Raw genomic sequence first — 49534 nt, 5'->3', positions numbered from 1 at the left:
TTTGGCTAATTTGATGGGAAATTGTAAGTATAGTTTCCGCCAAAACAGATCTAGTTTTTTTAACCACAGATAAAAAAGATGAACACAGATCTTGTGTCTATTTTTGAAAGTCTTGGATCTTGTGTCTTGAATCTTATGTCTTATTTTGTTGTCGGGTAATCAAGTCTTGAATCTTGTGTCTATTTTTTAGTCTTGCATCTTGTGTCTAGCATCTTTTTTTAGTTGTCAGCGTGAAAAAACCCCGAAGGGGTAACATATTTATAGAATAAAATGAAGTGTGAAATTGAATATGGTTTTGGCTAATTTGATGGGAAATTGTAAGTATAGTTTCCGCCAAAACAGATCTAGTTTTTTTAACCACAGATAAAAAAGATGAACACAGATCTTGTTTCTATTTTTGAAAGTCTTGGTACTTGGTACTTTATACTTTGTACCCAATTCTTCTCGGCTCTCGCTACTTGGCTCTCGTTTCTCGTTTCTCGGCTCTCGCGTCTATTTCCCCGCTTCGTACTTGGTACTTTGTACATGATACCTTGTACAAAATTCCCCAAATCCCCTACTTTTCCCACCTACCAACTGTGACTGAGAACTGATCACTGAAAACTGCGACTGATAACTGCCAAATTCCCCCTCCCCCTTACCGAATTCTCCCCCATCTCCGCCGATTTCTAATTTTTATAGAAATGTTTATAAAGTGTCTTTAATTCTAAAGGATATTATCTAATTTTAAAACACTTGATACTAGGGTATTAGCCAAACAGATGCTTGTATTCAAGTCTTTTAATCCATCCTGAAAAGGATAAAAATCTAGGTAGTTTTTTGTGATTAGCCAAACAGAACCGATCCCTGCCCATATCAAACCACACCAATTAACCATTTTTCATTTTATGAGATCATTATTAGCCAATCCTGATGCCTTATTCAGGTTCCAAAAAATCCTCCTAACTTCATTTACGCTTTTATTCCTGGGGGCAGTGTACATCCTCTTCGGGGAAGTCGCAGACAAATTGGAATGGAATGAAACTGTGTATGTACTTGTCCTTATCATGGCCGCTTCTTTTGGAGTATCCATAGCTTGGGCAAGGATAGAGTATTCCAAAGTCCGTTTGCTGATGGACAAACTCCAATCAGAAGAAAAAAACAAAGAATCCTCCCTCCAACACAGACTCAACCAACTCTCTTTCAAAGAAAAAGAAGTACTCAATCATATCCTTGCAGGAAAAAGCAACAAAGAAATCTGTGCCACCCTCTTTATCGAGCACAGTACCCTCAAGTCCCATATCAACCATATATACAAAAAATTGGAAATCAATTCCCGAAAGGAGATCGTATTGGCCTTGAAATAGGTGTTTTTTACGGGAATAAGGATAAATCAACCTTTTTTCAACCTTGTATATCGTAATTAGTTGCTTTTTCTAACCTAATATTCACACTTGAATAAACGATCAAGAAAGTTAAAGTCCCCTGAGAATTTCAGGAAAGTTAAATTAAATGAAATCTTATTGTAAAAAATCAAAATGAAAAAAGTCATCTTAAATTCAGCACTAATAATTCTTTTAAGCACAACAATCCTAAGTGCCCAAAATGGATTTAAAATCCTAAATCAATCCACGAATATTATCGAGGAAAACCAAACATCCCAAGTTATTCGTGGAAAAAATGTTTATAAAACAATAGAGATAATTAATTGGAATTATTACGATAAAATTAAAAAATCGAAAGAAAGTGAACTGAATTATTTAAAAAACGAGCTTTACTCTAATTCTGATGGATCAGATGGTAATCCTCCTTTCCACCCGGACACCGTTAAAATTAAATCAGAAAAGACAAAAATTCTTGAAAAAGAAATTAAAACATTAGATTTCAAACAAGATAGTTTATATCATCTTTATACAAAAGATTATTTGAAATTCAAGCGTATCAATATCCTGAATTTTGGTCCCGTTCGTTCAGGGGCATTTTTTGATATAATATATGTTGATGAACAAAAAAGATTTAAAACTTTTACTAATGCAGGAATAAACTTTAGCTCAAATACAGCTTCTATTTTTACTGAAATAGTAAGTGGAAATTTAGGTTTGTTTAGAGTAGGTTTTGGTTCAATGGTATCAGGAAATAATAATGACAACAGAGAGGAAGGAAAAATAGAGGAAGCTTATCAGCGTTTGGTAACCTATGGTGGTAATACTGTATTAAATCTTGAATACCCATTAATTTATTTTCATTCTAGAAATCAACAATATAATCTAATTTCAAGATTAATAGGAAGAGGAACAGCCGATTTACCCGCATTTGGTACAACTACTGATAAATGGGCAGGTAGTGGATCCTTTGGAATTGACATTTATGGAGATGCCTCCGTAAGTAATAATGAACTTCGTTTTTATTTCAATTATAATGTTAATAAAATTTACGGAACAGATGTTTTTCGAGATAATCTTGGGATTGCAAATGCAAATTTTTCATTTGGACAACTTGCATTAGGAATTGTTCTTTTGGAAAATATCAAAATCTCATTCATAGTGGCTACGTTTAGTTCAGAAGACAGTTTAAGAAATAAAAATGTAGTTGCAGGAGGACAAGTTGTCAGATAATTCTTAAACTTTATTTTATATTTTGAAATTACTTTTTAAATTCCAATTATTAAAATTATGAAATCAGGCCCTACTAGCTATATAAAAATGAGTTACTTTCTTTCAAGTAGGGCATTGGAAGAATTGGATATTCTTTCTTCAACTCTGGAAACTAAGGAGTTACTAATTGTAAGCAGCCCAACATTTAGGTTTTATAGAATCTCACTTCAATATGTTTTTGTAATTGAAATTCTGAAATTATTGGACAATCCTCCAAAAAAAAAAATACCCTCAACAGAATGAGGGAAGTTTGGAAAAATTTCTTATTGAAATTCAAGATCTTACTGATGAAAGAAAAAATGTATTCATTAAAGAGATTAATGAGTTTAGAAATGGAGCAGAATATTCATTTCTAATTAAATGGCGGGATAAAAAACTGGCCCACTTTGATGGCGATTTCGAAATCTCACCTAATTCTATTCCTCTGTTCAAAGATTTAGAAATAAAGGAGTTCAGCCTATTTCTAGAAAAAATCAAAGATTTGACCATCCGAATATTTGCCATCGCTGGAGAGGATTTCCCAGATCTTTTTCCAAGAAGTAATACAAAAGGATTCTTAAAAAATTATGCTAAATAAAAAATGACCCATCTTGGCTGAATCTTTTTAATACCGTCCCACTCTATTTTTCAATCTTCAATTTTCTAATCTCTCCCTACCTCTCCCCCACCACTTCCCTCCCATTCCAAGCCTTTAAAAAGTAAATCCCGAAAGGGAATCCGGATAGGTCGATGAAGGTTTCTTGGGTTTCGACTTGTTGTTGGAAGATAGGTTTGCCCATGGAATCGAAAATATGGATCTCAATGCCAGCTTGGGAAAGGTTGATTTGGAAGATGCCGTTGGAGGGATTGGGGGCGACGGTCAAGCTGAATTTGGATTCTTGTTGGCACAGGGATTACTTTTATAGGCAAAAGTAATATTACTCTTCAGAGCTATCTCTGTAATTTTTCAATCCTATATGAATAGGTGAACTGGGCATTTTTCCTTCTTTTATTCCCTCAACCAGCTTTTCCCGAGAAATCCCAAACTTATCACTTATGTAATGATAATGAGGTGTTCCGCTATTCCAGCTTTCTTTCCCGGCTAGGGCTTTATAGGTTAAATAGAAACAATGCCACTCATTTCCTCTATCCAAGAAGTTGGCAACAATCTTTTTCCTATGATTTATCACATTTTTGAGTTCTCCTTCTGTTAATGAGGTTTCACCGATAAAAGTGACTGTTTCTTGATCTTCATTCAGCTCAATAATTATTGGTAACTGCGATTGCTTTAAATTACCTGGAAGTTTTTCTGAAGTATATCTGCTAAAAGTATATCTAAATTCACTAAATGATTGAAAAATAAGCTTAAGTAGAGAGTTCCTATTAAAAAATTTCCCTTTTAACAATCTCAGTTGATCATTTTTCTTTTTGGAGGACAATAATTCTAAAAAATCTTTATCCAGCTCCTCCTCCGTAATTTTAACAAAATGTGCCTCCCAATCTTCTATCAATTTTTTATAAAAAACTTCATTCTTGATTTTCTCTGGATAATCTTTGAGCTTATCAGCCAATAAATCCTGCATTCTATAAAATGAGGATATAAAGGAAATTTCTTTAAAATAATTTATCGGGTTAACATATTCAACTTTGTCGTCTATGAACATTCTGTACCAACTGCCATCATCTTCGTAGACTTTAAGCATTTTCATATTTACCTTTTGTTTTTATGAGATATTTCCTTTTCCAAAAACATTTAAAATCAAATTTCTCTAAATTAAAACTTTTTGAAATTTATTCTATCCTTACAGTTATCAATTTTGCACATTCTCACGAAACATCTTTAATGTTCATTAAGGGATGGAAGATATTCATTCTATAAAAATCAAATATCGAATTCCGGTGAGATCTAGGTTCCCTAAAACAAAAGGCACAAATCAAATCACAAAAATCTATTGACCTGATTAGGGTAAAGGCTTTTCTTAATTTCAAAATTTATCAATTTTTCAATCTCTCTCCCTACCTCTCCACCACCACCTTCTTCCCTACCACTTCCCGCCCATTCCAAGCCTGTAAAAAATAAATCCCGGACGGAAAGTCTGATATATCTATGAAGGTTTCTTGGGTTTGGACTTGTTGGTGGAAGACGGGTTTACCTGTGGAATCGAATATGCTAATTTCAGCGCCTGCTTGGGAAAGGTTGATTTTGAAGATGCCGTTGGAGGGATTTGGGTACACGGTCAGGCTGAATTTGGATTCTTCTTGGCAAGTCACCCGGATTATTTTGGAATAGGCAAATGTCCCATCGAAATCGGTTTGTTTCAAGCGGAAATATGTGGTTCCGGGGATTGACTCCAAACCTTTGAATTCATATTCCAATTGGACTTCACTGTTTCCGGCACCGTCTATTTTCACAACTTCCACCCAGTTTTTGGCATCCAAGCTTCTTTCGATGGTGAAGAAGTCATTCTCTTTTTCTTGGGCTGTAACCCATTTCAGTACCGTCTTTCCATCCTCACAGCTTCCTTCCCATGTTATCAGGTCAACAGGCAATGGGGTAAAAGCTGCATCTGTTGTCCCGAAAGTAAATCTCCGGGTATCTGCCAAAGCAGTCACTCCGGTAAATTGATAAATATCCCCACCCAAATCTATCGCTCCCGAAATGGCTGTTTCATCCTGAAATGCCCCATCATTATCAGTATCGACTAGCAATACCAAGTCATCCACATCGATAGCACCCAATCCATTCAAGTCTACCCGCAGATCTATTGCGCCTACATCTACTGCAGCTCCCGCAGTACTTCTTTCACTGACACGCCACACCCTATTAAACCTCGCTTCCACAATCCCAGGAACATCGATAAACTCTGTTGCTTGTGCGATGCCGTTGTCATGACCCCACATCAGAAACTCATTGTCGCCAAGATTGGATGCATTCAGGATTCTGACCAATCCTGTTCCTTGGGCATCCAAATGCATATTTGAGACGTCAAATCTACCAATCCCGGCCACCTCATGGTCATAATTGCCATTTGCCGGATCGTCCATGACATATACGTCATTGATACCCAATACAATATTGTATTTGGCGGAAAGGTAGTTGTTGACAATGATTCTCTCTGCAACATTAACGGCGGTTCTATATTGGATAATCTCAGCCATATTTCCTCCAAAAGGGCGGTTATTCCCGATGTGGGTCGCGCCGATTACCAAAGGGGAATTGTTAGTAGGTATAGAGGTTGCGTTTTCTGTCCAAGTGATAACGAGGTTTTCGCCATTATACACCCTCGACCTCTGCCCAATAGGTGAAGTTCCGTCATATCTTACAGATAAAAGCCAATTTGCACCATTTGAAAAACCCGTTGGTCCTGTTGTAAACCTGTTGTCAAGGTTGACAATATCCACATTTAAAAAGTTGCTATTAAAGAAAAAGACCATGTAAGAGGCATTATCATCTACATTTACTCTTTTCGAAATAATGACACGTGCATCTCCCAGAGCGTTCCTCCTGGTGACGGTAAAAATGGTAAGTCCTGGAGTACCGTCAAGATTGAAAGGGTTAAGGTTTCTTAGGAAATCGTTTTGGCCTGCCGTGAAGTTATTGTCAAATTCTATTACGGGATAACCATTCATCAATCCTGAATAAAAAATAGGTTGCTGAGCTGCATTTGGCTGCTCGACATGATTGCCATTCCCAGATTGGTCAAGCCAAATGCTGACTTGATCACCGTCCGCGTAATTGCTGCCATCAGCCCTCAGCCAAAGAACATTGTTGGTAGCATTCCCAACTCCACCCGGACCTGTTTGGGCAGGGGACCCAATTGGCATGCAAAAGCCCAAACAAAAGATCCCTAACCACAAGGTCCAAAAATTTATATGATGGGGGTCAATCGTGCGGTTAAAATTGGCCACTAGTTAACTCGGTTATTTGGGTTTAATTCAGGACCAAATGAAGAAAATCCGGAGGATTGGATGATTTCCTTTTCTTTGCAAAGATCAAGAAAGATTGACGTAAGAAGTATTCAGATTTTAAATTAGGCTATTTTTCTAAAAAAGGCTTAAAAAAAAATACATTTCTGAAAATCCTTTTTCCAATTATCCATTTTTAATTCAATAAACACTGCTTTTCTAGCGAGAAGGCAAATATCAAAATCATAACGACCTTGATGGTATTAAGTTTTTTTTGGCCTTTTGGGAACCTTACCATCACCAACCCTTAAAAACCAAAAAACCATTGACCCTTTTCGGCCAATGGCTTTTCTTCATTTATAAATTTTTCGGAGTCTCTAATTTTTAAATTTTTCAATTTTCCAATCCCTTCAACCTTCCAACTTTTCAAACCTTGTAACCTTTTAACCTTTTCCCCTCAATTCACAATCTTAATACTCCCGCTACTCACTTTTCCGGTGACGGTGCTGGAGGCGCCATTGTTGAGGTTGAGTTTGTCGTCAGAATCCTGTTCCCCTACCCTGACGCTGCCGCTGTTGGCTTTGAGGTCAAAGTTAAAGGCCTTAAGGTCAGAAGATGTCTGAATGCTGATGCTGCCGGAGTTGGCCTGAAGCGAGGTCCTGCTGCCCAATCCTGAGTTTTCGGCATTGATATTCCCCGAACTGGCGGTCAGGTCTCCCAATTCGGTGACGTTAATGAACTTCATGCTGCCGGAGTTGACTTTGCCATCCACGACACCTTTGACGTCTTCCAATTTCAGACTTCCTGAGGAAGCGACCGCATCGATATCTCCGACGACTTCCTTGAGTTCAATACTGCCGGAGTTGACCTTGGTGTTGACCTTTCCGGTCAGCGCTTCTCCTTTGATACTTCCTGAGGAAGCATTGAGGTTGATAACACCGACTTCAAGCGCCGTGGCTTTGATACTGCCGGAGTTGACTTTCAGGTCGATGACGTCGTGAACGACATTGAGGACTTCGATCGAACCCGAACCGTTGACCAGGTTGAGTTTGATGTCTTCAGGACCGGTAAGGCTGATGTAACCCTCTGTCTGATTACCAAAGTTCCATCCAATGTTTTGGTCACCAATCACTTCGATGGTGAGTTTGGAACCTGATTGGCGGTAGGTGATTTCTATACCCGAACTCTCTGCGGCTTCAAGAAAACCGTTGAGGTAAACGTCCGTTTCTCCTGATTTTCCCTCATACGTCACTTCGAGATACTGTCCTTCGAGTTCTATTTCTTTGACACCTTGGAAGGTTTCTTCATAGTCGCGGGTGACGGTTTTCTCCGGTGCACCGCAGGATGCAAGGAGAAAACCGGTTCCCAATATCAAGCCTATTGATTTGATTCCCTTATACATTGTCGCCTGTTTTGGTATTGACATTTGGGAAATAGTTGGTATTGTTAGACATCATGGACAGCGTCTCATGTGCCACCTTGATGTTGTATTCGTAAGCAAGACTTTTGTAATTGACCAAGTCTACAATGGTACCGATAAAGCACAATCCCAGGGTCAGGATGTAGAGGATACCCAATCCGATCTGTCCGAGGATAAAGCGGTGGAGTCCGGCAAATCCGAAGAAACCGAGCAAACAAAGGATCAATACCATTTGGTTGTCTTTTCTTCTGGCGCGATACACTTGGGCAAAAAGATTTGCCTGATCGTCATCCATATTTTTCAGGATTCCCTGAATGTAACCCAATTCCATACCTTCAAGCTCCGGAAGGTGTCTCAATACATTAGCCATAGTGATTAGTAGTTTTAAAGTGTCTGATTAATTCGAAAATTCGGTAACCGATCGCACCAAAGGCAAACATGGCTAGCGGATGCATGGACCATGATGCTGCAATGTCCCCTTTGGTCAGTAGACTCATGGCCCGTCCCAATCCACATCCCGGACACCAATGGAAGCCTAGGTTCTCCAAAGGGCAAAGGGTGAAATGCTGGGCGCCATAAGGGTCAATGAACAGGATGCCGATAAGGGCTCCGATCCAAAAGACCAATTCCAAAGGGAATGTGCGGATGAGGGTATCGATTCTTTTCATTTGAATCTGAAAGTACGAAAAGAATGCCATAAGGTAAAAAGCGCGATTTTAACCTAAATTAACGTATTCCTAAAATGTCCTGACACGCACACGGACAAAAAAGTGTTCGATTATGAACGCTTGGGGACCGGGAGGTTTAACCTGAGTTCCTTGCCGAATTGACTTTTACTCTGTTCCAAAAACTGGGTCCTGGTTTTGAGATACGAGGGATTTCCTCCGCTTTGTTTCAAAAAGTTAAAATCCAACACCAAAGCATAGACACTTTTGGGGAGTTTTGCTTTTTCTTTGATCCCCAAAACACCCGCCACTTCCTTTCCTACAAAATAGGCGACCAAGGTTTCGGAGAGTGAAGACAAGGCGGAATCGGGAATGGACTTTTCATAAAAACCGAGCAAAGACCTGATCAAGGTATTTCCGGCTTCCGAAGGTCGGACGTGGCGTTTGCGGATGAGTTTCTCCAATTCAAAGGATTCCTTGGCAGTTTCCGGCCAATAGGCAATCTCAATTCCCAAATAATGGCCGATGATTTTCCAATAATGCAAAACTGCCTCGTGGGTTTCCAAACCCGGGAATCGGTTGAGCTTCTCCATTCCCCGCATCACCAACAAGCTAAAGGCTAGGTTGGTACCGATCATATCTTCCTGATTGATGGGCAATCCCCAATCCGGATTCCAGTCTTTGGCATACTTGGAAACAAAATACCGGCTGAAGGCATGGATCAACCGCACCTTCGCAATGGTCAACAACGACTTATTCTCTTCGATAAATGTTCCGGGAACAAAACAATCCAACAGGAACAAGGCAGTCTCCGAAAGCCGCATTCCCACTTCTTCGGTGATTCTTTTGGAGCGGACCAGGACTTGGGCACCGTCAGCGAAAGCATAGCAATAAGGCAAAGAATAAAAACCCAAAAGTGACAGGTAGAGATTTCCTTCTTTGTCAAAAAAATTCTGAGAAGTTCTGATTTTTTCAGGGGAAATAAAATCAGGTTGAGTATGAAAAAATTGAATAAAGGATTTCAATTCCTCCGGAAAATTAACCGACTCTTCGACGGTGGGAAGAACCTTCCAAGAATTGATTTTTTCGCACCAATCAGGTTGGTTGACCAAAAAACCAACTGCCTGATCTGCCAAGCTATCGCCGCTTGACCTCAGCGCATCCAGATTTTTATTGGTATATAAACTTAATTTTCCCACCTTAGTCTAACCCCGATTTTGTAATTTAGTTTCCGAAAACTTATGCTTATGCATCTCAAATTACGATTATCCTTTATCTCGCTCTGTATTTTACTGTCAATCAATGCTTTTGCCCAAGGCAGTTTTGACCTCATTGCCATAGATGTCAAAAAATCGGGTGGAAAATTGGCTATTGATTACAATACTATAACCTTGATTACCAACAGACCGCTGTATGACAATCAGCCTGCTTTCATCAATGAGGTTCAGATGGCGTTTTCGGCGGTGGATGAAAAGGGAAACAACGATATCATCATCTACAACTTTGAGAAAGATAAGTTTACCAACCTCACCAAGACTTCGGACAGGAATGAATTTTCACCTTCCCTGACGGATTGTGGTCTGTATGTATCAGCAGTGACCGTCGAACCGGACGGCAAGCAGCGCCTGTGGCTTTACCCCACCAATTTTGGGGAACCGGAGTTGTTGTACGACGACATCGAACCGGTGGGCTATTACGATTGGTATGACAACAAAGCGGCTATGTTTGTCCTCGGCCAACCCAATAAACTCGTCTATCCTTACAGCAAATCCGAGCTGTTCACTATCAGCGAAAACGTCGGTCGATCGGTGAAAAAAAGACCGAAGACCAGCATAATCACCTTTATCGACAAAAACGTCAGCAAAGAAGTGGATGGAGTGAAATCCTACGCCATCAAAGGATTTGATATTGAAAAAAGAACCCACACCGATTATGGCTTCACTTTCCCCGGTTCGGAGGACTTCATTTGGCTTGACAACCAGCTTCTCCTGATGGGCAAAGGAAATGACCTCTATGTCAGAAAAGCGGAACAAACCGAATGGGAAAAAGCGGGTTCCATTTTCCTGGAAGATTATCAAAACATTACCCGAATGGCCTATTCGGCTGATTTGAAGAAGTTGGTGGTGGTGATGGAGAGGAAGTGAGGTGGGAATTTGGGAAGTGGGAAGTAGGAGGATTTAACGGATGACCGATGACGGATGACCGATGATGGGAGTTGTGGAATAATTAAAGAATTGGCATAGAAATTAAAATTTCTAGGACTAAAGATCTATGAAATTGCCTCTCCTAATCAATAATGTCCAAAACAAAGTATACCTATCATTGTCATTTCGAGCAGAGGGAGAAATCTTAAAGAAGTTGGAGATTGGGAAGTGGGAAGTTGGGAAGTAGGAGGAATCATTTTTGAACAAAGAATTGAGTAACAAGTATCAAAACAAATTCCAACAGCCTTTTAAAACATCCAAAATCTTTCTGATTCATTGGCAGGCTTTGCGAGAAGGATAATGATGAATACAGCCGAAAGGATCAAAGTCCCGAATAATAAAGCAAACATGGATATGGTTTTGGCCCTGTCAAATACCCTGACTCTAGCCTTGACGATATGTTGTAATTTTACCTCATGGTACTTGTCTTTTGGAAATTCCAACCGAGGCCGTTCCGGAGTGATATAGCCCGAAATACTTTCCTTCGACTTTTTATCTACCAAAAAATAAAACTCTGATTTGTCCAGCAAAGTGAGGTGGTATTCTTTGTTTTCCTGAAAATGTACCAAAGTATCATATCCCGAAAAAGAAACGTATGGAGGTAGCCTGTATATCTTGGACAAGTCCTCGTACCTAGTACAAGACAAGGAAAAAAGTCCAAAAAACAGACAGAGAAGTTTTAGTTTGTCCTCCATAGTTCGGGTCGTTTTATTTACCTGATAAAATTAGAAAGAGGGTATTACTTGGATCGGGCATTCCAAATTTTAAATAATTGATTTGAACCACAATGATTTTTTATTTTATTAAAAATCACTTTTCCCTATTTTTTCATTGGAATATTCACTGATTTTCATCTAAAATAGAATCCAACACCTTTTAAAAGAAAAAAAGAAACCTTCGATTCCTTCGGTGATTTTGGTTAAAAAAGTAACTTGTCAAAATAAGACACAAGATGTAAGACACAAGATGAAAGACTTGATTCCTCTAAAACAATGAAAACCCGACAACGCGAAGCAGACAACAATTACAACAATAAAATTGAAAGAGATTCTTCACCTTCGCAGGCTACGGTTCAGAATGACGGCGCCCCAACTTGACAACCTGACAACGCGCAGCTGACAACAATTACAACCATTACAACCCAACAACAATGAAAACCTGACAACAATTAGGACAACCACTACAACAAAAAAAAATCTATCCCCGTAGTTAAAAGAATCCTCCCAAACCATGTACTACCTCAGCCAAATCAACCTTCCTTCAGGACCACAAACCCACTTCCCTTTTACCTTACCGGCATTCAGGGAGTTGAGTTCCATGTCATTTAATACCCCTGTCACGGTTTTTGTTGGAGAGAATGGGTCAGGGAAATCTACCTTGCTTAAAGCATTGGCAATCAAGCTTAACCTTCCTGCCATCGGAAGCAATGATTTGGAAAGGGATGAAACGTTGGAAGGTGTAAAAGCATTCGGCGAAGCCATCATTACTTCTTGGAAGAAGAAGGCTTATCGGGGTTTCTTTTTCAGGGCCGAGGATTACTTTGGATTTGTAAAGCGCCTCAGGAATATCGACCAAGAATTCAAAGGAGACATTGTGGATTTTGAAAAGCAATTGAGCGGCACAGGCTTGAAGTTGGCCGTCGGTGCTGTCCATGGTCAAAAGGAAGCTTTGCTTCGCAAGTACGGGGACCTGACAGAAGTCTCCCACGGAGAGGGATTTTTGAAAGTATTGCAGGGAAGGTTACAGGCAGAAGGAATCTATCTGATTGACGAACCGGAAGCTGCGCTCTCGCCACAGCGGTAGTTGGCGCTTTTTTCTTTGATCAAAAATCTGTCAGAAAACCACGGTTGCCAGTTCATTATTGCTACCCACTCTCCTATTCTGATGACCTTGCCCAATGCGACGATTTATCAGTTTACAGAAAAAATACAGAAGGTCAATTACGAAGACACAGAGCATTTTACGATCATGAAAAACTTCCTCAACAACCCTGAGGCATTTTTGAGGTATTTGTAAGGAGCACTTATATCAAAATAGTCAAACTTAAAAAGCACCTCCAAAGGCCAAAATATAGAATACAAATATAAGGGCAGCCGCTCCTAATGGAATCCCAAGTGTCTTACCCAAACTGAATTTCTTGAGCTCAATTTGCTGGATGTCCTCTAAGGGAATAGAAGAATTATAGTGCTCGAAACTACCCGAAGCAGCGGAATCACGGCGGATTTCACCAAAAATCTGACTGTCCTCCACCCTTTCAAATACTAAGTAAACCTTAGAGCCATCTTTTTTGGTGATCTTGACCTTATCTCCAGGTTGGAGAGTTTCCAAAGGTATTCCTGAGGATTTATCCGGTCCTGAAGACTGAACCACATTTTTATAGGAGGTGCAGGAAAACAGCGAAAAGCTGAAAACCAAAATCAAAATAACATAAATTCTCAATATGCTTTTCGTTGTACTTGAGGAAATAACAGCCATAAACGGAATAAACGGAGATGAGAGATCTTAATAAAGTGACTTCCAATAAAGTTAAAAGTATACTTGATTTCTTTTTGTTTTTGGTTCCAATTTTTCAAAATAACGATAGCTTTTACTTTTTACTGACTTTGATAAATGCATCAAAATCATATTCAAACTGCTGGTTTCAAATTATCTTTTCCTGATATCTAATATCAGAATATTGAAATTTTGTTGCTTGAATAACTGTGGGAAAATGAGTTAGTTGCCATTTAGAATTGGATAAAAACCTTCCGGAAAACCATTATTGCCCTTGATTAATTCTTTAAACTAAGTGCATTATTTTATCATGTTAATAGCCGGTAAATAGAATACTAAAAGTATAACTCCAGATATTGCCCAAAGTACGACTGCCCGTAAATCCTTTCTTAAAACTTGAACCTTTAAAATTTTTTCAAATGGGATATCTAAATCATAAGGTTCTGTATTTCCTAAAGCACTGTGGCCCGCCCAGACTTCCCCACGAAGGATTTTTTCCTCAAAAGAACCATAGTACATATAATATTTTTCTCCGGAGATAAGTTTTACCAGGATTTTCTCTCCCTTTTTGATTTTATTGAATTCGCTTTCTGCAACAAAATAACCTTCTTGGTTTACTTTACTTTTTGGTTCCAATTTTTCTACATTTCTATAGCTTTTGCAGCTGAGAGTCAAAATAATCAGCACAAATATCAAATTCAATGAGTTCTCTGTAGGTTTCCTTTTCATGACTTTAAAAATTTGGTTAAAGGTAGGGGTCCTTCGCTATCCAAAAATTTGTAGCCAATCATACAAAAACCATTTAGCTTCAACACTTTGTAGCACACTTTTTAACCTGCAATTTAACGCCTTATTGTTTACCTGATATTACGGGTATGGAGAACGTCACAATTGTGAATATGAAATAATCATTGCGATATAAAAACCAACCAATATTCCCACAGGTATTCCTATCGTCAATCCTGGATCAAACCTCAAAACCTTTATCTTGTAGATTTTTTCTAAGGGTATTTCCAGGTTAGAAGGGTTTATTTTCACCCGAGGACCATAGACAACCCAAACCTGCCCGCGTAAGATTTTTTCCTCAAAAGAAGCGTAATACATATAGTGTTTTTCTCCTGAGGTAAGTTTAACAAGGATTTTTTCTCCCTTTTTGATTTTCTCAAATTCACTTTCTGCAACAAAATAACCCTCTAGGTTTTTTTTCATTTTCGGTTGCAGTTTTTCGACATTTCTATAGCTTTTGCAGCTCACTGTCAGTAGGAGAAATATCAAAATCAAATTCAATCCGTTGGCTTCAAATTTTCTTTTCATGGTTTCTTCATATAAAGTTTCCAGATAAAAACTCATTCCTATAAAAACCTAATTTCTTCTTCAATCCGATTCTAAGATGGATCGTCAAAGCCACCCCAAATCAATGATCATTTTTCATAAAAAAATAGCACCAATAATGACGCTAAGAGCCGTTAGTGAGGCTAATAATACCAATAGCGATACTCCTCCCATCGCAACGGTTCCAATTATAAATTCCCTTTTAACCTTAATGTGATTTATTCGATCAAAAGGGATTTCAACCCTATCCAGGTATTTGGTTTGCTGAAGGTCCGTTTTTTCCACCACCCCTACCAACCTGTCAGATTTGACCTCATAGAGAATAAATTCAATTTCTCTAACACTGTCATTCATCCAAATTTTATAAACTTCCCCTTTTTCAAACTGAAATTGGCCATCAGGAACTGAATAGTCTATTTTTTGGCTTTTACCCTTGCCTTTCGGAAGACTTTGGTAGGTTTTACACGAGGTCATGAGAAATAGACCGACTACGAGAAAGAATAATAGAAATTTAAAAGTTTTCATAGCCTATCCTTTAAAAGTCATCCTTTGGTATCAACAACTCTAAAAATTACAAAATGAAACAAGTCCAATGAAATTTCTTGAACCACCAATCCCTAAATTCAGATTTAATCGGATATTAAAATTAAACAATCCGTTGATTTAGAATATCCATTCTAAAATACAAAAGCTATTGATAAAATTAAATTGATAAAATGCCCATATCATTTAAAAGTCAATCGCTCTATTCAAATTTACAAAAAACTAAAAAAAAGAAAGAAAAAAAATTTAACTTAAAATCAGCAAAAATTACTAATTATTTATTGTTTCGACCTTACCTGAAGCTATTATTTTTCAGGTCTCTAAAATCATCAAAAAAGTCAAATATGAAGACACCTAGGACTATACCATCATGAAAAACCTCCTTAGCAATACTGAGACTTTTAGACTTTTTAAGCTTTTAATTGCTTATCCCAATAAATGATTAAACAGATAAAAATGATGGATTTTAAATCAATATCAATAAATATCCAATATCAATAAATATCGGATTTGATAAAGATCTAGCCTTAGATGTCAGTAACTGCCTTCAATCCATTTAATCACCAATAAATCACGGCACCGCCATCACATACTCATAGGTACTTTGCAGCCCGAGTGGAATCCCCAATGTCCAATAAATCAGCAAGAACAAAGTCCAGGTTACCAAGAGCATAAGTGAGTAGGGCAACATCATCGAAACCAGGGTTCCGATCCCGGTGGACTTGACATACCGCTGACAGAATACCACGATCAAGGGAAAATATGGCAGCAAAGGGGTAATGATATTGGAAACCGAGTCCCCAACACGGTAAGCAGCTTGGGTAAGATCGGGAGATATGCCTAACTGCATCAGCATCGGCACAAATATCGGACTGATCAAGGCCCACTTGGCCGAAGCCGAACCCACCAATAGATTGACCAAGGATGTCAAAATCACGATGCCTACGATGGTGATTTGGGAGGGCAGATTCAAAGACTGGAGGAAATTGGCACCCTTTAGCGCAGTCAGTGCCCCGATATTGGATTTGCCAAAAGCATCAATAAACAAGGCACAGAAAAAAGCCATGACAATATAATACGCCATACTTCCCATGGCTTTGCTCATGGAAGCGACCATATCTTTCATATTCTTGTACGTCCCTGCCGCAAATCCATAGATCAATCCCGGAATCCAGAATAATATAAAAATCAAAGGCACAATGGATTTCATCAGCGGGGCATCCCTTGAGGTAATCTCACCAGTGGCATCCCTCAAAGCCGAGTCCAGTGGATAAGCCCAAAAAAACAAACCCATAACACACAGAAACATGATACCAAATGCTAGCCAAAAGGCCTTCTTCTCCCTGTAGTTCAGGACTTCTATCTTTGGAATGTCCTGAAGATTATCATCTACAATTACATTCTTGTTCAACCGTGGTTCTACCACCCGGTCAGTCAGAAACCAGACTACTAAGACGACCAAGAGACTTGAAAGGCCCGTAAAAAAGATGTTGTTCAACGGATTAAGCACAATCTCCGGATCGATGATCTGTGCTGCGGATTGGGTAAAACTCTGTATCAGCGGATCAATGCTCGAGGGAATAAAATTGGCGCTGAATCCTCCGGAAACTCCCGCAAAAGCTGCCGCAATGCCTGCAAGTGGATGTCTTCCGGCTGCATAGAAAATTACGCCACCCAGCGGAATCACCAATACATACCCCGCATCTGCAGCAGTATGGCTGACAATGGCCACCAAAACCAAAATCGGTGTAAGCAACATTTTGGGTGTGACTCCCAATAAAAACTTCAATCCTGCATTGATAAATCCGGAATGTTCAGCCACCCCTACTCCCAACATCGCAAGCAACACCACTCCCAAAGGAGGGAAATTGATAAATACGCCGGTCATATTCGCAAAAAATGCTGCGAATTGGGTTCCGGTCAGAAGGTTTTGGATCCGAAGCTCTCCCCCGCTTCTCGGGTCTACAGCGCCAAAGTCAATCGGTGATAGCAAGGCGGAGAGCACCCAGGTAAAGAGCATCAGGATCAAAAACAAGATTGCAGGATCGGGGAGCTTGTTTCCCGCTTTTTCAATAAAATCCAAAAATCTGTCCAAAAAGGTTTTGGGTTTTTTCTCAATATTGGTCATAAACAATTAAATTGGGTTTTGATAAAAATAGTAAGCTTTTGCAATTTTCATATCATTCTTCTAATTCTTTCTCTGTTTTAAGATGTCAATCAATCTATTTTCCCCTCCAAAAGAAATACAAGACGAATTAGATGCCTTCCGCGGATTTCTGGATTATACCATCCCTGCCAAAAAACTGGACAAAAACGTCCTGATCTGTACGTGGAATATCCGGATGTTTGGCGATATCACCATGAAATGGCAATCCGAGGAAAATGACTCCCCAAAAAGAGATGCCCATGCGCTGCTTTGCATTGTCGAGATCATCAAAAGATTTGACATCGTCGCGGTTCAGGAAGTGCGGGGAAACTTCAAAGGATTAAGGGAAACCATGCACCTGTTGGGTTCAGACTGGAGTTTTTTGATGACAGATGTCACCGCAGGATCCAAGGGAAACAATGAAAGGCTTGCCTTTATCTTTGATACCAGGAAAGTAAAATTATCCGGACTTGCCTGCGAGATCGTCATTCCCGATGAGGTTTTAGAGAAAAACAAGGAAATCCATACCGATGCCCTGAAGCGCCAATTTGCGAGGACTCCCTATGGGGTGAGTTTCAAGGCCGGCAAAAGTACTTTTGTGTTATTGACCCTCCATGTCCTCTTTGGTTCAAAATCACAAGATCGGGTTGGTGAGATCCAAGCCATTGCCGACTGGATTTTGGATTGGTCAAAAGAGATGGCTTCATGGAACCACAGCCTGCTGACTTTGGGGGATTTTAACCTGATGCGAAAGGGAGATCCGACCTTTGATGCTTTCATTTCTACCGGACTTTTTATCCCGGATGACCTTCAGCAACAAGACAGGACCGTTTTCAAAAAAACAAATACATTTTACGACCAAGTGGCGTGGTTTGAAAACAACATCAACCTGAAGTATGTGCAGGGAGGGATAGTGGATTTTCGCGACCATGTACTCAAGGATAGGAACTATACAATTTCTCAATTATCTTTCCGCCTTTCTGATCATTTTCCACTTTGGACTGAATTTATTACCCAATAAACAACCCTATGATAACCTCAAAAAAATACTTCTTCAGTGCAATCCTAGCTGTCATTTTCATGAGCAATGCCCAATCCCAAGAATTTGACAGAGGAAGTGTCGTTGCCAAAAACGCAGAATTGGTCAAAGTAGGTGAAGGCTACACCTTTACGGAAGGACCCGCAGTCCACCGCAACGGTGACATCTATTTTACCGACCAACCAAACGACAAAATTTACAAATGGTCAGCGACAAGAAATGAAGTGACCCTCTTCAAAGAAGGTACTAAAAGGTCCAATGGAATGTATTTTGACAGAAAAGACATTTTGATTTCCTGTGCGGACCAAGAAAACCAACTGATCGCCGTAGATGACAAAGGGAATGCAAAAGTCCTGATCGAAAACTTCAAGGGGAAAAAACTGAATGGACCAAATGACGTCTGGATTGCTCCAAATGGTGGCCTGTACCTCACCGATCCCTTGTACAAAAGACCTTGGTGGACTGGAAGAAGTCAGGAAATGGAGCAGGATGGCGAGCATCTTTACTATTTGGCTCCGGACAGGGTACAGTTTTTTAGGGTAGACGAAAAGCTGGTCAAACCAAATGGCTTGGTCGGAACACCCGACGGCAAAAAATTGTATGTTGCCGATATTGGTGACAACAAAACCTACGTCTATGAAATCGAAGAGGATGGCTACCTAAAAAACAGGAAGTTATTCTGTGAAATGGGATCAGATGGAATGACCATCGACAACAAAGGAAATGTTTACCTCACCGGAAAAGGTGTCACCGTATTCAACGCAAAAGGAGAGCAGATTGCCTACATTCCCCTTCCGGAGAGATGGACAGCAAATGTGGTTTTCGGTGGAACTGAGCGAAATACCCTGTTCATTACCGCCACCGACAAAGTATATACCCTAGACATGAAAGTGAGAGGGGTTTGGTGAAAAGGATTTTAAGATTGTAAAATTGTAAAATCCCTGAATTTGACCACAGTCGACTGTCGACTATGGACTGTGGACTACTACCACCTAATCTCCCCTATACCCTTTTCTTTAAGGTATTCATTGGCTTTGGAAAAATGGCCACATCCCAAAAAACCCCTGTGTGCCGAAAGCGGACTTGGATGGGGTGCATGGAGTTTGAGATGCCTTTCTTCATCGATAAATGCCGCTTTCTTTTGAGCATACGCACCCCAAAGCATAAAGACGATATTCTGCCTGGTCGCTGCAATTTTCCGAATGACAGCATCCGAAAACAGTTCCCAACCTTTGTTTTGGTGAGATCCTGCCTGATGTGCACGCACCGTAAGGGTGGCATTCAACAGCAAGACGCCCTGATCGGCCCATTTGGTCAGGTCACCATGGGGAGGCATAGATTGACCAAGGTCCCGGTTGATTTCTTTGAAAATATTGAGCAAGCTGGGAGGAAATGGAATACCTTCCCGCACAGAAAAAGAAAGTCCATGCGCCTGACCCGGTCCATGATAGGGATCTTGACCAAGGATGACTACTTTCAGTTTCTCAATAGGACAATGGTCAAAGGCATTGAAAATCTCTTTACCTTTAGGATATATCACCTCGTTCTGGTATTCTGATTTAACAAATCCTGCCAGATCAATGAAATATGGTTTTGAAAATTCCTCCTCAAGAAGATTTTTCCACCCTGTTTCAATTTTTACATCCATTTTTGTATCGTATTATTAAGATAATTTGGAATTAAGGCAAAGTTTTCGAATTTTTAAATCCCAATAAAATAAAAAGAAATGGTTACAGCTGTTACCCAAGGAATTAAAGTCACTGTTGAAGTCACCTATCAGGCAGAATTTTCAAGTCCCCACCAACATCATTATGTATTTACCTACAAAGTAAATATAGAAAACAACAGTCCGCATACCATACAGCTGATGCGAAGAAAATGGGAGATTTTTGATGCCGGTGATGCTGCCAAAACTGTTCAGGGTGACGGAGTAGTCGGGCAACAGCCTATCCTCGAGCCGGGGTACGTCCATGAATATGTGTCGGGCTGTAACCTAAAATCAGGCTTGGGAAAAATGAGGGGTTCTTTTTATATGGAAAAGTTGTTTGACGGAAAAGTTCTTGAAGTAAAAATTCCTGAATTTCAGTTGATTGCGGATATCTTCGACAATTAAACTTGAAGCAGCAGTTATATCCATTCCTCTCCTTTTTGCGTTATTGGCTGGTCAAAGAAGACCAGTTTGCGATTCAGTCGCCTTTTGTTTTTGATATTTACAACGGCCTCTTGGGCCATCTCCAACAGTCAAAAAATGAAGACCTCGAAATTGAGGAATTCAGAAAAGTCCTTCTTGCCAACCATGAAACCTGTGAAATCGAGGATTTTGGAGCCGGTTCCAAAAAATTAACCACACCCACAAGAAAAATTTCTTCAGTCACCAAATACAGTACCAGCCCTCGCAAATTTTCACAGCTTTACCAATTTTTTTGTTCCAAAACCCCCGCCCTAAACGTATTTGAATTGGGAACATGCGTTGGGGTCAATACCCGTTATTTGGCCAAAGCTACCAAAGGCACTTTGTTTACTTTTGAAGGTTCGGTTGCGCTTTGGCAAAAGGCCCAGGAATTCCAAAAACCCCAAAACACACATTATGTATTGGGTAATTTGAAAAATTCGCTTCCTTATATCTTAGAAAAAAACCATCCTGTAGATTTCGCACTATTGGATGCCAACCATACCTACCGGGCTACCTTCGATTATTTTGAATTGTTGCTGCCAAAAATCAAAGAAAGCAGCATCCTCGCCATTGCAGATATTCATTGGTCAAAAGAAATGAACAAAGCTTGGGAAGAAATCAAATCCCATCCTGAAGTGGTCATCAGCCTCGATTTTTTTGAATGCGGTATCTTGATTTTTGACAAAACCCTTACTAAATCCCATTATATTCTACACTATTGATTTTTTCTGTAAAATGAAAAACAATTCCTGTCCTTGCCTTGGCGGAATGGAGTTATAACATGCCTCCATTTGGAGTATGTTAAATTCGTGTTCAAACAATGCCCTGTATTCCTTCCCATCTCCTCCAAATGGAGGACCCTGATTCTCAAATTGTCGGTCAAACAGCAGTCCGACCAATTTACCTCCCGGCTTTAGCAAAGTGCTCATCTTTTTTACATATTCAGGCCGGAGTGAAGGCTGCAGGGCACAAAAAAATGTCTGTTCCAAGATCAGGTCATACTGACCCGAATGGTCAAAAAAATCGGTATGGTGGATTTGGCTTTTGGGAAAACCGCCGTGCTTTAGTTGAAATTTCTCCAAAGGATAGGACGAAATATCTAAGATATTAGTGTTTAAAAACCCCTTTTCAAGTGCGTATTGGGCCTCATAGCCATTTCCTGCGCCTGGAATAAGTAGTTTTAACCAAAAATTATCAATTTGGTCTAAATATTGCTTAATTGGTTTCGTAACTTCACCTACATCCCAACCAATGGAATTGTGCTGATATCTCAAAGTCCAATAATCTTCCCCAAGGATATTTGACATAAATTTCATTAATTTTAAAATTTCTACAATGTATTAATCTATGGAAACTACTCCACAAAAAAACACGAAAAATGACAATGGAAAAAACATCCTCATCATTGTCTTATTGATCCTTATCGTTGCCAGCGGAATCAAACTCTACACCGACCATCTTGATAAAACGAGAAAATCCGAAGAGATCCTGATGCTATCCGAAGAAAACAACGAGCTCAACAGGAGAATTGATTCTATGAATTACCAGCTTGATCTCAGAATCCAGGAAATCACCAAACTTGGTGGCGACATTGCCGCACTTGAAGAAATCAAAGAACAACTTACACGCGAAAGGAGCCTTGATAGAAAGAGGTCTTCAGATGAAATCGCAGCCTTAAACCAAAGGATTGCCTCTTTTTCCAAAACCATCGAAGAAAAAGACCAAGAAATCATCAGGCTGAGGGAAGTCAACGAGCAGCTGTTTACTGAAAACAAAGACTTGAAAACCACCCAATCCCAAATTCAAGAGGAAGTAGCCCAATTGAATGTCAAGCAAAAAGAACTGCAGGAAAAAGTGGATATCGCTGCAAGATTACGTGCAGAAAACATCAGCATCGCTGCAGTCAATTCCCGTGGTAAAGAAAGAGAAGACGGATTCAAAAACAGACAATTGGAAAAACTGCGGGTGACTTTCAACCTTGCTGACAATAAAGTAGCTGAAAAAGGTACCCGCGACATCTACGTGCAGATTATGGCACCAAACAACCAGCCTATATTTGATGTAGCCAAAGGTTCAGGAACATTCTCTATCGATGGCAGAGAGGAGTTCTACACCGTTCATCAGGACATCATCTTCGACAATTCCAAGCAGACCTTGACCTACTTCTATGAAAAAGGGACCAAGTACAACCCCGGAGTATATGAGGTTAGAATTTATTCTGACGGATATCAGATTGGAAGCAAGACATTTGAAGTGAAATAATCCGGTATTTTGTAGCTTATATTTGGAATAAACAGGACAAACATCTACTTTTGCGGTCTGTTTATCAAAAATAAGCTTAAATAAAAAAATCATGTTCCAAAAAAATTATGAAACGGTATTCATACTAACTCCCGTTTTGTCTGATGTTCAGATGAAGGATACCGTAGACAAGTTTGTTAGCTTGCTAAAAACTGAGGGAGCAGAAATCATCAATGTTGAGAATTGGGGTCTTAAAAAAATGGCCTACCCTATTCAGAAAAAAAGCACCGGTTTCTACATTTTAATTGAGTACAAAGGAGATCCGTCTGTGATCAAGAAATTGGAAATTGAAATCAGAAGAGACGAAAAAATTCTTCGATTCCTTACCACCGTTCTTGACAAGCACGCAATCGCTTATGGAGACAAGAGAAGAAAAGGTGAATTTAACAAAAAAACTGAAGCAAAGGAGGAGCCCGTAGCATGACACTCAAAAACGAACCAATCAACAGAAACGATAACAGAAAAAAATACTGTCGTTTCAAAAAAAGCGGTATCAAGTATATCGATTACAAAGACCCTAACTTCCTTTTGAAGTTTGTCAACGAGCAGGGGAAAATCCTTCCAAGAAGATTGACAGGGAATTCAGCCAAGTTTCAAAGAAAAGTGTCCAACGCCATCAAAAAGGCAAGACACTTGGCATTGATGCCATTTGTAACTGACGGTTTGAAATAGTACATCTTTGTTCATTTATCTTAAAATAGTATTACAATGGAAGTTATTCTTAAAACAGACATAAAAGGACTTGGATACAAAAATGACATGGTCGAAGTAAAGCCAGGTTATGGTAGAAATTACCTCATTCCTCAGGGATTTGCGGTTTTGGCTACAGGTTCCAACAAAAAAATCCTTGCCGAAAACGTAAAGCAAGCTGCCCACAAAGCAGAGAAAATCAAAACCGCCGCTGAAGAATTGGCCGCTAAACTTTCTGAAATGACTTTGGAAATCAAAGCAAAAATCGGTGAATCAGGTAAAATATTCGGAAAAGTTACCACTTTGCAGATTTCTGATGCTTTGGCTACCAAAGGAGTGGATATCGACAGAAAGAAAATTTCCATCAATGTACCTGTTCAGGGTGCAGGAGAATTTCAAGCTGAAGTTGACCTTCACAGAGAAGTCAAATGCAAGGTAAATTTCGTGGTGGTAGCTGAGTAAGCAACATCAAAAAATATCTTAAACAAAAAAGGCTTTCTAAACGAAAGCCTTTTTTGTTGGGTATTGGTTAATTCAAAGCAATTTTTTCTAGATCCTCTACCAATTTCTTGGCAACTGCCTTGCTGTTTTCTTCTCTTTTCGCTTTCAACAATTCCAATGCTTCTTTGCTTTTGGCAATGACACCTACAGGATTGTTGTCATATTGGAAGCTGTTCCAGCACCAAGACAACTCAGCATGAAGGTTTTCACCTAAGTTCAATTTTTCAAGCTTTTCCAAAGTGGAGACGATGGTTTTTTCAGAAATTTTTACTGACATGATTATAATTGTTTTGTTAAATAATGTAATTGCTTTTTTCAAAATTCGTTGCAAAACAATATATAATTTTCTATAAATACAAAATAATCAGCCATTTAGTAATATAATTTTAAATAACAATCGATTTCGTAATAGAGGCTAAGCCCATATTTTTAATTGTAGTGACTATATTTAGGACAACTTGTCAAAGTATGGAGAGAAAGCAATCAATAGAAGAGGAATTTGCCAACAGCATCACCCACGGTTTCGGAATATTATTCAGCATCATTGCGATTGCTTTATTGGTGACTTTTTCTGTACTCAACGGAACAGGCATCCATATTGTCAGCTGCAGCCTTTTTGGGGCTTCCATTTTGCTATTGTATACATTTTCCACCCTTTATCATGCATCTCCCCAAGGACCCATCAAATCGTGGCTGAGAACCTTTGACCACATCGGGATCTACTTCCTGATCGCAGGTAGCTATACACCCTTTTTGTTACTGGCAGTAAAAGGAACTTTGGGATGGGTATTCTTTGGGATTATCTGGGGTCTGACGCTATTTGGAATTGTCTTCAAAATTTTCTTTACCCATAAATTCCAAAAAGCTTCCCTGATTCTTTATCTGGGCATGGGCTGGATGGCTGTTTTCCTGATCAAACCGCTGCTAACTACTTTGGGCACCCCCACCCTTTTCCTGATAGCGGCCGGAGGAATCAGCTATACCCTGGGTACTATTTTCTATACCAGGCCCCGGATGCGGTTTGCCCATACCATCTGGCATCTTTTTGTACTCGCAGGAACAATTTTACATTTTATAGCGATCATGAACATGATTTTGGTGGACAACCTGTAATCTTTTTGGACTGACATTAAAGCATTTAAATTGGAAGCTCGAAAAATCTTCTTGCCCCGGCTTGCATAAAAAGGAAAGTACCCCTACATTTGTGACACCTTTTGAAAAAGAGGAGATTTTAGCAGAAAATTGGCCGATGGTGTAACTGGCAACACGTCTGATTTTGGTTCAGAAGAGTCCAGGTTCGAAACCTGGTCGGCCAACAAAAAAGCAGCTCAAAAGGCTGCTTTTTTTATTTTCAGCCAAACTGATTTCACTTGCCAAATATCCTTACTTCCCGCTTTCCCTAAAATTCACTTTATTTGCAAATCATCAATCCATTTGAGATGTCAGCATTCGACGATATCAGACCCTATTACGACACCGAAGTAAATGACGCAATCCGGGAAATTCTCAGCCACCCGATGCTCAAGGCCATTATGAATTTCACTTTTCCGGAAGAAAAAGACGAATACTGGAAAAACCTGATGCTCCATTGCCATTCTATCAGGGATTTTCAGATCAACTTTATCTATCCTGCCATTCAAAAAGTCCTTGAGAAAAGTTCAAGCGGACTGACCACTTCCGGATTCGAGAAACTGGAAAAAAATACCTCCTACCTATTTATATCAAACCACAGGGACATCATCCTCGACACTTCCCTACTCAATGCCTCCCTCTACGAACACGGGCTTCGCATGACAACCTCTGCGATAGGCGATAACCTCGTCAAGAAACCCTTCCTTAAGACCCTCGCAAGGTTGACAAGGAGTTTTATTATCAAAAGAGGTCTCCCTTCAAGGGAATTATTGGAAAGTTCCAAAACGATTTCTGCCTTTATCAGACAGTCTCTTCTTAGAGAAAACCGGTCTGTGTGGATAGCACAGCGCGAAGGCCGTACCAAAGACGGCAACGACATGACCCACAAGGGAGTACTCAAAATGATCGGGATGGCGGCAGATCCCGGAGAAAATATCCTGGATTATTTCAAAAGAATCAATGTCGTTCCGGTAAGCATTTCTTATGAATACGATCCGACAGACATCCTCAAAATGCCGGAATTATTGGCCAAAGCCAGGTCTGAAGCCTACGTAAAAGGAGACAACGAAGACTTCAACACTTTGTTGAACGGCATCATCGGACAAAAAAGGGGTATCCATATCCATATCGGCGATGTGCTGACAGACAAAATAGACCACATCTCCAAAACAGTCCCGGGAATCGTCCGGCAAATCCAGGAGTTGACGGACCTGATCGACCGTCAGATCATCCTAGGTTACAAACTTTGGCCTACCAAATACATCGCCTATGACCTTCTTCACGGGACAGATCAATTTGCAGATAAGTATACTTCCGAAGAAAAGGAATTATTCGAAAGGCGGTATAGAAAAGGCGTGGACCAGGATGACCCTGTTGCGGTCAAGAGTTTCCTTGCCATGTACGCCAATCCTGTAGTGAATCAAATGGAAATTAGAGGATGAACCTTTAATCGACAGAAAGCAAATACTGTTTGCTCAAATCGAAGAAAAAAAAATCAAAGTACACCTCAAAGGCCCTGAAGGATTTTTCTTTCAGGGTCGTTTTTTTATCCTGACGATCTCCTAAAACTAAAGTACTGAGATTAAAAAAATTCCGTAATCAGGGTATTTTTTAGAATGACAGCCATTGTCAGTTTTTTTAACCTTCACTTCTACATTTCCTATGGATTTGACCCTACCATCCGTTACGGCCTCCTTATAGTTCCCCTATACCTTCCCTATCCCCTCCCTATAGATACTCCGACTCTGAGCTATAGATACTCCGACTCTGAGGTATGGATAATCCGACTCTGAGCTATAGATACTCCGACCCATATTTACCCCTGACTCATATTTGAAGTACCAACAATGCATTCCCCATTGAGATTTAACGCTTCATTTCGTCATCTTCTTTTTAAATTTTGCTGACCTTTATTTTATTTGTTGCTACATTTAAGAACCCAAACCCACTTTTTATTTAAAAATTTAACCGGAATAAAAAGAATGAAGAAAATTGCAATGCTTGCCTTGGCCTGTTTCATGTCATACGCGGCTTTCGGGCAAAACAAAAATCCAATCGGTCTGATTGAAACCCCAAAAGGAAATATATACATCAAGCTTTTTGACGAAACCCCAAAACACAAGAATAGCTTTATAGAACTTGCCAAAGCAGGATATTGGGACTCCCTGACCTTCAATAGGGTGATTCCAAATTTTGTCGCACAAGGTGGTTGCCCGGATACCGAAGCCGGATTCAAAGATCCTGAGTACCTTTTGGAACCGGAATTTGTCAAGGGAATCACCCACATCTACGGCGCTGTGGGTGCAGGAAGGGACGACAATCCGGGAAAACTTTCAGCAAGGTGCCAGTTTTATATTGTTCAAAACAAAGATGGATTACACAGATTGGACAATGACTACACGGTTTTTGGACAGGTGATCAAAGGAATGGACATCATCGATCAGATTGTTTATCAAAAAAGAGACAGCAAGGACGAACCGGTGATTCCGATAACCCTTAAAATTTCTATTCTCTACCTGTCGAAAGCAGAACAGGAAAAATTGACCGACTTTTAAGCTGCGCATCTCTACTATGAAATGGAATAAAAGTGCCGCCCTCAAAACATTGAAATATGCAGGGTTTGCTTTGGGTCTGATTCTCGTCATCATGGCGGTCTTCCCTGTTTTCTTCAAAGACAAAGTCAACGCCAAAGTAAAGGACTACCTCCAAAGCCAAGTGACAACCGAACTTAGCTATAATGAAATCAACCTCACTTTTTTCAGACATTTTCCCACGCTGACAGTATCCCTCGATGAGGTTTTTATCCGTGGTGCAGCAGGTTTTGTCCCGGATACCTTGGTGTATGCTACAGATTTATCTTTGGGGATTAATGTGCTGTCCGTTTTCAGTGAAAAAATTGAAATCAAAGGAATTTACCTCAATCAAGCCAAAATCAACATCCTGAGAGATACCCAAGGGCATGCCAATTTTGATATTTTTCCGTCAGAGACTGATACACTTCCCAAAGAAGATACTCCTTCCGACCTTGCTTTGGATCTCAACAATATCAAATTTACCAACAGCCGATTTTTTTACAGAGACACGGATCTGGATTTTTCATGTTTGGCAGAAAACTTTGACTATTCAGGAAAAGGAAACCTTCAGGATGCCATCGTCGACCTCAGCAGTGACCTCAACATACAGACCTTTGAGCTCACCTATGAAGGCACCACTTACCTTTCCAAAAAGAGGGTCAGTGCAAGTCTTCAGACCAAAATCAATACCGAATCCACAGCCTTGACTTTCGAAAGAAATCATTTGATGATCAATGAATTGCCGGTAGATTTCATCGGAAAACTTGAATTCCTAAGCGGTGGCTATGACATGAATTTCATCTTGGAATCGGTGGATACGGATTTCAAAGACATGCTAACTTTGATTCCGGAGGAATTGGGAACTTGGCTGGACAATACTCAAGTCAAAGGAAAAGGCGAACTCAGGGGTTCCTTGCAGGGACTTTATCTCCCCGAAGAGAATCAGATGCCCAACCTCTTGATGAATCTCTTTGTCTACAATGGCTACATCAGCCACTCAGGATCATCGACCCCTATCGAAAAACTTTACCTCGATCTAGACCTCACAGTCCCGGAACTGAACGTTGACAAAACCATTATTGCGCTGGACAGTGTTTCAATGTCCCTAGGTGAGGGTTTTATCCAAGGTCACCTGAACATTGATGGACTTGACCCGGCTTTGGTAAATAGCGATTTGGCCATCAATATTGACTTGGACCTGTTGGACAAAGCATTGGGAATCATCCCTTATGACCTCCGAGGAACCATGGAAATGACCTTGCAGGCAAATGGAAGTTATATCACCCGGCCGGTGCCAAATAGATACCGGGACAATGAAACAGAGATCATCAGCATACCCAAATTCAAGTTCAGTTCGGCTATCCAAGATGGCTACTTTAGGTGGACAGCCCTTCCGGAAGCCATTCAAGATATCTCTTGGAACCTTACCGTCAATTCTCCGGACAGCATCTTTCAGAATATAGGAATAGACCTTCAGAATTTCAATTTTGGCGTACTTGAAAACAAGGCAAAGGGCCATTTCAAAGTTAAAGACCTCAGGGGCATGGAAGTGGATGCTGCCATGACGGCAGATTTCAATCTTTCGGAAATTGAAAAATTCTATCCCCTAGATTCCGGGATGACCCTCAAGGGAAAGCTAGCCCTGAACATCAATGCCCAGGGAAACTACGATGAGGGAAGGAAGCTTTTTCCGGTAATTAATTCCCAAATTTCTGTGCGTGAGGGATTTATCAAAACAGTCCATTCAGATCTTGCAGTGGAAAACATTTCATTTGTCTTGAATATCCTGAGTGAAAGGGGTTCTTATACTGACCTGAAGTTTGACCTTCTGCCGATTGCATTCACCTTTGCAGGCCATCCATTTTCGCTGAAAGCCAACATCGAAAACCTCGACGACATCCGCTATGAAGTCCAATCTCAGGGAAGGATTGATCTTGGCAGACTCTACCAGACATTTGGCATTGAAGGATATGATGTGGATGGTTATCTCCTCACCGATATCAATCTCAAAGGACTTCAAAGCGATGCCATCAAAGGCAGGCTTCAACAGCTTGACAACAAGGGAATAGTAGAAATGGAAAAAATCAGGCTCAGATCAGAGCTTTTCCCACTTCCCTTTGACATCCATTCGGGTAAAATCCGTGTGGACAAAGACAAAGTCTACTTGGAGAAACTCCACGCCCAATATGCCGGCAACAACCTCATTGCAGATGGGTACCTTTATAATTTAATTGCCTACTTTTTGGATGAAAATGCTCCCGTCCAGGGCAACCTGACCCTCAGCAGCCCAAAGCTGAATCTCAATGACTTCATGTTTTATACCGAGGAAGAATCGGTGTCGGTGGATACCCTTGGGAATGTTCAGGGAGTGGTCATGGTGCCCCCCAACGTGGATTTCAGCTTGGTGGCTTCAGTCGATACCATTCTTTTTGATGAAATCAGATTGGAAAAATTCAAAGGCAAATTAAAGCTGAAGGAAGGTGCCTTAGAAATGGAAAATACAGGATTTAACTTGGTCGGTGCTGAAGTTCTGATGTCAGGAAAATACCTTCCTACAGATCCTTTTAGGGCAGTTTTTGACTACAGCATCAAGGCAAAAGGCTTCGATATCAAGCGGGCTTACGACGAGATTCCCTTGTTTAGAGAAATGGTCACAGCAGCTGAATATGCCCAAGGGGTAGCTTCCCTCGACTACAGGCTTTCAGGTAGATTGGATGCCAATATGGATCCTGTTCTGCCATCCATCAAAGGCGAAGGAGTATTTGCTTTGGACAAGGTAAAACTGAAAGGCTTCAAGTTGATGAACAACATCGCCAAAGACACCGAAAACAAGGAATTGGCTGATCCTGAGTTGGCAGGTGTGCAGATCAAAAGCAGCATTGCAAACAACCTTATCACTATCGAAAGGACAAGGATGCGGATCGCGGGATTCAGACCGAGGTTCGAAGGGCAGGTCAGTTTGGATGGGGATATGAGCATGGCTTTCAGGTTGGGTTTGCCACCATTAGGCATTTTTGGAATTCCGATCAAAATCACCGGCAATTCCGAAAATCCGATCATTGAAGTAGGCAAAATCACCGAAGGCGATGAATTGGAGGAAACAGAAGATGAATCGGGAACACAAGTCGAAGGAACCGGAAATACAGGGTCAAACAAGTAGGTCAATTCCTTTTTTGAACGGTTTCCGAAAACCCATTCATTTATTTAGATTTAGCTATCATTCTTACCCAAATATGTCATGAAAAATATACCTTTTCTTTTTGTCTTAATATTTGCCACCCAATTTGTAAATGCCCAAGGAACAAGACTGCTCCGCGAGCCCACTATCAGCCAGGAACATATTGTTTTTGTCCATGCCAATGACCTTTGGAAAGTCAATAAATCCGGTGGCGATGCCATCAGACTGACTAGCAATGAAGGGGCAGAAACCTTACCAAGATTCTCTCCTGATGGCAAAAGCATTGCCTTTACAGGTCAATATGACGGCAACACAGATGTGTATGTCATTCCTATTGAAGGTGGTGAACCAAAGAGGCTGACCTGGCATCCAGGTGCGGATTTGGTGACAGGCTGGACACCTGATGGCAAAGAAGTCCTTTTCAATTCGGCAAGGGTGGGTGTTCCGACACAAGAATCCAAATTCTTTAAAGTATCCAAAGACGGCGGCATGGAAGAAGCATTGGATATCCCAAGGGCTGTCAATGGCAGGATTTCTTCCGATGGCAAATCAATTGCCTACCAACAAATCGCATTTTGGGATCCTGAATGGAGAAATTACCGAGGCGGTCAGGCCAAGCCGATCTGGATCGTGGACATGAAAAGCCATGCACTTAAATTGACTCCGCAGACGGATAACGAGCGGCATACCCAACCCATCTGGCACGCGGACAAGGTGTTTTTCTTGTCAGAAAGAGATTTTGCAAATAACATCTGGTCTTTTGACCCTAAGTCAGAAACTTTAAAACAGGAAACCTTTCATACAGATTTTGATATCAAAAACCATGATTCCAACGGATCAGAAGTGGTCTATGAACAGGGAGGCTATCTCCATATCCTCAATCCGGCGACTGGGGCTTCCAAGCAATTGGCGATCAATGTCAACGGGGATTTTCATTGGGCAAGAGAAAGATGGCAGGAAGTCAATGGCAGAAGCCTGACCAATGCTTCCCTTTCACCCACCGGACAGAGGGCTATATTTGAATTCAGAGGAGAAATCATTACCGTTCCAAAGGAGAAAGGGGATGCCCGCAACCTGACCAATACATCAGGAATTGCTGACCGCTCACCGGTTTGGTCGGCAGATGGACAGCAGATCGCGTGGTTTTCGGATGCATCAGGAGAATACCAATTGATGATCGGAGATCAGGAAGGACTTGGCAAGCCAAAAGCCATTTCCCTTCCCAACAAATCATTTTACTTCAAGCCGGAATGGGCTCCTGATGGCAAAAATATTGCCTTCACCGATACCGATTACAATCTCTGGATTGTCAACGTAACCACAGGAACAGCCAAAATAGCCGACACAGAGCGATTTGCACATCCCAACAGAAGCTTGAATCCTGTATGGTCTCCAGATTCCAAATGGGTAGCTTATGCGCGACTTCTGGACAATCAATTCAAAGCCATATTCGCCTACCAAGTAGAATCAGGTAAAAAAATCCAGGTTACAGATAGTTTGGCGGATGCGATCAGCCCAGTTTGGGATGCCAATGGAGAATACCTGTATTTTCTTGCCAGTACCAATTTTGGATTGAATTCAGGTTGGTTGGACATGAGTTCTTACGAGAGGCCAATCACCAGAAGTCTGTATCTGGCGGTTTTAAACAAATCCGGGAAGTCTCCACTCCTACCTGAAAGCGACGAGGAAAAACCTAAAGAGACAGAGAAAAAAGAACCTGAAAAGAAAGCTGAAACCAAGCCTGTCATCATTGATGAGGAAGGATTATGGAACAGAATCATTGGGGTGGACATTCCGGCAAGGGACTATACCGGTTTGGTCAAAGGACCGGAAAACTATTTGTTCTACACAGAATCCGTTCCAAACCAAACGGGAGTTCTTTTGCACCGCTACAATTTCAAAGAAAGGAAGACTGAATTATACCTTTCAGGAATCAATTTCTCGACAACTTCCCATGACAGAAAATCATTGCTTTATCAGGCAAATGGAAACTGGGGAATCGTAGAAACCAATGGAGGACCAAAGAAGGTCGGAGACGGTAATCTAAAGGCTATTGGAAGTTTCCAGGTGAAAATCAATCCCAAGGAAGAGTGGGAGCAGATTTTCAGGGAAGGATGGAGATACCAACGGGATTTCCTATACGTAGACAATGTTCACGGAGCGCCTTGGAATGACATTTATAATTGGTATAAACCATGGGTATCCCATGTCAAGCACAGGAGTGACCTGAATTATATAGTGGATATTTTGGGAGGGGAAGTCGCAGTGGGACATAGCTATACCTCAGGCGGTGATTTTCCTGATATCAAATCTGTGAATATCGGATTGCTTGGTGCAGACTATGAAGTCTTCCAAGGAAAATACCGGATATCCAAAATCTACAATGCCGAAAGTTGGAATCCCAACCTGAAAGCGCCTTTGGCTATTCCGGGGATCGAGGTCAAAGAAGGGGATTATATCCTTGAAGTAAATGGCACCGAGATAACCGCGGATGAAAACCTATTTATGCATTTCGAAGGAACAGCCAACAGACAGGTCAAAATCAGAGTAAACAGTAATCCTGGTACAGAAGGATCAAGATTGATCACCGTCGTCCCTATTGAAAATGAAAACCAATTGAGGATGATGAATTGGGTGGAAAGTAACAGGAGAAAAGTGGATGAATTATCAGGCGGCAAATTGGCCTATGTGTACGTACCCAATACAGGAAACCCCGGCTACACCTATTTCAACCGCTATTATTTTTCCCAACAGGATAAAAAAGGAGCCGTAATTGACGAAAGAAACAATGGCGGAGGTTCAGCGGCCGACTACATGGTGGACATCATGGCCCGCGAACTTCACGGGTATTTCAACAGCCGTGCAGGGGACAGAAGACCATTTACCACTCCTATGGCAGGGATTTGGGGTCCAAAAGTAATGCTGATCAATGAAAGGGCAGGTTCAGGCGGAGACCTTCTCCCCTATCTTTTCCACAAAATGAAAATCGGACCACTCATCGGAACCAAAACATGGGGCGGATTGGTCGGCACATGGGACACTCCTCCCTTTATAGATGGTGGCCGGATGGTGGCACCGCGGGGCGGTTTCTATGATGTCAATGGAGAATGGGCAGTAGAAGGTGTGGGGATTTCTCCTGACATCGCTGTCGAACAATCACCCAAAGAAGTCATCCAAGGAAAAGATCCCCAACTTGAAAGTGCTGTAAAAGAAGCTTTGAAACTCTTGGAAACAGAAGGTGTAGAATTAAAACCTGAACCCAAAGCACCTATCAGGTACGCAAGACCACAAAAGAAAAATTAACCCTTAAAGCCTGGGAAATTTAAAGCGAATTTCATTGAATCACAGCCAAAATCTAGCTGCAAAACCCTTTGAATCGTTAAAACCATAAAAAATATAAAATAGATGTATTTATCCTAAATGGTATAAATAATTGCAAAATATTGATAGAAAGTGTTTAAAACGTTAAATTTTTATTAAAAAACCAAATATTTACATTCAATCTATTTAACTTTAAAGAAAAAACCATTATGAAAAAATCATTCTTTCTTTTCACAATTTTATTCATAGCATTATTCACTTATAATGCAGAAGCGCAGGCAATCAAAGCTCCAAAAGTGGAAGTTCCGACAGCAGATCTTCAAAAGCAGCTTTTGGGTGCTTTGGACAATGTTTCAGGATTAGGCCTTAGTGCTGATCAAACCTCAAAATTGAAGGCAAACAATAAGACTTTTGCCGGAGAGATTTTCAAAATTCTAGGCGGGACAGGGACAGATGATGCCAAAAAAGGTCTTTTGAATAATTTGGGAGGTGAGAGACAAAAATTCTTGACGAGTCTTTTGGGCAATGATCTTTTAGGAAAATACACCAACAAAATAAATGGGTTGATCAAACCATTTAAAAGTAAATTAGGATTGGCTTCTATGCTGTTCTGATTTTAAGCATAACCTAAAAGTAAGGCACACATTTTTAAAGCCGTGGAATTTCCTGTAAATTCCACGGCTTTCTCATTTAAATCCACCTATGAAGCATTTATTATATTTCATCCCACTGATCCTGATCGGTTGCAACCAACCAAAGTTAGAAGCCGAGTTTCGGTTGACAGATCCAAAAAACGGAATCTTGTTTGAAAAACAGCCCGCTATTGTATTTTCAAAAGCCAATTCGGAGAACGCTGATATTATAATTGATGAATCTGTCACCTATCAGGAAATGGATGGCTTTGGGTTTACGCTTTCTCAGGGAAGCGCAATTCATCTTCTAGGAATGAACCCTACTGCCAGAGCAGAGATTTTGAAAGAGCTTTTTGGAAATGAAGAAAACAGCATCGGTGTCAGCTACCTCAGGTTGTCGGTTGCTGCTTCCGACTTGAATGAATACCCATTTTCCTACCATGATGTAGAGGACGGTGAAAAAGACACCTTGCTTTTAAAGTTTGACTTGGGACCGGATAGAAATGATGTCATACCTGTTCTAAAAGAAATCATGACCATCAATCCGGCAATTAAGTTGATGGCATCTCCTTGGTCGCCACCTTCTTGGATGAAGGACAACAAGGATACCCGGGGTGGAAAATTACTCCCCGAATTCTATGACAGGTATGCGCTTTACCTGGTCAAATACATCCAACAGATGGCTGAAGAAGGATTTACAATCGATGCCCTTACCATTCAGAATGAACCCCTTCACCCCGGCAACAATCCTAGTCTGCTGATGCCCGCTGAGGAGCAGCGGGACTTTATCAAATTCCATCTTGGGCCAAAATTTGAAGCAAACGGGATCAAAACCAAAATCATCATCTACGACCATAATGCAGACAGGCCTGATTATCCAATCAGTATTTTGGATGATCCTGAAGCAAAGAAATTCATCGACGGATCCGCATTTCACCTGTATGGTGGAAACATAGAAGCCCTGTCGGAAGTCCATAAAGCCCATCCTGATAAAAATCTATATTTCACTGAACAATGGGTCGGTGCGCCGGGAAACTTGCCCGGAGACCTTGCTTGGCATACCAAAAACCTGACTATCGGTGCACCGAGAAACTGGGCCAAAACTGTTTTGGAGTGGAATTTAAGTTCGGCACCTGATCTCAAACCCCACACCGACCGCGGAGGATGCGACCAATGTCTAGGCGCCATTACTATTAAAATCGATAATGTATTGCGGAACCCCGCCTACTATGTTATCGCCCACGTCTCCAAATATGTCTTACCGGGATCGATCCGTATAGATAGCACTGAACCTGAGGGATTACCAAATGTAGCCTTCAAAAGACCTGACGGTAAAATCGTACTCCTCCTTTTGAATGAATCCAAAGAAGCCAAAACCTTTTCGGTTCAAAGTAAAGAATGGTTGGGTGAAGCAGTGTTGGAAGCCGGCGCGGTGGCTACCATTGTATTATAAACCCATCTTATCTTATAACCATGATTTGGTTTAAGGAAAGTCTTGGGATAAATGACCTCAAGATGTACTTTGTTTCAGGTAAATGCTTGACCTTTTTGAGGTTTTGGATGATTTCTAATTCGTCTGAATAAGAATCTCCTTGATCCAAAAATCCGTAAGCTGAAAAAACTCCATTTTCGAAATAAAGAAATGCCGTCTCGTTGGGAAAAATACCTGTTTCCTTGATCATCACCGATCCGCCCTGTTCTATGATGGAATCAAGAAAACCATTTACCCTGCTGTTGTAAATTTCGGCGGATTCCAAATTGCAACATGCTCCCAAACACTTATGAATCTGAAAATCGTAGCAGGCGCCTGCGGTTTTTTGGATACCGGCTAGCTTTGGACAAAGCTGGAAAACCTCCACTTGATCCATCATAAACTTCCAACCTTCAGAATGGCTTTCAAATTCCAGAATAGGTTTTAGGCTTCCCGAATTCTTTCCAACCTGAAACCGTATATAACCCTGCCCATCTTCATATTGATACAATCCCCAATTCCAAGAATTATATTTAAGTGCTTTGTTAAATTTTGGCCACAACCGCTTGATTTCCAATGATTCAAGGAGAAATGCCAGAAATTCATTTCCTGTAAGTTCCCAACTGACATCATGGATTTCATTGTATAGCTGCATCTTGTCTTTGGAACTCGAAGAAAAATGTCCTTTGAACCTGCTTCGGATATCGTTGGCTTTGCCGACATAGATTACCTGCCCGTTTTTATCATGGAAATAATAAATGCCCGTGCTTTCGGGAATTTCTAAAAAACGTTCCTTTGAAATATGGGGAGGAAGAAAACTTTCTCCGTTGGCCTTTTTCAAAGTCTGGAAAATAACCTCAGGGTTGCCTTTGATAATCCTGTCAAATAATTCCACAGTAGCTTCTGCATCTCCCATGGCACGATGCCGGTCTTTGATCGAAATGGACAATTGCTCACAAATTCTACCCAAACTGTAGGAACCATAACCCGGAAATGCCTTTCTGCTAAGTCTGACGGTGCATAATTTTGGCGCGGTGTATTCTATCCCGGTCAGCTTCAATGCCTCCCGAATGAACGAATAATCAAAATTGACATTGTGGGCTACAAAGATATTCCCCTTTAAAAAATCATACAATTCATCCGCAATTTCAGAAAATGTAGGTGCACCTGCCACCATGCTGCTGTCAATCCCCGTCAATCCTGTGATAAAACCCGGAATCATCCTTTCGGGGTCAATCAAAGAATGAAACCTGTCCACAACGCGATCCCCGTCATGTAAAATCGCGGCGATCTCTGTAATTCCCCCTTGCGAAGGATTTCCACCTGTTGTTTCAATATCTACGATGACGTATTTCATGGCCATTTTAATCTCACAAGTTAAAGAAAATACGCCTCAAAATCCGGATGTTTGCTGCACTCCGACAGAAAATGTCTGGAAATGAATGTATTAGCAATCAGACTTTCTGATTATACAGGATTCTTATTGGCACAGTTGATTTCAATTTAATCAACTGAAAAAATGGAAGGTTTTAATAAGCCTTCGACCTACCTCAAGGCAAAAAAATCATTAATCAATTTCAAATTGCAGCCCTTCCAACCTATTCAGAATAAGGGAGAAAAAAGTCACTGCAGTTTTTTGTTATCCTTATGCCTGTCTTTATCCCTGATATTCTTTTTATCAAAATTCTTTTGAAGAGCCTCAGTCAAGTCTACACCTGTTTGGTTGGCAAGGCATATCAAAACCCACAGGATATCGGCCATTTCATCGGCCATATTTACCTCTTTATCCGATTCTTTAAAAGACTGCTCTCCATATTTTCGGGCCATAATCCGGGCGAGTTCGCCCACTTCCTCCATCAAAATGGCGGTATTGGTCAATTCATTAAAATAGCGGACGCCAACGGTTTTGATCCAATCGTCCACTAATTGTTGGGCTTCTGAAATGGTGACCTCCTTTTTCATCAGACAAAATCCTCCCCTTTTGCTTTGGCAGCATTGACAAATTCCCTGAACTTCTTATCCCCATCCAATTTGCAGATAATCAATACATTCTCGGTTTCATTGACGAGGTAATTATCCAATCCTTCCACAACCACCAATTTTTGGGGACTGACTTTGATATAGCAGTTTTTGGTATCGTAAAGAAGGGCATTGGCTTCTACGACATTGTTATCCACATCTTTGTCATGGACTTCATGTAGACTCGACCAAGAACCCAAATCAGACCATCCAAAATCTCCAAGGACTACATAGACTTCATCGGCTTTTTCCATGATGCCATAATCGATAGAAATGTTTTTGACCAAAGAATAGGCTTTTTTGATAAATGCATCTTCACTTTCAAGCGAAAAATGGCCCCCTCCTTCTTCAAATACTTCTGAGACGTCAGGCATGTACTTTTCAAAGGCCTTGATGATACTTTTTACTTTCCAGACAAACATTCCGGAATTCCAGACAAAATCTCCACTTTCGATAAAGGTCTTGGCAAGTTTTGAGTTTGGCTTTTCTGTGAAGGTCTTGACCTTCTTTACAGGATTACCTTGGTTGCTGATATATTGAATGTAGCCGTAGCCTGTTTCGGGGCGGTTTGGACGGATACCAAGCGTAATCAGTCTGTCATCGGTCTCGGCTGCCGCAATGGCAATTTCCATTGTTTTGAAAAAATTATCCTCCTGCACGATGAGGTGATCCGCAGGAGTGACGATAATTTTGGCATCGGGATTTTTATTCAGGATTCTATAACTCGCATAAGCTATACAGGTGGCAGTATTCCTTCTCAAAGGCTCTGTCAGGATCTGGCTTTCCGGTATTTCGGGAAGCTGTTCTTTTACAAGATTTTCATATTTGGAATTGGTGACAACAAAAAACTGAGATTTATCAGAAATCCTCACAAACCTGTCATAGGTCATTTGGATGAGCGTTCTTCCTGTTCCTAAAATGTCTAAAAATTGTTTGGGTCTGTTGTCTCTGCTATATGGCCAAAACCTGGAACCTATTCCGCCGGCCATAATCACAATGTAGGGTCTTTCTTGCATTGAAGTCGATTAAACTATTCCTTCTTTCATTAAATCATGAATATGGATAAATCCTGCCACTTTTTCGCCATTCAGGGCTACCAGTTGTGTAATATTGAATTCCTTCATTTTATTGAGTGCAATGATGGCATATTCTTCTACGCTGATACTCTTAGGATTGACAGTCATGATGTCCTTGGCCAGCACACCGGAGATGTCTGTCATCCTTTGGAGCATTCTCCTCAAATCCCCATCTGTGATGATACCCATCAGTTGGGAATCCTTGTCCAATACAGCTGTTGCACCGAGTCTTTTTCCGCTGATCTCCATGATCACTTCGGACAATGAGGCCTCTGCCCCGACTGCCGGAATTTGGTTTTTGGGAACAACATCTCCCACGGTTAGATAAAGCTGTTTTCCCAAGGCCCCTCCGGGATGGTATTTTGCAAAATCTTCACTTGTAAAACCCCTTGCCTCCAAGAGGCAGACAGCCAAAGCATCTCCCAAAGCCAATTGGGCAGTAGTGCTCGAAGTGGGGGCAAGATTGTTGGGGCAAGCTTCGGCAGCTATGGTGGCCTTTAACACATAATCTGCATTTTGGGCAAGGTAGCTATCCGTATTACTTACCATCGCAATGAGTTTGGATCCAAGTCTTTTTAGCAACGGAACCAAGACCTTGATTTCAGGTGTATTCCCACTCTTGGAAATACAAATTACAAAGTCCTCGTGCTGGATCATCCCAAGGTCTCCATGAATGGCATCCGCTGCGTGCATAAAGAGTGCGGGCGTTCCGGTGGAGTTCATCGTCGCTACGATTTTATTGGCTATAATCGCACTTTTCCCGATTCCGGTAATTACTACACGTCCCTTTGACTCCAAAATCGCCTCAACGCATGCCTCAAATTCGTCGTCAATAAAATTTACGAGATTTTGAATGGCATTTGCTTCTGTTTGAAGCACTTTGATGGCGCTACTTTTAATATTTTTTGTTAACTTCAAAACTGCTGTTGTTATTCATTAGATTTGTAACAAAGGTATAAAAGAAATACTTTAAAATTTTAATGTGTACCCCTAGGGTAACATGGTAATATCAATTAATTGTGGATCAAAGCGCTAAAGAAAAACTTAAGATTATTTTCGGTTTCAACCAATTCAGAGGAACCCAAGAAGCTATTGTGGAGAACGTATTGAAGGGCAAAAACACCTTCGTCATCATGCCCACAGGAGCTGGAAAATCACTATGTTACCAGTTTCCGGCTGTGGTAAGTGAAGGTACTGCCATCGTCATTTCTCCCCTTATTGCATTGATGAAAAATCAGGTAGACCAATTGAACGCCTTCGGTGTCAACGCCTATTTTCTCAATTCTACATTGAATAAATCCGAGACTAACAAGGTGAAAAAGGAAGTCCTGTCAGGTAAAACTAAGCTGCTCTATGTAGCTCCGGAATCCCTGACCAAGGAAGAAAACATGCTTTTCCTCAAAGAGGCGAAGCTAAGTTTTGTCGCCATAGACGAAGCCCATTGTATCTCTGAGTGGGGCCATGATTTCAGGCCTGAATACCGCAAAATCAAAACCATTATAGCCCAGATAGGCTCTCACCTTCCGATTGTGGCTTTGACAGCCACTGCTACGCCCAAAGTTCAGGTTGACATCCAAAGAAACCTACAGATGGAAGAGGCTGACATCTTCAAGTCTTCCTTCAACAGACCAAACCTGTATTATGAAGTCAGGCCAAAGGTTAAGAATGAAACCAAAAAGCAGATCATCAAATACATCAAATCCCAAAAAGGAAAATCCGGAATCATCTATTGTCTCAGCCGCAAAAAGGTAGAGGAAATAGCTGAATTGCTCAAAGTCAACGGCATCAATGCCGCACCTTACCACGCCGGATTGGATCAAAATGTAAGAATAAAAAACCAGGATGATTTCCTCAATGAAGAGACGGATGTGATCGTAGCTACCATTGCATTTGGAATGGGAATCGACAAGCCGGATGTGAGGTATGTCATCCACTATGATGTGCCAAAATCATTGGAAGGATATTATCAAGAAACAGGCAGGGCAGGAAGGGATGGACTAGAGGGGCATTGCCTGATGTTTTATAGGTATGATGACATTGTCAAGCTAGAAAAATTCAACAAAGACAAGCCTGTCACCGAAAGGGAAAATGCCAAAATCCTACTTGAGGAAATGACTGCGTACGCTGAAAGTACCATGTGCCGAAGAAGGGTGCTTCTACATTACTTCGGCGAAACAATGGACCATGACTGCGGCAACTGTGACAACTGTAAAAAGCAAAAAGAAAAATTCGAAGGAATTGATTATTTGCTTTCAGCAATAGCCGCGGTAAAAGAAACCAACAACAGATTTAACCTCGCCCACATAGTAAAAGTAATTAGAGGCGAAAAAGATGACTATATCGCTAGCTATGGACATGATCAGATTTCTGCTTTTGGAAAAGGAAAAGACGATGATGAAAGACTTTGGAAAACGGTTGTAAGACAGGCTTTGATTCTTGGATATCTTGACAAGGACATTGAAAACTACGGTGTCATCAAAATCACTGAGAAGGGTGAAAACTACCTAGAGGAGCCTTATTCGGTTATCTTAAGCAAAGATTTCAATTTTGAGGAAGCAATTGTGGACACCAATGCAGAGGAGATTGCAGCAGGTGGCAAAGCTTATGATGAAAAGCTTTTTGAATTGCTAAAAGCGGAACGTAAGAAAGTAGCCAAATCAAAAGGATTGCCCCCTTATGTGATTTTCCAGGATCCTTCACTGGAAGAAATGGCGACAGTATATCCAACTAATAAGGAGGAATTGGCGCAGATCAATGGAGTTGGAATGGGGAAAGTCACTAAATTCGGCGCTCCTTTCCTAAAATTGATTGAAGCTTACGTAGAGGAAAATGAAATTATAACAGCATCTGATGTTGTAGTCAAAACAGCAGGAAACCGGTCAAAGGTCAAAATCTCCATCATCCAACAAGTGGACAGGAAAGTAGACCTGGATGAGATCGCTGAAAATCTAAATCTTTCCATGTCAGAATTGATAGGAGAAATAGAGCAGATTATCTACAGTGGTACCAAGCTGAATATCAACTACTACATCGAAAATATCATGGACGAAGAAAGAGAAGACGTTCTCCATGATTATTTCATGACTGCTGATTCTGACAATATTAAAGCTGCTCTTGCAGAACTTGAAGAAGAGGATTTCGCTGAAGAAGAAATCAGGGTCTATCGGATCAAGTTTATATCGGAGCATGCCAACTAAAACGAAATCGATTAATGAATATATTATTATTAGGAAGTGGCGGAAGAGAGCATGCTTTTGCATGGAAAATTGTAAACAGCCCAAACTGTAAACAGCTTTTTGTTGCTCCCGGAAATGCTGGCACTGCTTCCATAGCCCAAAACATTGCCATTTCCCCAACAGACTTCAATGCCCTAGCTGATTTCTCTATCGAAAATCATATAGACATGATTATGGTGGGTCCTGAAGAACCTTTGGTCAAAGGGATCACTGATTTTTTTGACAACCATCCCACCCTGCATCACTTGCCGGTCATTGGACCATCTCAGGCCGGTGCACAGCTAGAAGGATCCAAGGATTTTTCCAAGCAGTTTATGCAAAAGTACAGTGTACCCACTGCTGCTTATGAAACTTTCACCAAAGAGACATTTGAAGAAGGGCTTGCTTTCATCCGAAAACAATCCCTTCCGATAGTATTGAAAGCAGATGGCCTGGCTGCAGGCAAAGGAGTTCTGATCTGTCAGAGTCATGATGAGGCAGAAGATTCTCTGAAAGAAATGCTATTGGATAGCAAATTTGGAAAAGCCTCTGACAAAGTTGTGATTGAGCAGTTTTTGAAGGGCATCGAGCTTTCTGTTTTTGTGGCTACCGATGGAAGCCATTATAAGATCCTTCCTGAAGCAAAAGATTACAAAAGAATCGGTGAAGGCGATACGGGTTTGAATACCGGAGGAATGGGCGCTGTAAGTCCCGTTCCTTTTGCAGATGAAGAGTTTATCAAAAAAGTAGAAGAAAGGGTTGTCATACCGACCATTCAGGGATTGAAGAAAGAGAATATTCCTTATGTGGGTTTTCTTTTTATAGGACTGATGAATGATGCCGGCAATCCCTATGTCATCGAATACAATGTCAGGATGGGTGATCCGGAAACGGAAGCCGTTTTGCCTAGAATCAAAAGTGATTTCGTGGATCTTCTGTACGCAATGGGAACAGGTAAATTGGATTCCTATCTGTTGGAAACTGCTTCCAATACCTGCACCACAGTCGTGTTGGTAGCAGGCGGATATCCTGGAGATTACGAAAAAGGTAAAAAAATAATAGGTCTCGACCCTCACGAATCATCGTCAAAATCCATAGTATTCCATGCAGGCACGAAAATTTCTGATTCAGGAGAAATTCTTACCAACGGTGGAAGGGTCCTAGCCATCACCGGAATGGGAGAAGATATTGCTTCAGCCCTTGAAAATGCATATACCAAAGCGGCTGAAGTTTGTTGGGATGGGGTATACTACCGAAAAGACATCGGACAGGATATCCTAAATTTGATTAAATAAATCCAAAACCAAGAGGAGAACATTTCTCCCATAATATATATTAACATATGTCAGGATGTACTAGCTGCTCAACCACCTCCGGATCAAGCGGAGGCTGCCAAAACAACGGCACCTGTGGAACAAGCGATTGCAATAAAATGAATTCCTTTGATTGGCTTACCCATATGGGAATCCCAACGATCGATAAATTCGATATCGTGGAGATCAAGTTCAAAGGTGGCAGGAAAGAATATTACAGAAATATAGACCGCATTTCCCTCACGACCGGTGATCCTGTAGTGGTAGATGTACCCAATGGCCACCACATCGGATATGTATCCTTGCAAGGTGAACTTGTTCGCTTGCAGATGCAAAAAAGAAAAATCAAGGATGATGACAATATCCTCAGAATCTACAGGGTAGCCACCCAAAAAGACCTTGAAAAGTGGGAAGAAGCCAAAAACAGGGAGATTCCTACTTTATACCGGGCAAAACAGATCATCGATGAAATGAAGATGGAAATGAAACTCTCTGATGTAGAGTTTCAATCTGACAATTCAAAAGCCACTTTTTACTATTCTGCTGATGACCGCGTAGACTTTAGGGAATTGATCAAGTCCCTTGCATCGGAGTTTAAAATCCGTGTTGAAATGCGTCAGATAAGCTTGAGGCAAGAAGCGGGAAGACTTGGAGGAATCGGTGTTTGCGGCAGGGAATTGTGCTGCTCAACATGGATTTATGATTTCAAAAGTGTGAATACTTCTGCGGCGAGATACCAAAACCTTTCACTCAACCCAACCAAACTTTCCGGACAATGCGGAAGGCTGAAGTGCTGCCTCAATTATGAGCTGGATACATACATGGCGGCGTTAAGTGATATTCCTGAAGTCGACAAACCTTTGCAAACGGAGGCTGGATTTGCCAAACTCCAAAAAACCGACATATTCAGAAAATTGATGTGGTTCAGCTACAACAATGACAACAACTGGCATTCCATCACTTGTGAAAGGGTTTCGGAAATTCTTGAACTGAATTCAAAAGGAGTTGTTCCTTATGATCTCAAAACAAACCATGGCAAGGAACAGGAGGATCTGATCTCAAAATCCAATATGGAACTTGATGCGCTGGACAAGAAATTCAGCAAAAACAAAAAATCAAAAAAGAAAAAGAAATCAAGGAATCCGGGCGAAAATCAGGTGATGACAAAAGAAGCCATCAAGCCCGAGTCAAAGCCAAACATTCCCAAATCCGAAGCACGACCCAATAGGCCTGCTTCAGATAAGCCTGCAACAGGCAGTCAAAATCCTCCAAGGAAAAATGTTGAGAACCTTCCCCGGCCAGTTTCAAACCAAGAAAAAGGAGCTCTTATTCCCAGAGAAAACAATCCTGACCAAGTTCCAAGGAAAAAGAAAAACAATAAAAGGAGATTCAATTCAAAGAATAAGGGAGAGCAAAATAAAGGTGATCAAAACACAGGGCAATAATATGAATCTAAGGGTTTTTGGATCGATCCTCGCTATAGGTTTTCTATTGGCGGGCTGTAACGGAAACAGGGTTTTTGAAGAATATGAAGGACTGAAATCCGGAACATGGCATGTTTCGGATACAGTTTCCTTTGAAGTGCCAAAACTCCAAGGTCCAAACAGCACCCTTGTTGGGATTAAGTACACCAAGGATTACGGCTTTAGAAATCTTTATGTAAGGTATATTTTGAAAGACAGCTTGGGCAAGGAAATAGAGACCAAGCTGCTTGACATACCTCTTTTTGAAAGCACGACGGGACAACCACTTGGCGAGGGGTATGGAGGCACTTTTACAAAGTATGATACCTTGCCTTTGGATAATGCCTATAGCAGCATCCATCTTGTTCAATACATGCGAGTGGAAGAACTTCCCGGAATCGAAACAGTAGGTCTAAAAGTGGTTAAAAAATAGGTCTATTCACCCAAAATCGGCTTTTCCATCCAATATTGCCTGCTGTAATAAAACTTGTACGGCCACCCTTTTTCCTTCAATTGCAGGGAATGGTACACAAATGCTTCCTTGGCACTTGAAGAATCATACAACCTTTGGTCATCGGTGAGCAATGCTTCCTTGTATTGACCATTGACTTTGACGGCGAGATCCATCCATCTGGAGGAAGGAAATTGTTCTAATGAGAAGCCTTGGTAATCCCCCTCGATTTTGTCTTTTAAGGACCATCCGGATTCAAATCTATAGGGGATGGGTGCAGGCACTGCCAAAACTTTGCCTTCACAGATGTCAATCACAAAATTCAGATAATCCCTAAGCATCTTGATTCCTTCATTTTTCAATTGGTCAGAATTGAAATCCCCAGGCTTGATGCTGCTGATCAAAGTGATTTTCCTTTTGGCCCTGGATATTGCCACATTCAGTCTGTTGATTCCTCCTTTTTTGGAAAGCATCCCGAAGTTGGCAATCAATTTTCCTTTTCTATTTTTGGCATAGCCAATACAAAAAATCACCCAATCAAATTCGTCACCCTGTACATTTTCAATATTCTTGATAGAGAGATTTTCTTGTTGAATTTTAGGATCTTTTGATACAAGTCCCCGGATGTATTCCATTTGGAAAAAATTAAAAGTAATCACCCCAATAGTTTGCTCAGGATTGGTTTCCTGGATCAATTTGATCTCATCCAATACTGCTTCTGCTTCAATCACATTGACTTGATTTTCCCATATTCCATCGGCAGGTTTCCATTTAAATGGGTTTACTGCCTCATTGACCAGGTCCATTTTGGTCAACATTTTCAACTTGTTTTCATAAAAATTCTTATTGGAAAAATAGATCAGTGGCAATTGTTCGCTTCTATAATGTCCCTGCAACCAAAATTTCTGAAAGTAGGAAGAAGCAAGTTCGAGCAAAGATTCCGTCTCTGTCTCAATTCCTTCGTCTTCTGTTTCCAATCTTACTTGATACAGATCAAAAGGCCGGAGTTGATTGGAATCCCCGGCAATCACCGCCTGCTTTCCTCTCAGCATGGCCGGAAGCCCACGCTCGACATAACATTGGGAGGATTCATCAAAAATCACCAAATCAAAAGACTGCTTCAAAGGAAAAAGTGCAGAAACAGTCTCTGGCGATGCCAACCAACAGGGAACGAGTTGGAATATTTCTTTCTCAAAATTTTCGACTAGTTTTTTAATGCTCCATATCCTCTTCTGCTTGCTTACCTGATGGGAAAGTTCCCTATAGGTAAGCAGGTTTCCAAGCCTGTTATGTTCTAGGTTTTTATAGGTATTTTCTCGAAGCCTGATCTCGGCGATGTATTTCGATAGTTTCCATTTCTCAAGCACTGCCTCCATCATTTCTTCCTGCATTTGTTTGGTCCGATCGGTGACCACATCCTGCAGCAAAGGATATTTGGTCTCGATATGACCTATCCAACTCAATTTCAATCCTGCCAAAAACAGGGCTTTCAATTCTTCAAATTGTTGGTTGGGATAAGTTGCAAGCATTTTTTCCATGACCATGACATCCTGTTCTTTGAGTTTGCTTCGCAATCGGTCAAAGACCACCAAGTCAGGAAAAACAGTGGTTACCTGAGTTTTGAGAGACAAAATCCCATCTCCTGTACTTTCAGTGATCAGATGTTGAATCTGGATTTTACTCAGGTAAAGGGACCAATAGGGAATCTTTGCCTCCAATTCTCCAATATTGGCATTGACCAATTTGAGCCTTTGTACAAAGTCAATACCGGATTGTAAATTCTCGATCAATATTTCTTTCAATAAACCGAATTCAAGAAAGAGTTGCTTTGCTTTTGCGGCTTCAGTATACCGAGTTGAGATGTGGTTGAAGGAATTAAAATCGAATGGTTTAACGGGAAGTTGGATCCAATCTTTTTCTTTCAGTATAGAATATTGGTGGTTGAGATTTAACCTGTTTTCAAGCTTTTTGATCAAGATTTGAATGCCGTGGGCATTGGCTTGCAGGTTGTTTTCAAACAAAAGCCTGTACACAGAATGGAACCTCTTTTTCTTCCACAAAAGTGGAATATTTTTTCTCCAGCCTTTTTTCCTTTCCAAAAACTCAAGGGAAAGCCGGAGTGAGTTTTCGACCTCTCCGTCTTTGCTGTGCCACTCTATTCCCTGTTCAGCAAAAAGTGATTTGATGGCTTCAAACTTATGTTCCAGCCAGAGAAGGTCCACTTCACCTGACGGCAAATCTTTTAAAGACCAAAAAAGAGCAAGAATTTCTTCCTCCTTCAATAATTTTTGTAAGTCCAGAATTCTCTGTTTTTGCTCGAAAAATGAAAACAAAAAAGACACTTCAAATGAAGTTAGATGGGAGAAATCCTTTTCAAAATTGAGCTTGAGATGATGGATTTCTGACATGACTTCCTGAATCCGTTTGGAAACTTCAGCTCCAAAACTGCTGAAATCCACCCTATGTAACCAAAAGGACTCCGGATTCTGATAGGTTCTGAACAATCCGGCAAAAGTCTTAAAATCCCGCAAGAAGTCATTGACCCGGCCTGCATGGAATCTTCGGTAATATTGGTTCATGTCAAATGCCTCGTCCGACAGCTTGGAACCCAAATACAATTCCTTTACCGGAATGCCGCATTCCTCTGTATTGAACAGGGCTTTTTTCAAACCTGAAAAATAATCGCTATGATAATCAATCAGCCTAGAATACTGGGAAAATTGCCTTTCCAACTGAATGGCGTCGATTCCCCGGTTCAGTTCCTGATACCTGTCCAAAGACAGGATCTGATCGTGTATTTTTTTGTATAGCGCTTTTCTATCTGCCCGGAAATCATGTACCAAAGACAAAAAAGAACCAAATCCTTCATTAGACAATCTTTTGAACACCACATCCAAAGCAGCCCGCTTTTGTGAAACGATGAGTACTTTCTTTCCCCTCGATACAAAATCAATGGCAAGGTTACTGATGAGTTGCGATTTTCCGGTACCCGGAGGACCTTCCACTACGCAGGATCTTCCTTCTCTTACTGATTTGATGACTTCCTCCTGACTCGCATCCACCGGAAAAACAGTATAAAGCTGGTCTTCCCGGACAGATATTGGTTGCTCCTCTTCCGGTGCAAACCATTTATGAAATAAAGATTCCAAATCAGGGAACTCCTCCCCTGCTATCAGGTCTTCATAATCCTGGATCAGAAAACTGGCTTTTTGGGAAAATTGCCCCAAAACTGCATAGGGCTTTAATTGAAGTTTTCCTGTTTTGAGTCTTTCCTCGTCTAAGGACTTTGAAGAATCCGGAAAAGTAGAGATTTTATTCTCATACAATTCTGAACTGAAGTTCAAAGCAAATTCCTCTTTGAGCAAAGCGTAAAGGTCATTTCGGAATCCGATCGGGTCGGTTGCAAAATTCTCTAAGGGATTTTCTTCTCCATTGTAATGATGGTCTTTGCCATACGCGTAGGCATATGCCAACAAAAAGGCCTTGTTGAAAAAAGGTACATCAGAGCCATTTTTTTTTAGACCCCATTGGTTTTCGGATTTTTTCAATTCCACAGGAAAGAAAATCAAAGGACATCTGATCACCTGATCATTGAGTAATTTTCCTTCTACAAAAGGCCAACCCACAAAAAGGCTCTTTTCACCCGTTTCGGTTTCAGCAGTTTTG

The 49534-nt window shown here is 40.8% G+C and carries 47 protein-coding genes and 1 tRNA gene (1 of these 48 only partly in view); 27 read left to right on the top strand and 21 right to left on the bottom strand.

The genetic code is table 11. The annotated features are described in order from the left end of the window. The first annotated feature begins 887 nt into the window (after window positions 1-887). The 4 genes from MMU05_RS14920 to MMU05_RS14905 all read left to right on the top strand — a co-directional run bounded on the left by MMU05_RS14920 (window position 888) and on the right by MMU05_RS14905 (window position 3210). The gene (locus MMU05_RS14920) at window positions 888-1346 is read left to right on the top strand and encodes a response regulator transcription factor (protein WP_241142475.1); all 459 of its coding nucleotides are present in this window, start codon (window positions 888-890) and stop codon (window positions 1344-1346) included. Between the two features lie 171 nt (window positions 1347-1517). After that, a complete protein-coding gene (locus MMU05_RS14915; RefSeq protein WP_241142474.1) occupies window positions 1518-2594 on the top strand; it encodes a hypothetical protein in 1077 nt (358 codons plus the stop codon). A gap of 57 nt (window positions 2595-2651) precedes the next feature. Continuing rightward, the gene (locus MMU05_RS14910; protein ID WP_241142473.1) at window positions 2652-2876 is read left to right on the top strand and encodes a hypothetical protein; all 225 of its coding nucleotides are present in this window, start codon (window positions 2652-2654) and stop codon (window positions 2874-2876) included. A 7-nt stretch (window positions 2877-2883) separates the two neighbouring features. Then, a complete protein-coding gene (locus tag MMU05_RS14905) occupies window positions 2884-3210 on the top strand; it encodes an AbiU2 domain-containing protein (protein WP_241142472.1) in 327 nt (108 codons plus the stop codon). Between the two features lie 76 nt (window positions 3211-3286). Here MMU05_RS14905 and MMU05_RS14900 read toward each other — a convergent pair whose 3' ends face one another. From MMU05_RS14900 to MMU05_RS14870, 7 genes are all read right to left on the bottom strand, one after another. After that, a complete protein-coding gene (locus MMU05_RS14900; protein WP_241142471.1) occupies window positions 3287-3496 on the bottom strand; it encodes a T9SS type A sorting domain-containing protein in 210 nt (69 codons plus the stop codon). A gap of 54 nt (window positions 3497-3550) precedes the next feature. Beyond that, window positions 3551-4321, bottom strand: coding sequence for a hypothetical protein (locus MMU05_RS14895; RefSeq protein WP_241142470.1), 771 nt, complete (start codon window positions 4319-4321; stop codon window positions 3551-3553). Between the two features lie 307 nt (window positions 4322-4628). Next, window positions 4629-6437 carry a T9SS type A sorting domain-containing protein gene (locus MMU05_RS14890; protein ID WP_241142469.1) on the bottom strand — a complete coding sequence of 603 codons (1809 nt, stop codon included), beginning with the start codon at window positions 6435-6437 and terminating at the stop codon, window positions 4629-4631. Between the two features lie 538 nt (window positions 6438-6975). After that, a complete protein-coding gene (locus tag MMU05_RS14885; protein ID WP_241142468.1) occupies window positions 6976-7920 on the bottom strand; it encodes a DUF4097 family beta strand repeat-containing protein in 945 nt (314 codons plus the stop codon). Beyond that, on the bottom strand, window positions 7913-8308 hold the full coding sequence (locus tag MMU05_RS14880; protein WP_113924798.1) for a TM2 domain-containing protein: 396 nt from the start codon (window positions 8306-8308) through the stop codon (window positions 7913-7915). Before MMU05_RS14880 ends, MMU05_RS14885 begins: the two co-directional genes overlap by 8 nt. Then, window positions 8301-8636 carry a DUF2752 domain-containing protein gene (locus MMU05_RS14875; RefSeq protein WP_241142467.1) on the bottom strand — a complete coding sequence of 112 codons (336 nt, stop codon included), beginning with the start codon at window positions 8634-8636 and terminating at the stop codon, window positions 8301-8303. The genes MMU05_RS14880 and MMU05_RS14875 overlap by 8 nt, the downstream gene beginning before the upstream one ends. 80 nt (window positions 8637-8716) lie before the next feature. Continuing rightward, window positions 8717-9802: an oxygenase MpaB family protein gene (locus MMU05_RS14870; RefSeq protein WP_241142466.1), complete on the bottom strand. Its 1086-nt coding sequence runs from the start codon at window positions 9800-9802 to the stop codon at window positions 8717-8719. Between the two features lie 48 nt (window positions 9803-9850). On the opposite strand from MMU05_RS14870, the gene MMU05_RS14865 reads away from it, so the two are divergent. Beyond that, window positions 9851-10747 carry a hypothetical protein gene (locus MMU05_RS14865; protein ID WP_241142465.1) on the top strand — a complete coding sequence of 299 codons (897 nt, stop codon included), beginning with the start codon at window positions 9851-9853 and terminating at the stop codon, window positions 10745-10747. A gap of 308 nt (window positions 10748-11055) precedes the next feature. On the opposite strand, the gene MMU05_RS14860 is transcribed toward MMU05_RS14865, so the two are convergent. Then, the gene (locus MMU05_RS14860; protein WP_241142464.1) at window positions 11056-11502 is read right to left on the bottom strand and encodes a hypothetical protein; all 447 of its coding nucleotides are present in this window, start codon (window positions 11500-11502) and stop codon (window positions 11056-11058) included. Window positions 11503-12037: 535 nt separating this feature from the next. Between MMU05_RS14860 and MMU05_RS14855 the strand changes: the two genes are divergently transcribed. Together MMU05_RS14855 and MMU05_RS14850 are read left to right on the top strand one after the other, a co-directional pair. Beyond that, window positions 12038-12610 (top strand): AAA family ATPase, encoded by a 573-nt coding sequence (locus tag MMU05_RS14855; protein WP_241142463.1) that lies wholly within the window; start codon window positions 12038-12040, stop codon window positions 12608-12610. 15 nt (window positions 12611-12625) lie between these two features. Next, window positions 12626-12823 (top strand): hypothetical protein, encoded by a 198-nt coding sequence (locus MMU05_RS14850; protein ID WP_241142462.1) that lies wholly within the window; start codon window positions 12626-12628, stop codon window positions 12821-12823. A gap of 27 nt (window positions 12824-12850) precedes the next feature. Here the strand turns inward: MMU05_RS14850 and MMU05_RS14845 are convergent, their stop codons facing one another. The 5 genes from MMU05_RS14845 to MMU05_RS14825 form a co-directional block, all read right to left on the bottom strand. Continuing rightward, the gene (locus MMU05_RS14845; protein WP_241142461.1) at window positions 12851-13282 is read right to left on the bottom strand and encodes a hypothetical protein; all 432 of its coding nucleotides are present in this window, start codon (window positions 13280-13282) and stop codon (window positions 12851-12853) included. Window positions 13283-13600: 318 nt separating this feature from the next. After that, entirely contained in the window at window positions 13601-14029 is a 429-nt protein-coding gene (locus MMU05_RS14840) for a hypothetical protein (protein WP_241142460.1), read from the bottom strand. A gap of 156 nt (window positions 14030-14185) precedes the next feature. Then, entirely contained in the window at window positions 14186-14614 is a 429-nt protein-coding gene (locus tag MMU05_RS14835; protein ID WP_241142459.1) for a hypothetical protein, read from the bottom strand. A 114-nt stretch (window positions 14615-14728) separates the two neighbouring features. Then, window positions 14729-15157, bottom strand: coding sequence for a hypothetical protein (locus tag MMU05_RS14830; protein WP_241142458.1), 429 nt, complete (start codon window positions 15155-15157; stop codon window positions 14729-14731). A 589-nt stretch (window positions 15158-15746) separates the two neighbouring features. Beyond that, a complete protein-coding gene (locus tag MMU05_RS14825; protein ID WP_241142457.1) occupies window positions 15747-17303 on the bottom strand; it encodes an AbgT family transporter in 1557 nt (518 codons plus the stop codon). Window positions 17304-17385: 82 nt separating this feature from the next. Between MMU05_RS14825 and MMU05_RS14820 the strand changes: the two genes are divergently transcribed. Beyond that, window positions 17386-18342, top strand: a complete 957-nt coding sequence (locus tag MMU05_RS14820) for an endonuclease/exonuclease/phosphatase family protein (RefSeq protein WP_241142456.1) — start codon at window positions 17386-17388, stop codon at window positions 18340-18342. 8 nt (window positions 18343-18350) lie between these two features. Further along, entirely contained in the window at window positions 18351-19268 is a 918-nt protein-coding gene (locus MMU05_RS14815) for an SMP-30/gluconolactonase/LRE family protein (protein ID WP_241142455.1), read from the top strand. 77 nt (window positions 19269-19345) lie between these two features. On the opposite strand, the gene ung is transcribed toward MMU05_RS14815, so the two are convergent. Beyond that, window positions 19346-20008 carry a uracil-DNA glycosylase gene (gene ung, locus MMU05_RS14810; protein WP_241142454.1) on the bottom strand — a complete coding sequence of 221 codons (663 nt, stop codon included), beginning with the start codon at window positions 20006-20008 and terminating at the stop codon, window positions 19346-19348. Between the two features lie 78 nt (window positions 20009-20086). On the opposite strand from ung, the gene apaG reads away from it, so the two are divergent. Together apaG and MMU05_RS14800 are read left to right on the top strand one after the other, a co-directional pair. Continuing rightward, the gene (apaG, locus tag MMU05_RS14805; RefSeq protein WP_113924789.1) at window positions 20087-20473 is read left to right on the top strand and encodes a Co2+/Mg2+ efflux protein ApaG; all 387 of its coding nucleotides are present in this window, start codon (window positions 20087-20089) and stop codon (window positions 20471-20473) included. A 2-nt stretch (window positions 20474-20475) separates the two neighbouring features. Next, complete coding sequence (locus MMU05_RS14800) at window positions 20476-21255, top strand: O-methyltransferase (protein WP_241142453.1); 780 nt, start codon at window positions 20476-20478, stop codon at window positions 21253-21255. On the opposite strand, the gene MMU05_RS14795 is transcribed toward MMU05_RS14800, so the two are convergent. Continuing rightward, entirely contained in the window at window positions 21244-21840 is a 597-nt protein-coding gene (locus tag MMU05_RS14795; protein WP_241142452.1) for a methyltransferase, read from the bottom strand. The two genes, MMU05_RS14800 and MMU05_RS14795, sit on opposite strands and share 12 nt — an antisense overlap. Before the next feature lie 40 nt (window positions 21841-21880). Here MMU05_RS14795 and MMU05_RS14790 point away from each other — a divergent pair, with 40 nt between their 5' ends. The 4 genes from MMU05_RS14790 to rplI all read left to right on the top strand — a co-directional run bounded on the left by MMU05_RS14790 (window position 21881) and on the right by rplI (window position 23986). Further along, the gene (locus tag MMU05_RS14790; RefSeq protein WP_241142451.1) at window positions 21881-22795 is read left to right on the top strand and encodes a hypothetical protein; all 915 of its coding nucleotides are present in this window, start codon (window positions 21881-21883) and stop codon (window positions 22793-22795) included. 91 nt (window positions 22796-22886) lie between these two features. Beyond that, entirely contained in the window at window positions 22887-23258 is a 372-nt protein-coding gene (gene rpsF, locus MMU05_RS14785; RefSeq protein WP_241142450.1) for a 30S ribosomal protein S6, read from the top strand. Beyond that, complete coding sequence (gene rpsR / locus MMU05_RS14780) at window positions 23255-23506, top strand: 30S ribosomal protein S18 (RefSeq protein WP_113924785.1); 252 nt, start codon at window positions 23255-23257, stop codon at window positions 23504-23506. Before rpsF ends, rpsR begins: the two co-directional genes overlap by 4 nt. 36 nt (window positions 23507-23542) lie before the next feature. Further along, window positions 23543-23986, top strand: coding sequence for a 50S ribosomal protein L9 (gene rplI, locus MMU05_RS14775; RefSeq protein ID WP_241142449.1), 444 nt, complete (start codon window positions 23543-23545; stop codon window positions 23984-23986). 67 nt (window positions 23987-24053) lie between these two features. On the opposite strand, the gene MMU05_RS14770 is transcribed toward rplI, so the two are convergent. Then, entirely contained in the window at window positions 24054-24302 is a 249-nt protein-coding gene (locus MMU05_RS14770) for a hypothetical protein (RefSeq protein WP_113924783.1), read from the bottom strand. A gap of 191 nt (window positions 24303-24493) precedes the next feature. Here MMU05_RS14770 and trhA point away from each other — a divergent pair, with 191 nt between their 5' ends. The 8 genes from trhA (at window position 24494) to MMU05_RS14730 (ending at window position 36313) form a co-directional block, all read left to right on the top strand. After that, on the top strand, window positions 24494-25138 hold the full coding sequence (gene trhA / locus MMU05_RS14765; protein ID WP_241142448.1) for a PAQR family membrane homeostasis protein TrhA: 645 nt from the start codon (window positions 24494-24496) through the stop codon (window positions 25136-25138). 130 nt (window positions 25139-25268) lie between these two features. Continuing rightward, window positions 25269-25341: transfer RNA gene (locus tag MMU05_RS14760), tRNA-Gln, on the top strand. 123 nt (window positions 25342-25464) lie between these two features. Further along, window positions 25465-26598: a 1-acyl-sn-glycerol-3-phosphate acyltransferase gene (locus tag MMU05_RS14755; RefSeq protein ID WP_241142447.1), complete on the top strand. Its 1134-nt coding sequence runs from the start codon at window positions 25465-25467 to the stop codon at window positions 26596-26598. Between the two features lie 540 nt (window positions 26599-27138). Beyond that, window positions 27139-27711: a peptidylprolyl isomerase gene (locus MMU05_RS14750; protein WP_418884473.1), complete on the top strand. Its 573-nt coding sequence runs from the start codon at window positions 27139-27141 to the stop codon at window positions 27709-27711. A gap of 16 nt (window positions 27712-27727) precedes the next feature. Further along, on the top strand, window positions 27728-30889 hold the full coding sequence (locus MMU05_RS14745) for an AsmA family protein (protein ID WP_241142446.1): 3162 nt from the start codon (window positions 27728-27730) through the stop codon (window positions 30887-30889). 78 nt (window positions 30890-30967) lie between these two features. Beyond that, complete coding sequence (locus MMU05_RS14740; RefSeq protein ID WP_241142445.1) at window positions 30968-34210, top strand: S41 family peptidase; 3243 nt, start codon at window positions 30968-30970, stop codon at window positions 34208-34210. Between the two features lie 227 nt (window positions 34211-34437). Next, window positions 34438-34842, top strand: coding sequence for a hypothetical protein (locus MMU05_RS14735; RefSeq protein WP_241142444.1), 405 nt, complete (start codon window positions 34438-34440; stop codon window positions 34840-34842). 88 nt (window positions 34843-34930) lie between these two features. Then, entirely contained in the window at window positions 34931-36313 is a 1383-nt protein-coding gene (locus MMU05_RS14730) for a glycoside hydrolase family 30 protein (RefSeq protein ID WP_241142443.1), read from the top strand. A gap of 7 nt (window positions 36314-36320) precedes the next feature. On the opposite strand, the gene MMU05_RS14725 is transcribed toward MMU05_RS14730, so the two are convergent. From MMU05_RS14725 to MMU05_RS14710, 4 genes are all read right to left on the bottom strand, one after another. Then, window positions 36321-37688, bottom strand: a complete 1368-nt coding sequence (locus tag MMU05_RS14725) for an exonuclease domain-containing protein (RefSeq protein ID WP_241142442.1) — start codon at window positions 37686-37688, stop codon at window positions 36321-36323. Window positions 37689-37954: 266 nt separating this feature from the next. Further along, the gene (locus MMU05_RS14720) at window positions 37955-38293 is read right to left on the bottom strand and encodes a nucleotide pyrophosphohydrolase (protein ID WP_241142441.1); all 339 of its coding nucleotides are present in this window, start codon (window positions 38291-38293) and stop codon (window positions 37955-37957) included. Then, window positions 38293-39366, bottom strand: a complete 1074-nt coding sequence (locus MMU05_RS14715; RefSeq protein ID WP_241142440.1) for a mannose-1-phosphate guanylyltransferase — start codon at window positions 39364-39366, stop codon at window positions 38293-38295. The genes MMU05_RS14720 and MMU05_RS14715 overlap by 1 nt, the downstream gene beginning before the upstream one ends. A gap of 9 nt (window positions 39367-39375) precedes the next feature. Then, window positions 39376-40344, bottom strand: a complete 969-nt coding sequence (locus MMU05_RS14710) for a KpsF/GutQ family sugar-phosphate isomerase (RefSeq protein ID WP_241142439.1) — start codon at window positions 40342-40344, stop codon at window positions 39376-39378. Window positions 40345-40445: 101 nt separating this feature from the next. Between MMU05_RS14710 and recQ the strand changes: the two genes are divergently transcribed. The 4 genes from recQ (at window position 40446) to MMU05_RS14690 (ending at window position 45850) form a co-directional block, all read left to right on the top strand. Then, entirely contained in the window at window positions 40446-42623 is a 2178-nt protein-coding gene (gene recQ, locus MMU05_RS14705) for a DNA helicase RecQ (RefSeq protein WP_241142438.1), read from the top strand. 14 nt (window positions 42624-42637) lie between these two features. Beyond that, on the top strand, window positions 42638-43936 hold the full coding sequence (gene purD / locus MMU05_RS14700; protein WP_241142437.1) for a phosphoribosylamine--glycine ligase: 1299 nt from the start codon (window positions 42638-42640) through the stop codon (window positions 43934-43936). Window positions 43937-44073: 137 nt separating this feature from the next. After that, window positions 44074-45399, top strand: a complete 1326-nt coding sequence (locus tag MMU05_RS14695) for a PSP1 domain-containing protein (protein WP_241142436.1) — start codon at window positions 44074-44076, stop codon at window positions 45397-45399. Between the two features lies 1 nt (window position 45400). Continuing rightward, window positions 45401-45850 (top strand): gliding motility lipoprotein GldH, encoded by a 450-nt coding sequence (locus tag MMU05_RS14690; protein ID WP_241142435.1) that lies wholly within the window; start codon window positions 45401-45403, stop codon window positions 45848-45850. 2 nt (window positions 45851-45852) lie between these two features. Here the strand turns inward: MMU05_RS14690 and MMU05_RS14685 are convergent, their stop codons facing one another. After that, a protein-coding gene (locus MMU05_RS14685) for an AAA domain-containing protein (protein ID WP_241142434.1) crosses the window boundary here: on the bottom strand, window positions 45853-49534 show its 3' portion. 263 nt of this gene lie beyond the right edge of the window; only the last 3682 of its 3945 coding nucleotides appear in the window; the start codon falls outside the window, past its right edge — the gene reads right to left on this strand; it ends in the stop codon at window positions 45853-45855.

This window comes from Cognataquiflexum rubidum, from assembly GCF_022538115.1.
Classification (GTDB): Bacteria; Bacteroidota; Bacteroidia; order Cytophagales; family Cyclobacteriaceae; genus Cognataquiflexum; species Cognataquiflexum rubidum.
The sequence above is the reverse complement of the archived record's forward strand: the minus strand, read 5'-3'. Positions and strand labels throughout refer to the sequence as shown.

What these genes read in the sequence shown, in the direction of transcription:
- MMU05_RS14875 (WP_241142467.1), bottom strand. Translation starts at nt 8,636, where the DNA reads ATGGCATTCTTTTCGTACTTTCAGATTCAAATGAAAAGAATCGATACC.
- MMU05_RS14755 (WP_241142447.1), top strand. Translation starts at nt 25,465, where the DNA reads ATGTCAGCATTCGACGATATCAGACCCTATTACGACACCGAAGTAAAT.
- MMU05_RS14855 (WP_241142463.1), top strand. Translation starts at nt 12,038, where the DNA reads ATGTACTACCTCAGCCAAATCAACCTTCCTTCAGGACCACAAACCCAC.
- MMU05_RS14790 (WP_241142451.1), top strand. Translation starts at nt 21,881, where the DNA reads ATGGAAACTACTCCACAAAAAAACACGAAAAATGACAATGGAAAAAAC.
- MMU05_RS14890 (WP_241142469.1), bottom strand. Translation starts at nt 6,437, where the DNA reads ATGCCAATTGGGTCCCCTGCCCAAACAGGTCCGGGTGGAGTTGGGAAT.
- MMU05_RS14895 (WP_241142470.1), bottom strand. Translation starts at nt 4,321, where the DNA reads ATGAAAATGCTTAAAGTCTACGAAGATGATGGCAGTTGGTACAGAATG.
- MMU05_RS14795 (WP_241142452.1), bottom strand. Translation starts at nt 21,840, where the DNA reads ATGTCAAATATCCTTGGGGAAGATTATTGGACTTTGAGATATCAGCAC.
- MMU05_RS14915 (WP_241142474.1), top strand. Translation starts at nt 1,518, where the DNA reads ATGAAAAAAGTCATCTTAAATTCAGCACTAATAATTCTTTTAAGCACA.
- MMU05_RS14815 (WP_241142455.1), top strand. Translation starts at nt 18,351, where the DNA reads ATGATAACCTCAAAAAAATACTTCTTCAGTGCAATCCTAGCTGTCATT.
- MMU05_RS14865 (WP_241142465.1), top strand. Translation starts at nt 9,851, where the DNA reads ATGCATCTCAAATTACGATTATCCTTTATCTCGCTCTGTATTTTACTG.
- MMU05_RS14825 (WP_241142457.1), bottom strand. Translation starts at nt 17,303, where the DNA reads ATGACCAATATTGAGAAAAAACCCAAAACCTTTTTGGACAGATTTTTG.
- MMU05_RS14740 (WP_241142445.1), top strand. Translation starts at nt 30,968, where the DNA reads ATGAAAAATATACCTTTTCTTTTTGTCTTAATATTTGCCACCCAATTT.
- ung (WP_241142454.1), bottom strand. Translation starts at nt 20,008, where the DNA reads ATGGATGTAAAAATTGAAACAGGGTGGAAAAATCTTCTTGAGGAGGAA.
- MMU05_RS14880 (WP_113924798.1), bottom strand. Translation starts at nt 8,308, where the DNA reads ATGGCTAATGTATTGAGACACCTTCCGGAGCTTGAAGGTATGGAATTG.
- MMU05_RS14820 (WP_241142456.1), top strand. Translation starts at nt 17,386, where the DNA reads ATGTCAATCAATCTATTTTCCCCTCCAAAAGAAATACAAGACGAATTA.
- MMU05_RS14910 (WP_241142473.1), top strand. Translation starts at nt 2,652, where the DNA reads ATGAAATCAGGCCCTACTAGCTATATAAAAATGAGTTACTTTCTTTCA.
- MMU05_RS14690 (WP_241142435.1), top strand. Translation starts at nt 45,401, where the DNA reads ATGAATCTAAGGGTTTTTGGATCGATCCTCGCTATAGGTTTTCTATTG.
- trhA (WP_241142448.1), top strand. Translation starts at nt 24,494, where the DNA reads ATGGAGAGAAAGCAATCAATAGAAGAGGAATTTGCCAACAGCATCACC.
- MMU05_RS14920 (WP_241142475.1), top strand. Translation starts at nt 888, where the DNA reads ATGAGATCATTATTAGCCAATCCTGATGCCTTATTCAGGTTCCAAAAA.
- MMU05_RS14770 (WP_113924783.1), bottom strand. Translation starts at nt 24,302, where the DNA reads ATGTCAGTAAAAATTTCTGAAAAAACCATCGTCTCCACTTTGGAAAAG.
- MMU05_RS14750 (WP_418884473.1), top strand. Translation starts at nt 27,139, where the DNA reads ATGAAGAAAATTGCAATGCTTGCCTTGGCCTGTTTCATGTCATACGCG.
- purD (WP_241142437.1), top strand. Translation starts at nt 42,638, where the DNA reads ATGAATATATTATTATTAGGAAGTGGCGGAAGAGAGCATGCTTTTGCA.
- MMU05_RS14695 (WP_241142436.1), top strand. Translation starts at nt 44,074, where the DNA reads ATGAATTCCTTTGATTGGCTTACCCATATGGGAATCCCAACGATCGAT.
- rpsF (WP_241142450.1), top strand. Translation starts at nt 22,887, where the DNA reads ATGTTCCAAAAAAATTATGAAACGGTATTCATACTAACTCCCGTTTTG.
- MMU05_RS14885 (WP_241142468.1), bottom strand. Translation starts at nt 7,920, where the DNA reads ATGTATAAGGGAATCAAATCAATAGGCTTGATATTGGGAACCGGTTTT.
- MMU05_RS14735 (WP_241142444.1), top strand. Translation starts at nt 34,438, where the DNA reads ATGAAAAAATCATTCTTTCTTTTCACAATTTTATTCATAGCATTATTC.
- MMU05_RS14730 (WP_241142443.1), top strand. Translation starts at nt 34,931, where the DNA reads ATGAAGCATTTATTATATTTCATCCCACTGATCCTGATCGGTTGCAAC.
- MMU05_RS14720 (WP_241142441.1), bottom strand. Translation starts at nt 38,293, where the DNA reads ATGAAAAAGGAGGTCACCATTTCAGAAGCCCAACAATTAGTGGACGAT.
- rplI (WP_241142449.1), top strand. Translation starts at nt 23,543, where the DNA reads ATGGAAGTTATTCTTAAAACAGACATAAAAGGACTTGGATACAAAAAT.
- MMU05_RS14845 (WP_241142461.1), bottom strand. Translation starts at nt 13,282, where the DNA reads ATGGCTGTTATTTCCTCAAGTACAACGAAAAGCATATTGAGAATTTAT.
- MMU05_RS14830 (WP_241142458.1), bottom strand. Translation starts at nt 15,157, where the DNA reads ATGAAAACTTTTAAATTTCTATTATTCTTTCTCGTAGTCGGTCTATTT.
- MMU05_RS14715 (WP_241142440.1), bottom strand. Translation starts at nt 39,366, where the DNA reads ATGCAAGAAAGACCCTACATTGTGATTATGGCCGGCGGAATAGGTTCC.
- apaG (WP_113924789.1), top strand. Translation starts at nt 20,087, where the DNA reads ATGGTTACAGCTGTTACCCAAGGAATTAAAGTCACTGTTGAAGTCACC.
- MMU05_RS14725 (WP_241142442.1), bottom strand. Translation starts at nt 37,688, where the DNA reads ATGAAATACGTCATCGTAGATATTGAAACAACAGGTGGAAATCCTTCG.
- MMU05_RS14840 (WP_241142460.1), bottom strand. Translation starts at nt 14,029, where the DNA reads ATGAAAAGGAAACCTACAGAGAACTCATTGAATTTGATATTTGTGCTG.
- MMU05_RS14835 (WP_241142459.1), bottom strand. Translation starts at nt 14,614, where the DNA reads ATGAAAAGAAAATTTGAAGCCAACGGATTGAATTTGATTTTGATATTT.
- MMU05_RS14745 (WP_241142446.1), top strand. Translation starts at nt 27,728, where the DNA reads ATGAAATGGAATAAAAGTGCCGCCCTCAAAACATTGAAATATGCAGGG.
- rpsR (WP_113924785.1), top strand. Translation starts at nt 23,255, where the DNA reads ATGACACTCAAAAACGAACCAATCAACAGAAACGATAACAGAAAAAAA.
- MMU05_RS14860 (WP_241142464.1), bottom strand. Translation starts at nt 11,502, where the DNA reads ATGGAGGACAAACTAAAACTTCTCTGTCTGTTTTTTGGACTTTTTTCC.